Source organism: Chryseobacterium sp. SN22, assembly GCF_008329705.1.
Taxonomy (GTDB): Bacteria; Bacteroidota; Bacteroidia; order Flavobacteriales; family Weeksellaceae; genus Chryseobacterium.
Window position 1 is genome coordinate 170,112 of the sequence record NZ_VTSX01000004.1, and the last position, 40,557, is coordinate 210,668.

General features: G+C 39.8%; 39 protein-coding genes (1 of these 39 cut by a window edge). 16 read left to right on the top strand and 23 right to left on the bottom strand.

Annotated features, from left to right (window positions below; all coding sequences use genetic code 11):
• The 7 genes from FY557_RS04110 to FY557_RS04140 form a co-directional block, all read right to left on the bottom strand.
• On the bottom strand, positions 1 to 289 hold the 5' portion of the coding sequence (locus FY557_RS04110) for a DUF6973 domain-containing protein (protein ID WP_149246016.1). It extends 224 nt beyond the left edge of the window; the window shows 289 of its 513 coding nt (coding positions 1-289); it begins with the start codon at positions 287 to 289; its stop codon lies beyond the left edge, outside the window.
• Positions 290 to 341: 52 nt separating this feature from the next.
• Positions 342 to 1,196 (bottom strand): acetyl-CoA carboxylase, carboxyltransferase subunit beta, encoded by an 855-nt coding sequence (gene accD / locus FY557_RS04115; protein ID WP_149246017.1) that lies wholly within the window; start codon positions 1,194 to 1,196, stop codon positions 342 to 344.
• An 87-nt stretch (positions 1,197 to 1,283) separates the two neighbouring features.
• Positions 1,284 to 2,354, bottom strand: a complete 1,071-nt coding sequence (fbaA, locus tag FY557_RS04120) for a class II fructose-bisphosphate aldolase (RefSeq protein WP_149246018.1) — start codon at positions 2,352 to 2,354, stop codon at positions 1,284 to 1,286.
• Positions 2,355 to 2,424: 70 nt separating this feature from the next.
• Complete coding sequence (locus tag FY557_RS04125) at positions 2,425 to 3,291, bottom strand: NAD kinase (protein WP_149246019.1); 867 nt, start codon at positions 3,289 to 3,291, stop codon at positions 2,425 to 2,427.
• Between the two features lie 6 nt (positions 3,292 to 3,297).
• Entirely contained in the window at positions 3,298 to 3,873 is a 576-nt protein-coding gene (locus tag FY557_RS04130; protein WP_228451698.1) for a CBS domain-containing protein, read from the bottom strand.
• Positions 3,874 to 4,132: 259 nt separating this feature from the next.
• Positions 4,133 to 4,663: an RNA methyltransferase gene (locus tag FY557_RS04135; RefSeq protein ID WP_149246021.1), complete on the bottom strand. Its 531-nt coding sequence runs from the start codon at positions 4,661 to 4,663 to the stop codon at positions 4,133 to 4,135.
• Positions 4,664 to 4,721: 58 nt separating this feature from the next.
• Positions 4,722 to 5,642, bottom strand: coding sequence for a bestrophin family protein (locus FY557_RS04140; protein ID WP_228451699.1), 921 nt, complete (start codon positions 5,640 to 5,642; stop codon positions 4,722 to 4,724).
• A gap of 76 nt (positions 5,643 to 5,718) precedes the next feature.
• On the opposite strand from FY557_RS04140, the gene FY557_RS20030 reads away from it, so the two are divergent.
• From FY557_RS20030 to mutS, 3 genes are all read left to right on the top strand, one after another.
• Positions 5,719 to 5,883 (top strand): hypothetical protein, encoded by a 165-nt coding sequence (locus FY557_RS20030; RefSeq protein ID WP_185151644.1) that lies wholly within the window; start codon positions 5,719 to 5,721, stop codon positions 5,881 to 5,883.
• Between the two features lie 104 nt (positions 5,884 to 5,987).
• Entirely contained in the window at positions 5,988 to 6,857 is an 870-nt protein-coding gene (locus tag FY557_RS04145) for a cupin-like domain-containing protein (RefSeq protein WP_149246022.1), read from the top strand.
• Between the two features lie 370 nt (positions 6,858 to 7,227).
• Positions 7,228 to 9,819, top strand: coding sequence for a DNA mismatch repair protein MutS (gene mutS / locus FY557_RS04150; RefSeq protein WP_149246023.1), 2,592 nt, complete (start codon positions 7,228 to 7,230; stop codon positions 9,817 to 9,819).
• An 18-nt stretch (positions 9,820 to 9,837) separates the two neighbouring features.
• Here the strand turns inward: mutS and FY557_RS04155 are convergent, their stop codons facing one another.
• Complete coding sequence (locus FY557_RS04155) at positions 9,838 to 10,269, bottom strand: energy transducer TonB (RefSeq protein ID WP_149246024.1); 432 nt, start codon at positions 10,267 to 10,269, stop codon at positions 9,838 to 9,840.
• Positions 10,270 to 10,290: 21 nt separating this feature from the next.
• Positions 10,291 to 10,719, bottom strand: a complete 429-nt coding sequence (locus FY557_RS04160) for a hypothetical protein (protein WP_149246025.1) — start codon at positions 10,717 to 10,719, stop codon at positions 10,291 to 10,293.
• A 299-nt stretch (positions 10,720 to 11,018) separates the two neighbouring features.
• Between FY557_RS04160 and FY557_RS04165 the strand changes: the two genes are divergently transcribed.
• Positions 11,019 to 11,417, top strand: a complete 399-nt coding sequence (locus tag FY557_RS04165; RefSeq protein WP_149246026.1) for a DUF2809 domain-containing protein — start codon at positions 11,019 to 11,021, stop codon at positions 11,415 to 11,417.
• Here the strand turns inward: FY557_RS04165 and FY557_RS04170 are convergent.
• The 4 genes from FY557_RS04170 to FY557_RS04185 all read right to left on the bottom strand — a co-directional run bounded on the left by FY557_RS04170 (position 11,414) and on the right by FY557_RS04185 (position 14,663).
• A complete protein-coding gene (locus FY557_RS04170) occupies positions 11,414 to 12,331 on the bottom strand; it encodes a YARHG domain-containing protein (protein ID WP_149246027.1) in 918 nt (305 codons plus the stop codon). The genes FY557_RS04165 and FY557_RS04170 overlap by 4 nt on opposite strands.
• Before the next feature lie 61 nt (positions 12,332 to 12,392).
• Complete coding sequence (locus FY557_RS04175; RefSeq protein WP_149246028.1) at positions 12,393 to 13,031, bottom strand: DUF2306 domain-containing protein; 639 nt, start codon at positions 13,029 to 13,031, stop codon at positions 12,393 to 12,395.
• Between the two features lie 8 nt (positions 13,032 to 13,039).
• Positions 13,040 to 13,447 (bottom strand): energy transducer TonB, encoded by a 408-nt coding sequence (locus tag FY557_RS04180; RefSeq protein ID WP_149246029.1) that lies wholly within the window; start codon positions 13,445 to 13,447, stop codon positions 13,040 to 13,042.
• A gap of 1 nt (position 13,448) precedes the next feature.
• Positions 13,449 to 14,663: an NAD(P)/FAD-dependent oxidoreductase gene (locus FY557_RS04185; RefSeq protein WP_149246030.1), complete on the bottom strand. Its 1,215-nt coding sequence runs from the start codon at positions 14,661 to 14,663 to the stop codon at positions 13,449 to 13,451.
• A gap of 271 nt (positions 14,664 to 14,934) precedes the next feature.
• On the opposite strand from FY557_RS04185, the gene FY557_RS04190 reads away from it, so the two are divergent.
• Positions 14,935 to 15,429, top strand: a complete 495-nt coding sequence (locus FY557_RS04190) for an acyl-CoA thioesterase (RefSeq protein ID WP_149246031.1) — start codon at positions 14,935 to 14,937, stop codon at positions 15,427 to 15,429.
• A 69-nt stretch (positions 15,430 to 15,498) separates the two neighbouring features.
• The gene (gene thiL, locus FY557_RS04195; protein ID WP_149246032.1) at positions 15,499 to 16,560 is read left to right on the top strand and encodes a thiamine-phosphate kinase; all 1,062 of its coding nucleotides are present in this window, start codon (positions 15,499 to 15,501) and stop codon (positions 16,558 to 16,560) included.
• A gap of 73 nt (positions 16,561 to 16,633) precedes the next feature.
• On the opposite strand, the gene FY557_RS04200 is transcribed toward thiL, so the two are convergent.
• Positions 16,634 to 16,921 carry a hypothetical protein gene (locus FY557_RS04200; protein ID WP_149246033.1) on the bottom strand — a complete coding sequence of 96 codons (288 nt, stop codon included), beginning with the start codon at positions 16,919 to 16,921 and terminating at the stop codon, positions 16,634 to 16,636.
• Between the two features lie 445 nt (positions 16,922 to 17,366).
• Positions 17,367 to 18,614: a peptidase T gene (pepT, locus tag FY557_RS04205; protein ID WP_149246034.1), complete on the bottom strand. Its 1,248-nt coding sequence runs from the start codon at positions 18,612 to 18,614 to the stop codon at positions 17,367 to 17,369.
• A 188-nt stretch (positions 18,615 to 18,802) separates the two neighbouring features.
• Between pepT and FY557_RS04210 the strand changes: the two genes are divergently transcribed.
• From FY557_RS04210 to FY557_RS04220, 3 genes are read left to right on the top strand one after another with little or no spacing between them, the layout of a single operon-like run.
• On the top strand, positions 18,803 to 19,651 hold the full coding sequence (locus FY557_RS04210; RefSeq protein ID WP_149246035.1) for a hydroxymethylglutaryl-CoA lyase: 849 nt from the start codon (positions 18,803 to 18,805) through the stop codon (positions 19,649 to 19,651).
• Between the two features lie 37 nt (positions 19,652 to 19,688).
• Positions 19,689 to 20,090, top strand: a complete 402-nt coding sequence (locus FY557_RS04215; protein WP_149246036.1) for an OsmC family protein — start codon at positions 19,689 to 19,691, stop codon at positions 20,088 to 20,090.
• A 52-nt stretch (positions 20,091 to 20,142) separates the two neighbouring features.
• Positions 20,143 to 20,979 (top strand): sulfurtransferase, encoded by an 837-nt coding sequence (locus FY557_RS04220; protein WP_149246037.1) that lies wholly within the window; start codon positions 20,143 to 20,145, stop codon positions 20,977 to 20,979.
• A 51-nt stretch (positions 20,980 to 21,030) separates the two neighbouring features.
• On the opposite strand, the gene FY557_RS04225 is transcribed toward FY557_RS04220, so the two are convergent.
• The 4 genes from FY557_RS04225 to FY557_RS04240 form a co-directional block, all read right to left on the bottom strand.
• Entirely contained in the window at positions 21,031 to 21,357 is a 327-nt protein-coding gene (locus FY557_RS04225; protein ID WP_149246038.1) for an SUF system Fe-S cluster assembly protein, read from the bottom strand.
• A gap of 3 nt (positions 21,358 to 21,360) precedes the next feature.
• Positions 21,361 to 22,065, bottom strand: a complete 705-nt coding sequence (locus FY557_RS04230) for a 3'-5' exonuclease (protein WP_149246039.1) — start codon at positions 22,063 to 22,065, stop codon at positions 21,361 to 21,363.
• A gap of 10 nt (positions 22,066 to 22,075) precedes the next feature.
• A complete protein-coding gene (locus FY557_RS04235; protein ID WP_149246059.1) occupies positions 22,076 to 22,423 on the bottom strand; it encodes a tRNA-binding protein in 348 nt (115 codons plus the stop codon).
• A gap of 184 nt (positions 22,424 to 22,607) precedes the next feature.
• On the bottom strand, positions 22,608 to 23,537 hold the full coding sequence (locus FY557_RS04240; RefSeq protein ID WP_149246040.1) for a DUF3078 domain-containing protein: 930 nt from the start codon (positions 23,535 to 23,537) through the stop codon (positions 22,608 to 22,610).
• A gap of 260 nt (positions 23,538 to 23,797) precedes the next feature.
• Here FY557_RS04240 and FY557_RS04245 point away from each other — a divergent pair, with 260 nt between their 5' ends.
• From FY557_RS04245 to gdhA, 3 genes are all read left to right on the top strand, one after another.
• Positions 23,798 to 24,571 (top strand): rhomboid family intramembrane serine protease, encoded by a 774-nt coding sequence (locus FY557_RS04245; RefSeq protein ID WP_149246041.1) that lies wholly within the window; start codon positions 23,798 to 23,800, stop codon positions 24,569 to 24,571.
• A 151-nt stretch (positions 24,572 to 24,722) separates the two neighbouring features.
• The gene (gene dprA / locus FY557_RS04250; RefSeq protein WP_149246042.1) at positions 24,723 to 25,832 is read left to right on the top strand and encodes a DNA-processing protein DprA; all 1,110 of its coding nucleotides are present in this window, start codon (positions 24,723 to 24,725) and stop codon (positions 25,830 to 25,832) included.
• A gap of 190 nt (positions 25,833 to 26,022) precedes the next feature.
• Entirely contained in the window at positions 26,023 to 27,381 is a 1,359-nt protein-coding gene (gene gdhA / locus FY557_RS04255; protein WP_149246043.1) for an NADP-specific glutamate dehydrogenase, read from the top strand.
• A gap of 215 nt (positions 27,382 to 27,596) precedes the next feature.
• Here gdhA and FY557_RS04260 read toward each other — a convergent pair whose 3' ends face one another.
• The 4 genes from FY557_RS04260 to FY557_RS04275 form a co-directional block, all read right to left on the bottom strand.
• Entirely contained in the window at positions 27,597 to 27,872 is a 276-nt protein-coding gene (locus tag FY557_RS04260; RefSeq protein ID WP_149246044.1) for a hypothetical protein, read from the bottom strand.
• A 178-nt stretch (positions 27,873 to 28,050) separates the two neighbouring features.
• The gene (locus tag FY557_RS04265) at positions 28,051 to 28,389 is read right to left on the bottom strand and encodes a hypothetical protein (RefSeq protein WP_149246045.1); all 339 of its coding nucleotides are present in this window, start codon (positions 28,387 to 28,389) and stop codon (positions 28,051 to 28,053) included.
• Positions 28,390 to 28,505: 116 nt separating this feature from the next.
• Entirely contained in the window at positions 28,506 to 28,994 is a 489-nt protein-coding gene (locus FY557_RS04270; RefSeq protein ID WP_149246046.1) for a YkgJ family cysteine cluster protein, read from the bottom strand.
• A gap of 17 nt (positions 28,995 to 29,011) precedes the next feature.
• Positions 29,012 to 29,965 (bottom strand): ion channel, encoded by a 954-nt coding sequence (locus tag FY557_RS04275; protein WP_149246047.1) that lies wholly within the window; start codon positions 29,963 to 29,965, stop codon positions 29,012 to 29,014.
• Positions 29,966 to 30,469: 504 nt separating this feature from the next.
• Here FY557_RS04275 and FY557_RS04280 point away from each other — a divergent pair.
• The 4 genes from FY557_RS04280 to FY557_RS04295 all read left to right on the top strand — a co-directional run.
• Positions 30,470 to 32,995, top strand: a complete 2,526-nt coding sequence (locus tag FY557_RS04280; RefSeq protein WP_149246048.1) for a hypothetical protein — start codon at positions 30,470 to 30,472, stop codon at positions 32,993 to 32,995.
• 310 nt (positions 32,996 to 33,305) lie between these two features.
• On the top strand, positions 33,306 to 37,277 hold the full coding sequence (locus FY557_RS04285; protein WP_149246049.1) for a hypothetical protein: 3,972 nt from the start codon (positions 33,306 to 33,308) through the stop codon (positions 37,275 to 37,277).
• 72 nt (positions 37,278 to 37,349) lie between these two features.
• Complete coding sequence (locus FY557_RS04290) at positions 37,350 to 39,488, top strand: hypothetical protein (protein ID WP_149246050.1); 2,139 nt, start codon at positions 37,350 to 37,352, stop codon at positions 39,486 to 39,488.
• A gap of 157 nt (positions 39,489 to 39,645) precedes the next feature.
• The coding region (locus FY557_RS04295; RefSeq protein ID WP_149246051.1) for an ankyrin repeat domain-containing protein at positions 39,646 to 40,557 on the top strand (912 nt) is incomplete at its 3' end.

The window sequence follows — 40,557 nt, forward strand, 5'->3', positions numbered from 1 at the left end:
GCAGGTCAGTGATTCGTTTGCAGAATTCCAGGGCTTTTTTCGGAGAGGAAACCTTACAGCAGTACATCATGATGAAACAGCACCACAATGCATGCCTGAAAGAATTGCCGATGCCGTTTGTAGAGGCAGTGTCCGGGAATTTTTTCTGGGCAATGGTGTAAGCCTTTAATGTCGCATAAAAGCTTAACACGGAAAAAACAGGGTGGGGAAGGACAAGCCTTAAAAGACGGAGAATCTTTTTAAAGCTCATGCTCCGGATCGTATTAAAGAATATTTTAAATGTCCTCATAATAAAAATCTCTCCCGGAATGAGAGAGATTAATGTATTTTGTTAAATGATATTATGCCTGGGAAGTCAGCAGATTCACGGTTTTAGCAACGGTATTTCTGATGTCTGTTCTCTTCACGATAAAATCCACGAACCCTTTTTCCTGAAGGAATTCCGAAGTCTGGAAGCCTTCCGGCAAATCTCTTCCGATGGTCTCACGGATGACCCTTGGCCCGGCAAACCCGATGAGTGCGCCCGGTTCTGCCATAATGATATCAGCAGTCATCGCAAATGAAGCGGTAATTCCACCAAAGGTAGGATCGCAAAGATAAGCAATATATAAAAGCCCTGCTTCGGAAAGCTGAGCCAGTTTCGCCTGAACTTTAGCCAGCTGCATCAGGGAATAAGTCGCTTCCTGCATTCTTGCCCCTCCGGATTGGCAGATGATCATATAAGGAAGTTTCTTTTCGATACAGTAGTCGATGGCTCTTTTAATTTTTTCGCCCATCACAGAACCCAAAGAACCTCCGATAAAAGCAAAATCCATACAGGAAACCACCATTTGAGTTCCTTTTACAGTTCCTACTGCATTTCTGATGGAATCGGTAAGTTTTGTTTTGGCTTTTACTTCCTTCAGACGGTCGGTATACGACTTGGTATCTTTAAAATTCAGGATATCAATACTTTCAACATTGGCATCCAGCTCGGTGAATTTACCTTCATCGAAAAGGATATCAAAAAATTCGGCACTTCCTATTCTTACATGGAAACCGTCTTCCGGAGAAACATAGCTGTTTCTTTTCAGTTCGTCATGTTCAACAATTTTTCCCGAAGGAGTCTGATGCCAAAGACCTTTAGGCACGTCTTTCTTTTCATCAGTAGAGGTCGTAATATTTTGTGCTTTTCTTTTAAACCACTCGAATGCCATATTGTATATAATTGATGTTTAATAAATGATAAGAGATGAAGAAAGCGTTTTTAGAAAACCACCTGCTTCATCTCTGTCATTCATAATTTATTTAAGCGTATTTACGTTATTTAAATCTTCAAATGCCTTAACCAATCGCTTAGCGAAAGTTTCTTCTCCTTTTCTTACCCATACCCTAGGATCATAGAATTTCTTGTTCGGCTTTTCTTCGCCGTCCGGATTTCCGATCTGGGCTCTCAGATAATCAATGTTATCGACCATATAATCTCTGATTCCTTCGGTATAAGCAAACTGAAGATCGGTATCAATGTTCATTTTGATTACCCCGTAGTCGATCGCTTCTCTGATTTCTTCAATCGTGGAACCTGAACCTCCATGGAACACAAAATTGATCGGTTTTTCAGCCGTTTCGAATTTTTCCTGAACATATTTTTGGGAGTTATCAAGGATTTTTGGAGTAAGAACCACGTTTCCTGGCTTATATACACCATGTACGTTTCCGAAAGCCGCTGCGATGGTGAAGTTATCGGAAATTGCTTTTAGCTTCTCATAAGTATAAGCGATGTCTTCCGGCTGGGTATATAATTTAGAATTGTCAACGTCTGAATTGTCAACACCGTCTTCTTCTCCTCCGGTTACCCCGATTTCCACTTCAAGCGTCATCTGAAGCTTAGCCATTCTTTCGAAATACTGTGCGGAAATTTCTAAGTTTTCTTCTAAAGATTCCTCAGAAAGATCCAGCATGTGGGAAGAATAAAGGGATTTTCCGGTTTGCTTATAGAATTCCTCATTCGCATCCATCAACCCGTCAATCCAAGGCAATAATTTCTTGGCACAGTGATCGGTATGAAGGATTACGGTTGCTCCGTAAGCTTCTGCCAGGGTATGAATATGTTTTGCTCCGGCTACCGCTCCTAAAACAGCAGCTTTCTGCCCTTCGTTGCTCAATCCTTTTCCTGCATTGTAAGCCGCGCCTCCGTTGGAGAACTGGATGATAACAGGGGAATTCAGTTTTGCGGCAGTTTCCATAACCGCGTTTACGTTGCTGGAACCAATTACGTTTACTGCGGGTAATGCAAATTTGTTTTCTTTAGCATGCTGAAAAATATCAGTAACTAATTGACCAGTGGCAACTCCTGCCGGGAAAATTCTGCTCATGTTTTACTTTTTAATATATTATTAGGGTGTCTTTAAATTCCTGTAAAGGTAATCATTTTTAAAAATATTCTTAATTTCTTTTATCCCGTCCCCAAAGCAGCTTCTGTCGGATGGTTTCATAGAAACTTAAATTATTCGGCTGCACGAGAAGAATCTGGAAATCTGCTTTTCTGATTACGATTTCCTGATCGGTTTCAATATGGATCAGCCGTGAATCCAGGGAGAGTGAATATTGGGGAACCCTGCTTTCCACTTTGAATTTTATTTCAACCCGATCGTTCACCACCAAAGGTCTTACATTAAGATTATGAGGCGCGATGGGGGTGATGACAAAATTTTCGTTATTCGGGGAAATGATGGGTCCGCCTGAGCTTAATGAATAGGCCGTGGAACCGGTAGGCGTGGAAACGATAACCCCGTCGCCCCAGAAAACATTCAGAAATTCATCATTGATGTAAGAATCTACCGTGATCATGGAGGTAGTTTCTTTTCTTGAAACCGTAACGTCGTTTAAAGCGTACGGGAAAAAATCTTCAGAAACAGGGGAAACCACATGGATCACTGAACGCCGGCTGGTTTTCACATCGCCTTTCAGAATAGAATCCAGTGCGTTGAAAGCTTCCTCTTTGGTAAAGCTGGCCAGAAATCCCAATCTTCCGGTGTTGACCCCGACAATCGGGATCTCAAGATCTTCAATAAAGGTTAAGGAATTCACGATGGTCCCGTCGCCTCCGAACGTAAAGAACAGGTCCACTTCCTTGTCAAGAAGGTCCTGCTTGCTATTGAACGTTTCGAAAATTTTTGAAAACTGAAGTGCTTCAGCCATTTCGTCGTATAAAACAGATTTTACCCCTCTGTTTTCCAGCTCGGAAATAAATTTACTTAAATATAAAAAAGTATCCAGATCTTTTTTCTGAGAATAAATGGCTGCCTTCATCCGTGTTTAAATTTCTATGAATTTCTGGAAAAACCCGAATCTGTCCTGAAACAAGTCCGATTTTTCATCAGAGTAATACTTCTGCACAATCCGATAATCATACCGGTCGAATGTTTCATCAATAGAACTCAGATTTTCATTGCTGATCTTAATCGTTACCTGAAGCACTTCATCGGACATGAAACTGATAAATGCACCGTAAAACTTGGAGTTGTTGCTTTCCACGATATTGGCAATCTCCGTCATGGAGTATTTCCTGGCCGGGGTTTCAATGGTGAGAATGGCTCCCGATTCCGAGAACAGCGGATATTTCGAAAAATCCTGGAAAATATCTTCACAGCTGATATAGCCCAGATATTTCTCCGCTTTGCTGATCACCGGAATGATATTGGAATTGAACGTATAAAACAGGCGGATGCTGTCCATAATGTTGTTGTCCTCCAGAATCGCAAAACGCTCGATCTGATGCTCCAGCTCTTTTAGGGTCCCTTCTGCTTCATATAGGAAATCCTGAGCCAGGGCACCGTAAAAGTGATGGGATTTTTTGATGAAAATATGAGAATATCCAAATGCTTCTAACATTTCCCTCGCTGATTCTATAGAGTCAGAAAGGCTGAAACACGGGAAGTCTTTTGAGATATAGTCCTTGATAAACATTGTGCTAATTTATAAAAAATTAAACGAAACTTTTTCTGAAATATTGGTTTTTTTTCTGAAAAAATCAAAAAAGTAAATTTAAAATTTGTCCGTGATGAAAAAAGAAGTATCTTTGTCGCCTTTCATTTTTACTTTTTATTAGATTTATTTCAAACTGCAATGTCTGTAAGGCACATGCAGTTTTTTATTTTAGGGCCTTGGCAAACTCCCACATCACGATTCCGCCGCACACACTTACATTCAGGGAATGCTTGGTTCCCAACTGCGGAATTTCCACAAAAGAATCGATATTCGGCAACGCTTCATCGCTGATTCCTTCCACTTCATTCCCTAAAATCACCGCGTATTTTTTAGATGGGTCAATGGTAAAATCGGTGATCATCCGGCTGCCGGTCGTCTGTTCGATGCCAACGATTTCAAAACCCTGCGTTTTGAGAACATTGATGGTCACATTAATATCGTTCTCATAGCTCCAGTCCACACTTTCGGTTGCCCCTAATGCAGCTTTATGAATTTCACGGTGAGGCGGCTGTGGCGTAATTCCGCAAAGGATAATCTTCCGGATCAGAAAAGCATCTGCTGTTCTGAAAGTCGCCCCTACATTATGCATACTCCTTATATTGTCCAATACCACCACCAGCGGAATTTTTTCAACAGATTTAAAGGTTTCCACATCCAGTCTGTTCAGTTCTTCCAGTTTTAATTTATGTACCAACTTTATTTTTTTGGCAAAATTAGGTATAATTATTTACGATTTCCAGCCGGAAAGGGATTTATTGTTTTTGCAATTCCATGATCTGGTGCACGTTTTTCTCAATATTCTGTGCAATGGTTTCCATCGGGATGTCGTTTTCATCATTATTAAAAGGATCTTCAATTTCCTCGGCAATCAGCTCAAGGCTCATCAGCACATAATAAATAAAGACCGTTAAAGGAATAATGTAATTACCGATATTAATGACGTAAGCAATCGGCAAAGCAAAAACATACAGGATGATAAATTTTTTAATGAAAGAAGAATAGGAATAGGGGATCGGGGTATTCTTGATCCTTTCACAGCCGCCGCAGACATCCAGGAACCCGGAAAGCTGGGTATCCAGGTACAGCATTTCGACATCGGAGATCTTTCCCTCTTTTTTCAGTTGGTTCAGCTGTTGGCTCATCAGGATAACCAGCTCACTCGGCCCGTGGTTTCTCAGCTCTTTCTCAATTTCAGAATAATCCTCATCCAGAGCAAGACGGGTGGATTCTTTGGAGAGGTGCTTCGCCAGCAGGTGCGGAAAGAACTTCAGGTATTTGGTAATCTGTTCGGTGTGCTGAGGGTCGTTGCCCAAAATCATGCTGACCTTGACTGCAAAATTCCGGGTATCATTCACCAGCTTTCCCCAGAGTTTCCGCCCTTCCCACCAGCGGTCATAAGCTGTATTTGTTCTGAAAACCAGCAATAAAGAAAGCACGAAGCCCAGCAGGGAATGAATCAGCCCTATATGGCTGATACCGGATTTAGAATTGAGACGGAAATATTCCAGCTCCAGGTATTCAATGCCCCAGGAATACAGGCCGACCAGGATCATGCTCGGGAACAGGATCTTCAACGTATCGCTTTTATGCAGGCTGAAAAGGATTTTCAGGAAATGTTTGGTGTTGTAAACTCTCATAGATAGGGTTGGTCCTACAAATATAATTTTTTTCATTTTATCCCGGCTTTACGGAAAGCCGTAATTTTTTCCGGCTAAGCAGATGGTTATTTGTCATAAAAATTATCAAAAAATGGGATATTACAGAAAAGGACATTTTAAGAAAGACGGAACGTGGGTAAGCGGGCATTATGTAAGTACTTTCGGGCGCGGAAAAAGAAAAGCGAAAGGTCCACAGGGCTGTGTTGTAATTATTTTCGGAGGTCTTGTCTCACTGCTGGTTTATCTTTTAAGGTAGGCCTGAAGAGGAACCTGGTGGGAAATGATAACCGAATATCAACTTTAAAATTTTTCAGGATTTCAAAAAAGTGCTATTTTTAGTCTCACTAAATACCACACAAAATGATTCTCGAAAACGTAGATGCTGTTATTGATATTAGTAAAGAAGATTTTCAGAAAAATTATTTTAAAAAGAAAAAGCCCCTTCTGATCAAAAATTTTGCAAGCCGTTGGGAAGCTTTCGATCAATGGAATTTCGATTATATCCGGGAAAAAGCAGGGGAACAGGAAGTCCCGCTCTACGATAACAAACCTGCGGATGCCGGCAAAAGCTCTGATGCTCCGGTGGCCAAAATGAAAATGAAGGAATATATCGATACCATCAGAAGCAGGCCTTCGGATCTGAGGATTTTCTTTTACATCATTACCGACCGGCTTCCGGAACTGCTGAAAAACTTTACCTACCCGGATCTGGGAATGAAATTTTTCAAACGCCTGCCCACCTTATTTTTCGGCGGAAGCGAAGCCCATGTGCTGATGCATTATGATGTGGACCTGGGCGATTTTCTGCATATCCATTTTGAAGGAAAGAAAAGGATTTTGTTGTTCGATCAGAAACAGTCGGCTTTCCTGTATAAAGTGCCGTTGTCGGTACATACCGTTTATGACGTGGATTACGAAAATCTGGATTACGAAAAATTCCCGGCACTGAAGCATGCCAAAGGTTTTGAAATCTTTATGGAACACGGCGATGCGCTTTTCATTCCCGGGGCATTTTGGCATTTCAACCGCTATCTGGAACCGGGATTCTCCATGTCGCTGCGCGCACTTCCCAACAAACCCGCTGTATTTGCCAATATGCTGTACCACGTGTTCATCATGCGGTATACCGACAAGCTGATGCGGAAACTGTTCAAAGCGAAATGGGTAAATTATAAACAGAAGTGGGCCTATAAAAGGAGTTCGAAGGCTTTATTAAATCTTAATAAATAAACTTTTCAAAATTTTCAATGCAAAGATCTGTTTAAAGTTTATGATGTTAAATGGAAAGATTGATCTGATGAAGCATTGATTGGAAATAAAATATTTCTTGTGTGACCAGTAGTAAAGCGATAGATTTTGTATAGAAATAGCAGGTCAGGCGAATAGATATTTTTCCGGAATGAAAAAGTTTGTGATCTTAGCTAAGTGAAATCAAATTCGACAGAGCCAAACGGCTTTGCAGACTTAAGAGCAGTTAGTGATTGTAAAAATCTTTATGAGCTCTGCATTTAAGTTAAAACAAATATATAGCTTTTCAAAAACTTTACTCCTACTGTTTTATTTCCTATTTTTACCGTCCCAATTCTAAGAAAAGACTTTAATGGCAAAGGCAGCGAAAAAAGAAACCCCGTTAATGACCCAGTACAACACCATCAAGGCAAAATATCCTGATGCGCTTTTGCTGTTCAGGGTAGGGGATTTTTACGAAACTTTCGGGCAGGATGCCGTGCGGACTTCTCAGATTTTAGGAATCGTCCTGACTAAAAGGGCCAACGGCGAAGGCCATATTGAGCTGGCCGGATTTCCGCATCACTCGGTGGATTCTTATCTGCCGAAACTCGTAAGGGCCGGAATGCGGGTGGCGATCTGCGACCAGCTGGAAGACCCGAAAACGGTAAAAGGGATCGTCAAAAGAGGGGTTACGGAATTGGTGACGCCCGGCGTTACGTTTAACGACCAGGTACTGAATTCCAAAAAGAACAATTTCCTGCTTTCGCTTCATAAAGAAAAAGAGAAATTCGGGATTGCCCTGGTGGATATTTCTACCGGGGAATTCCTGGTAAGCGAAGGAAACCTGGAGAAGCTGATCCATATTGTCAATACTTTTGATCCGAGTGAAATCATTTACCAGCGAAGTGTTCAGATTCCGGAACAGCTTAAAAATAAAAACGCCTTCAAGCTGGAAGACTGGGCGTATCAGTATAATTTTGCCTATGAAAAACTGACAAATCATTTCAAAACCAATTCATTAAAAGGATTCGGAATTGAAGGCCAGCAACTGGCGATTACTGCAGCGGGAGCTATTTTCGCTTATCTGGTAGAAGATACACATCATAATTTACTGGCGCACATTACCAAAATCCAGATCATTCCACAGGAGGATTTCCTGATGATGGACCATTTTACGCTGCGAAACCTGGAAATTGTATATCCGAGCCATCCTCAGGGAAAATCTTTGCTGGATATTATCGATAAAACCTCAACGCCGATGGGCGGAAGGCTGTTGAGACGGAGGATCATTTTGCCGTTGAAATCCGTCGCTGAAATCAACAGGAGACTTTCGTTGATTGACTTTTTAAACGAAAACGATCAGCTTAAATATGAAATTTCACAGCTGCTGAAATCCATCTCGGATCTGGACCGGCTGATGGGGAAACTGGCTGCGGAAAAAATCTGTCCTAAAGAATTAGGTTATCTTCGTCAGAGCCTGATCAATATCCATAAAATCAAAGCCCTGCTTCATCCGCATGCCGATGTATTAGCGTGGCTGGATCCTCTGTATGATCAGGATGAACTGATCAAATGCCTTCAGAATCACCTGAACGACGAACTGCCGGTAAATCTGGCAAAAGGAAATGTTATTAAAAACGGGATTTCCGAGGAACTCGACACGTTGAGAGGGTTGCAGTCGAAAGGAAGAGGGTTCCTGGATGAAATGTGCCAGCGGGAGATCGAGAGAACCGGAATTTCCAGCTTAAAAATAGATTTCAATAATGTCTTCGGCTATTATATTGAGGTAAGAAATACCCATAAAGACAAAGTTCCGGCTGACTGGCTGAGAAAACAGACGCTCGTGAACGCCGAGCGTTACATCACCGAAGAACTGAAAGAATACGAAAACCAGATCCTTGGTGCCGAAGAGAAAATCGGAGTCCTGGAAAACGAACTGTACCGGAAAATATGCAGTGAAACGATGATCTACATCGATCATATTCAGGAAAACTCAAATATTATTGCCCAGCTGGACGTGGCAGTCGGCTTATCGGAGCTGGCCGTTTCCGAAAGTTATACCAAACCTGTTCTAACGGAAACTTTTGCCATCGATTTAAAAGAAGCAAGACACCCGATCATTGAAAACGCACTTCCTCTGGGGGAAAAATACATCCCGAATGATATTTTCCTGGATAAAGATTCGCAGCAGATCATTATGGTCACCGGGCCGAATATGGCCGGTAAATCCGCAATCCTCCGACAGACGGCGATTGTCTGCCTGATGGCCCAGATCGGAAGCTTTGTTCCGGCGAAATATGCGGAAATCGGGATTTTAGATAAAATTTTTACCAGGGTAGGCGCTACCGATAATATTTCTGCCGGGGAATCGACTTTCATGGTGGAAATGAACGAAGCCGCCAACATCCTGAATAATATCTCCGAGCGAAGTCTGATACTCCTGGATGAAATCGGCCGCGGAACTTCTACCTACGACGGGGTTTCCATCGCGTGGGCCATTGCAGAGTACCTCCATCAGCATCCTGCACAGGCCAAGACGCTGTTTGCCACGCATTATCATGAACTGAATGAAATGACGGTGAATTTTGAGCGGGTAAAAAACTTCCACGTTTCCATTCAGGAAAACAAAGGGAACATTATCTTTTTGAGAAAACTGGTGCCGGGCGGAAGCGAGCACAGCTTTGGGATCCATGTGGCCAAACTTGCCGGAATGCCGGCGAAAGTGGTCAACCGCGCCAATGAAATCCTGAAAACTCTTGAGGCCAGCCATACCCAGGGCGGAGGCTCTTCGGAAAAGATCAAAAGGGTAACAGAAGAAAATCTGCAGCTCTCTTTCTTTCAGCTCGATGATCCGGTATTGGAAAACATCCGGGAAGAACTGACGAAGATCGATATCAATACCTTAACCCCGATCGAAGCGTTAATGAAGCTGAATTCAATTAAAAAGATGATCGGAGGGTAATTATAGTTTCATTAGAAATCATTTCAGATCCATACTGAAAGGAATCTGGATTTTACTTTGTAGGGGATTTCCAGCCTGTCTAGCCGGAATCCATTTGCCATTGATGCGGGATATTGCTTTTTCAACAGATTGGTTAAAGATTTTATTAGGTCCGAAAACTTTAATTTCTCTCATGGACCCGTCTTTTTCAATAATAAAACTGAGGGTAGCCTTAATGATGTTTTTACTCTTTTCCGTTTTTAAAAATTCTAAAAGAATAAGATTTTTAATTCTTTGAACAAAAGCTTCCGTACCATTTGGAAAATATGCATGGTGATCAGGATAAAGATAGCATATTGTAGCTGTTTGAACATCCGCTTTTTTTGGATTTAAAGGCGTTTCCGGAAGCTCTTGCCCGAAAATCATTCCACAGATATTCATTATCAAAAATAAGATCAAAGGCTTTTTCAAATGTGATTTTCCTGATTATGATTAATTATATTTCTTCAATGTCAAAGGAAAAGTATAAAGATACCGTACCGGCTGACCGTTGACCATGGCAGGTTTCCATTTTACAAAAAGCCTTCTCACGGCCACTTCGGCGGCATGAGAATGTTTCGGGTCATTTCCCAAAGCGGTTACGTACCGGACATATCCGGTTTTTTCCACAATGAAATAAACCCGGGTATCGATTTTTCTGGATTTTACATCAATAACGTCCATCTTATCGGCAAATTCCTTTTTGAAGTTTTCCGTTCCGCCGGGAAATTCCGGTGGCGTATCGGCTTTGGTTACCGCATCATCAAGTTTCATTTTTGTCTTAAGTACGGCATAATCCGGCAATTCCCTAACGGAATTGTATTGCTGTGCAAATAATGAAATGCTTAAAAACAAGCTTATGAAAAATAAGAACTTCTTCATACCTGCAAAAATTAGATATTTTACGACAGCAAAAATGGAACCGTAGCGTAATAAAAAAGTACCAAATCTATTGGTGCTGAACTACAGTTAAGTGCTGATTAGCAACATTCTCCTTTATGGTGCAGGTTCCGGTGCAGATGTTCCCGGAGGAGTCGAGGCAGAAACATGCGGTGATGCATCCGTGTCTGCCGTTGATTTCCTTATGCTTTTTAGTAAACCTGTTTTTGATATTATTATGAAAAATATCTTTTATAAAGGCTGATCGCTTATTTTTACGGAAAATAAATCAAAAGATCCCAATGAAAAAATCTGCGTTTCAGTTTCATTACAAATATTTCCTGGCTACTGTTTTTATATTTCTCTCCGAAGTCCTGATCGCCACTGTTTTAAAAGATATTTTCCTCATCAGAGCGTATCTGGGCGACATCATTGTTGTAATGCTGCTTTATACTTTTGTCAAAAGCTTTTTCAATATTCGGAATGATGTAAAAGTGATTTTTGGTATTCTCATTTTTTCTTTCACGGTAGAATTCGCACAGTATTTCAACATTGCAGAAAAGCTGGGCTTTCAGCCGGGAAGCACTATGTACATCGTGGTCGGCAATTCATTTTCCTGGATTGATATGTTCTGCTATGCCGTTGGATGTTTGCTGCTGATCATCTTTGTGAAACTTACCGGAAAGCAGAAGCGGAATTAACGCCCGAAACTGTCGTATTTATCTTCCGCATATTTGATGAAACGGTTCAGTAAAGCTACATTTTCCTTTTCCATGGGCGTCAGGTCGTTATCGACATTATTTGAAACCGGGATGTACCAGTCGGTCTGCTCAAAGAAATTCCGGTAGGTCTGCTTTTTAAAGGCATAGCCATGCCTTGCAAAAACGGCATTCTTAATAATTTCCAGATCCAGTTTCCTTAAGTTTTTCAGGTCTTTTTCCGCGAGCTTTTGCTTGGAAGCATTGATTTTGAATACGGCATCGGAAGCAATCCTGTTTTTGGAAGCCATATAGGTTTCCGTTTTTCCGGTCTCTTCATCGGTATACTTTTCCGCGAAATCCTTGGGGTTTTCCCAATCGATGAGGTCGCTGTTTTCGCTCAGCATAAAGTTGGGGTTGTATGCAAACTCTTTTTTCGCCAGCTTTAGGACTTTATGCGGTGATTTCACAGCTGAGGTATTAAACGCGCTCCATTTCCCGGTAATGCTGTCCTTGTTGAGCTTTACTTCAAATCTCCCATCGCTCTTGTCATTGCCCGGTTCGTCGAGGATAAAAGATTTTGTGGTTTCGTTGAAGATGCCACGGAAAGGCCGTTGGTTTCCGTTAACAATGCTTTGCCCGTAAACGCTGTCTTTGGTAATCCGGTTGATTTTCAGGGAAAGCTTCTTGTAAACATCGCCTTCATATTCCTCACCGATCTCCGGGGTAATCATCTCTTTTCCTGCAAAGTCGCCCATATAAATGCCATAATATTCTTTATGGATTTCCGGGGCAACGGCGGTGTCTTTTTTGGCAGAAGGATTATTTTGGACTGAAAGGTTTTCCTTTGATTCTTTTTTACAGCTTGCCAAAGTCAAAACGAGCAGGAAAGCCGAAATTAATTTTAAATTTTTCATAGGTGATTCTGATAGGATTTAATGGAATTAAAGATCGTAAAATAATGGAAATGGAAAAGACTTACAGGTATTTTTTTGCAATTAAATATTCAACCAACAGAATATTCGGGATCCAGCCGAGCCAGGCAATGATCCGGTAAACGTCCATCGGGTCCGGATGACATGCATATACGAGAATGACCTTCCACATTCTCAGAGTAATGGCCGAAAGGGTCAAGGCAAAGCTCCGCCACATCCATTGCTTATGGGCTGAGAATTTTCTCTTACGGACCAGCTGATATGCTTTAAAAGTTGAAAACCACCAAAAGCCGCCTAAAAGGACAAATGAGATTTTGGAGTACAGCCCGCCATTGGCAAAGATTCCCATATAAACCCCGGAAGGAGCAGCCAGTATCAGGATCAGGAAAATATAAATCTTTCCTGCATTCCGGTGAAATTTTTTTATCCCAAAATCTTTTCTGAGAATGGCTAAAAACCCGCTGAGCAATATGAAAATACTGGCGTAGACATGGGTGTAAAAAAACCAAAGATACTCTGGCTGGTCGGTAACTTCCGTCTGTTTGATCATTAGGAAACTGGCATCCGGTCTCAGCGGAATGTATTCCAGGGTGATATGCAGCATCAGCCAAAAGAAATATCCGAATCCTACTATTAGAAGGATCTTTAAAAGATTAGAGATATTTCTTTTGACCGAAAGCATTTATTATCTTATCCCTCCAAATTCATTGTTATAGGTAATCTAAATCTGAACTTTGTGGGATTTCCATTTATTGTAGCAGGTGTCCATTTGGTTTTAGACAGCAGTTTCATGATACGTTCCATTTCCTTATTCATGGATGGATCATCTCCTATAATTTTTATCTCTGTAACATTTCCTTCTTCAGAAATTATCAGCTGAGCTTCAGACTTTACTACTCCCTTTGATTTTATCTTATCAGCTCTAAACATTTTTGCAAAAGCATTTCTAAATGCATTTATGCCTCCGGGATATTCAGCGGGTTTTGTGAATTCATTAATAAGCAGCTCCTTTCTCAATGATCCTTTATTTTCAGCATTTTCTTGAGCAAAAATCTTTGCAGAACAAATCAGAACAATAATTACGATTAATTTTTTCATGTTATAGTTTGTTTATATGATTATTCAAATCCTGCGCAATCAGCCAGCCCTCACTCCAGCACGTCTGGAAATTAAACCCGCCGGTTACGGCATCGATATTCAGCACTTCTCCGGCAACATAGAAATTGGGTAAAATCTTTGAAGCCATGTTTTTGAAGTTAATTTCCTTTAAATCAACCCCTCCGGCGGTGACGAATTCGTCTTTGAAAGTCGATTTTCCGGTCACCTGAAATTTCTTCCGGCATAAGTTTCCGATGATGGCCTGCATTTCTTTTCCGGAAAGATTCGCCACCTGTTTGTTGAGGTCTACATCTGAAACTTCCAGAATCCGCTGCCAGAACCGATTGGTAACCTCAAAAATCTTCGATTGCCCGATCGTCTTCTTCGGATTGGATTGCCTGAATTGCTGGAAGAGTTCTTCCGCATCCTCCGGAGTTTTGGAAATGAAATTCACTTCAATTTCAAAATGATACTTCACTTTAGCCAGGTTGATCGCTTCCCAGGCGGATATTTTCAGAATAGCCGGCCCCGAAAGCCCCCAATGGGTAATCAGCAACGGTCCGCTTTCTTCGGTTTTAAGTTTAGGAATGGAAGTTTCCGCCATTTCAAAACTCGTTCCTGCCAGGTCTTTCAGCAATTCATCTTTGATATTGAAGGTAAAAAGGGAAGGCACTAGATCGATGATTTTATGGCCCAAATTTTCAATCATTTTCAGGGACTTCGGAGAACTTCCGGTCGTGTAAACCACAACATCGGCTTCAAAATCCCCTAGGCTTGTTTTCACTAAATATTTACCATCCAGTTTTTCAATTTCTTTGACGGAGCATTTGGTCTTCACCTCCACGTCTTTCTTTTGAACCTCATTCAACATGGCATTGATGATGCTTTGTGAAGAATTGCTTTCCGGAAAAACGCGGTTGTCGCTTTCTATTTTTAAGGCCACATTCCGCTGCTCAAACCAATCCATGGTGTCTCCCGGCTGAAACTTGGTAAAAACGCTGAGCAGCTCCTTGTTTCCCCGTGGATAGAACTGCACCAGCTCCCGAGGGTCAAAGCAGGCGTGGGTGACATTGCACCGGCCGCCTCCGGAAATCTTCACTTTCTGAAGAACATCCGAATTCTGCTCGAGAATGGTAATCTTATATTGTGTTTCGTCCAGGTTGGCAGCACAGAAAAATCCGGCAGCACCTCCTCCGATAATGATAATTCGTTTCATAGCTTGTTAATCTTATGCTCAAGATTATTTTTGCAAAACTACAATTTTTATAAACCATCTTATTTGAGTAATTTTGAAGAATGTAATTTTTGACCGATATTAAAAATTATTGCCGTAAAATAATGAAGACTTATCGTAGCAGTGTGGTTTGTCATTCCGTAGGAATCTCAGCAAAGTCTCTTAAAAAAGGGTTTGGATTATGCGGAATAACAAATATGCCGGTTACTTTTAAGCCGGAAATTATTATTTCATATTTAAAACAAAAAATTAAATGATATTCTACCATACATTCGAAGTGCGCTGGAGCGATCTTGATGCCAATAAACATCTGGCCAATTCATCCTATGTGCAGTATTGTGCGCAGGCCAGGATGGCTTTTATGACCAAAGAAAAAATGGGTGTTACCCAGCTGAGCCGATGGGGAATCGGGCCGGTGATCCTGCACGAAAGATACTCGTTTTTTAAAGAGATTTATGCCGATCAGACCGTAATTGTCAGCCTGGAAATCGACGGATGTGCAGAGGATTCCTCCATCTACCGTTTTGTACACAAGTTTTATACGCCCGACGGCGAACACTGTGCAACGGCGGAAGCCACAGGAGTGTGGATTGATATGATGCTTAGAAAAATGACGACCCCGCCGGATGATGTAGTAGAAGCCATGAACAAATACAAATCTCCTGAAACAGCAGTACTGACCAGGGAAGATTTCAAGAACCTGCCGTTCCGCCCGGAAAATATAGATCCGGCAGCATTTACGGTTTAAAATGTAAGGTTTTGAGTTCAAAGTTTTAATTACTCATTAGCCATTACTCATTACTTATAAATAAAAGATATGTTTGAAGATAAAGATCCTGAACTGACGCCGATTTCCAAGCTGGGAGAATTCGGACTGATCAAACACCTGACCCGGTTTTTTCCTCTGGCCAATGATTCTTCGGAACTTGGCGTAGGAGATGACGCAGCGGTGATCAATCCCGAAGGGAAAAAGGTAGTGCTTACAACCGATGTGTTGGCCGAAGGCGTACATTTCAACCTCGGGTACGTTCCGCTGAAGCATCTGGGTTATAAAGCCGTTGTTGTAAATCTGAGCGATATCGCTGCGATGAATGCGACGCCTACTCAGATCCTGGTGTCCCTGGCGGTCTCCAACCGTTTTCCGGTGGAAGCACTGGAAGAAATCTATTCCGGGATACAGGCTGCATGCGGAAGATATAAAGTCGACTTAATCGGCGGAGATACAACGAGTTCCAATGCCGGTTTGGTAATGAGCATTACGGCTGTCGGAATTGAAAACGATGAAAATATCGTTAAAAGAAGCGGAGCAAAACCGAATGACCTTCTGGTAGTTACCGGTGATCTGGGAGGTGCTTATATGGGGCTTCAGATCCTGGAAAGAGAACATGCAGTTTTCCTGGCAGACCCGAACATGCAACCGGAAATGGAAGGTTACGATTATATCCTGGAAAGACAGCTGAAACCGGAAGCAAGGACGGATGTAAAAGGCATCCTGGAGCAGCTGGATATCAGACCGACTTCCATGATCGACGTTTCGGACGGCCTGGCTTCGGAGATTCTTCATCTTTCGGATCAGTCGGGAACAGGTTTCAGGCTGTATGAAGAGAAAATCCCGATGGATAATCTCACCATTACCACAGCCGATGAATTCAACCTTAATCCGGTAATGTCTGCTTTAAGTGGGGGTGAAGATTACGAACTGCTGTTCACGATTTCCCCTAATGATTTCGATAAAATTAAAAACCATCCGGATTTTACCATCATCGGCCATGCCGTTGCAAAAGAAGAAGGTAATTTCATGGTCGCGAGAGGTTCCAACCAGTTGGTGGCATTGACGGCGCAGGGTTGGGATGCTTTTTTGGGGAATCAGCAAGGATAGATAATCTTATTGTTTAGATATTAAAAAAACCACTGCAATGGCGGTGGTTTTTTGTATCTTATTTTTTCCGGGATTAATCCTTTTTAATATCAGCTTTTGTATCCTGATAAGTTTTATCTACTGCATTTGCTCCCTTCTTGGCTGTTTTCTTCGTCCATTTTGCTGCATCTTTTACCCCTTTTTTGGTAGCATCATACCCTTTTTTAGCTGTTTTGCCAGTCCATTCTGCGCCATCTTTAGCAGCCTTGCCTACTGTTTTAGCATCTTTTTTTATTTCCTGCTTTACTGAATTAGTTTTTTGTGCTGATATGCCGATTCCGAATAAAAGAACCACGGCGACTGAATATAATCTCTTTTTCATTTTAAATTTTTTTGTTTCAAAAGTTTTCAAAAATTAGATCATTAATTTATAAAAAAAATTGTGATATTTTATAATGTTGAATTTATAAAATGATCTGTAGCAAGTTTGTATTGTTAAGTAAATTTAAATATTCAAAAACCAGTGTCTGCAGTGGTTTTTTTTAAGTTTCAATTGATCAACAATTCTGGATTTTCGTAATTTTCATTGATGACTTTTTAAAGTTTTAATCTGCTTTTCGTTTACGGAATTTATTGCCAGCCATTCTTCTTTGTCCACCTTTGGTTTTGGGGATTTACTGCAATGAACACGAAAAAATAAGAAATACGCTTACAATATTCATTTTGTTTTTGAAAAGGCTTTTGAAATTCATGTAGATTAATTTTAATATTTTTGAAAATTCAAAAACCAGCTCAATTGAGCTGGTTTTCTATCTGGATGTTAAGATTTATGCTTTAGCAATATTCAAAATTACTTCCATGGCTTTCTGCATGCTTTCCAGCGCCACATATTCATATGGTCCGTGGAAATTGATCCCGCCGGCGAAAATATTCGGGCAAGGCAGTCCCATATAAGATAGCTGGGCGCCATCGGTTCCTCCGCGGATGGCTTTGATCTTCGGTTCGATCCCCGCTTCTTTCATCGCTTTGGCAGCAAGATCCACAATGTGCATTTTGCCTTCAAACTGCTGCTTCATGTTTCTATATTGCTCTTTAATTTCGATTTCAGCAGTTCCTTCACCATGCTTCTGATTAAATTCAGCGATTTTTTCTTCCATGAATTTCTTCCTGGCTTCAAACTTATCCGCGTCGTGGTCACGGATGATGTATTGCAGTTTCGCTTCGGAAATATCGGCGTTCAGATCCATCAAATGATAGAACCCGTCAAAACCTTTCGTCGTAGCCGGGGTTTCGTTGGCCGGAAGCATTTGGGCAAATTCAGCAGCCAGCAATGCGGCATTTACCATTTTCCCGTAGGCATAACCCGGGTGAACACTCAGTCCGTGGATTTTTACCACCGCTCCGGCAGCATTGAAATTTTCATATTCCAGTTCGCCGACTTCTCCGCCGTCCATGGTATAGGCAAATTCCGCCCCGAATTTAGCGACATCAAACTTGTGTGCTCCTCTTCCGATTTCTTCATCCGGCGTAAAGCCTACGGCAATCCTTCCGTGTTTGATTTCAGGATGAGCCATCAGATATTCTGCTGCCGTAACGATTTCCGCACAGCCCGCTTTATCGTCGGCTCCCAAAAGGGTGTTTCCGTCAGTAGTAATTAATGTCTGGCCAATGTATTTTTTTAAGCTTTCAAATTTGGATGGCGATAAGATAAATCCTGTTGTCTGGTTCAGTACCAGATCGTTTCCGTCATAATTTTCCCAAACCTGCGGCTTTACGTTTTCCCCGCTGAAATCTGGCGACGTATCGTAATGTGAAATAAATCCGATGGTCGGTTGACGATCATTTTCAAGGTTGGAAGGAACATAGGCCATGATATAACCGTTATCATCAATCGATACATTTTCAAGGCCGATCGTTCTCAGTTCTTCCGTGATGTATCGGGCGATATCCCATTGTCTTTGGGTAGATGGGGTGGATTCGCTTTCGGCGTCACTGGTTGAGTATATTTTTACATAATTAAGAAAACGGTTCAGCAGCTTTTCTTTCCACAAAGGGTTGAATTCTATTGCGCTCATTATTGGTATAAATTTCTCGTAAAGTTAGCAAATTTGGGGCTCAGAATATCTTATTTGTACTTCCGAATAAGGGGCAGAGATTAAATATTCAATGTAATTGTCTGAAATTCAGGCTCATGTTGCAGTTGCTGATATCTTTCCGGAACTTGTTTAGTTTTATTATATTTGAGAAAATCTAAAAGTAAAACATGTTTCTTACTGAATGTCCGCGTGATGCAATGCAGGGATGGGGAGAATTTATCCCGACTGATCAAAAAATAGATTATATTAATTCTCTGATGGATGTGGGGTTCGATGTCCTGGACTGCTTAAGCTTCGTTTCTCCCAAAGCCATTCCCCAGATGGCCGATTCTGCGGAAGTGGCTGAAAATATCGACAAGTCCCGTTCCAATACAAAGGTCTCTGCGATTGTTGCCAATTACCGGGGAGCAGAGAAAGCTTTGAAGCACGAGTCGGTGGATATCATCGGTTTTCCATTTTCGATTTCCGAAACTTTTCAGCACCGGAATACCAATAAAAGCCAGGAAGAAGCTTTTAATGAAATCATCAGAATGCTGGAGCTGGTAGGAAGAGAAAACAGACAGCTGAATATTTACTTCTCGATGGCCTTCGGAAACCCTTACGGCGAAATGTGGAAATGGGAAGATGTGGATTTCTGGGCACAGCGGTTTTCGGAAATAGGAGTTAAAGATATCTTATTGTCTGACACTACGGGTGTTGCAACGCCGGAATCCATCTCGCTGTTATTTGAGAAAATTCCTTCAAAGTATCCCGGGATCAATTTCGGAGCACATTTCCACAACCGATACGAGGATTCTTATTCTAAATTAAAAGCGGCTTATGACCAGGGCTGTAAGAGATTCGACAGTGCGATCAAAGGAATCGGAGGCTGCCCGATGGCGAAAGACGATCTCGTAGGCAATATGCCGACGGAGCAGGTCATCAATTTCATGAGCGTGGAGAAAGCCAAACATAAACTGAATCTGCTGAATTTCGAAAGCTCGTATAATAAAGCAAAGGATATTTTTCATTTTTAAACAAAAATTTTCCTAGCTTTAATTAAAATTAAATAAAATGACTTCAAAAATTACCTATACCGGAGATTTAAGATGTTCGGCAGAGCATTTACAATCCGGAACTCTTATTGAAAGTGATGCTCCGACGGATAATCACGGAAAAGGTGAAAAGTTTTCCCCTACGGATCTCTGTGCAACTTCTTTAGCCGAATGTGCACTGACAACCATTGCGATTTTAGGCAAAGAAAAGAACATTAATATCGACGGTGCGTATTGTAATCTTCAAAAAATTATGAGAGGTGAGCCGAGAAGAATTAGTGAAATCGTATGTAATTTTGTATTTTCAGATTCATATTCCGATAAGGAAAAAGCTTTTATAGAGCAGACAGCCCACAATTGCCCGGTTGCAAGAAGCCTTCACCCGGATTTGGTACAGACCATGATTTTTATTTATCAGTAAAAAATGTAAGGCCGCAGAAACTTCTGCGGCTTTTAGTTTATAAATGCCGGCTATGCAACCCATTATTTCGCCATCCGAATTAGAAAAGCTTCCCATACAAAACCTCATCATCCTTGATGCGAGAGCTGGGAAAGATAATCATCAAAAATATCCGAACAAACATATTAAAGGAGCAAGGTTGGTCGACTTGGATAAAGACCTTGCGGAAATCGGTGATGATGCTGCTTTCGGCGGAAGGCATCCGCTCCCGGAAATCGAAAAGTTTGCGGAAACACTTTCCCGTCTTGGAATTTCGGAACAGGATCATATTGTTGTTTACGATGATAAAAATGGTTCGAATGCAGCGGCAAGAGCCTGGTGGATGCTGAAATCATTTGGTTTTGAAAAAGTTCAGGTGCTGGACGGCGGAATTCAGAATGCAAGACACCAGGGTGTGGAATTTTCATCAGGTGTAGAATCTTTTGAAAAAGCAGCAATCATTAAGAAAGAAAACTGGCTTTTCCCGGTTTCAGTTTTGGAAGATGTTGAAAATGAATTAACAAATGATTTTTCAACCGTTATTGACGTTAGGGATGCCTACCGATATAACGGAGAATCCGAACCCATTGATCTTGCAGCAGGGCATATTCCCGGGGCCATCAATATTCCGTTTTCAGAAAATCTCGATGAAAATGGGTGCTTTCTTCCTCCTGAAATACTGCATGAAAAATATTCGGAATTTCTAAAGGGAAAACCCGGAAACTTAATTGTTCATTGCGGCTCGGGAGTTACTGCCTGCCATACTGTTTTAGCTTTGGTGTATGCCGGCTTCCCCATTCCGCATCTGTATGTGGGCTTATGGAGCGAATGGAGCAGAAGGGAAGGAAAGGAAATTGCAAAGGAAATATAAAATAATAAAGGCTGCCAATTTCTGGCAGCCCTATTTATCTGTAACACGGTTTTAAAGCATTCCAAGCTCAAACTTGGCTTCTTCGCTCATCATGTCTTTGTGCCAGCTCGGCTCAAAAGTAAGCTCCAGATCCACGCTTTTCACATTTTCCACTTCAGCCACCTTATCTTTTACTTCCTGGGGAAGTGTTTCCGCAACAGGGCAGTTCGGCGTCGTTAGGGTCATGATGATTTTAACGTCGGCTTCATCGGAGATCTGAACATCATAAACCAAGCCCAATTCATAAATATCCACCGGAATTTCTGGGTCATAAACGGTTTTCAGGACACCGATGATTTCCTCACCGATATCAGCAATCTGATCGTCTGTAAATTTCATTTTTTAATCTAAATTGATGTACCTTTTCAACAAATCTTCCTGACGCATGCGCCGGAAAACATTTGCCAAAGTTAAGACATCTTTTTCACAATAGTCCACTATTCTTTGCAAGTCTTTCTCTATGTAGTAAATTGATGAAACCATTGAGCCGTCGATATCATCTTTCGGGGTAGGGATTCCGAAAACATGGGCGAGGAGCTCCAGGGAAACAAAGCTTTTGTAATCCCCAAACTTCCAGAGTTCCATCGTATCGATATGCGGGATTTCCCACGGCTTTTTCCCGAACATCTGGAATGGGGTAGGCGGCATCATCCCGTTAATGAGATAGCGTCTGGCGATCCATGGAAAATCGAACTCTTTTCCGTTGTGCGCACAGAGAATTACCTCGCGGAGCCTCTGGCTGTTGAATATTTCACCGAACTCCAACAGCAGTTTTTTCTCATCATCTCCTGCGAAGCTTTTGATCTTCAGGGTATCATTTTTCTCAATCATTCCGATGGTAATGCAGATGATCTTTCCGAATTCTGCCATGATGCCGGCTCTTTCTTCATAGAATTCTCCTGCTGTTAGGTCATCTTTTCTCTGAAACCGGGTCTTTTTATCCCAAAGCATTTTTTCTGCTTCAGACAGTTCTTCCCATAATCCGAAGCCGGGAACGGTTTCAATATCAAGGAATAAGACTCTTTCTAAAGGGATTTTATGTATCATGTTGATGTGTTTAGCCGACCTGCATTCCGTTTTTTACGGTCAGTGAGGGTGTTAAAAGCGTAACGTCTTTTTTATCTTCGCCATATACGCCCAGTACCAGGCATTCACTGAAAAAATTGGCGATCTGCTTTTTCGGAAAATTGACGACGGCCACGACCTGCTGGCCGATCAGTTCTTCTTTTTGGTACAGCGAAGTAATCTGGGCAGAAGATTTTTTAATACCCAGATCCCCAAAGTCTATTTCCAACTGATACGACGGGTTTCTTGCTTTTTCAAAGTCGTTTACAGAAATAATGGTTCCGCAGCGGATGTCTATTTTTTCAAAATCGGTCCAGGAAATTTCCGGTTTTATGGTCATCATAACAGGTAATTCAGTGTTTGGTTTCAGATATAATTTAAATAATGCTTTCTGCCATGCATCCTCTTTAATATGCAGGCTGCCTGGTTCATCAGAAAATATGCTTTTAACAAATGTATTAAAAATATAAAAAATAAAAGCTGTTCCAATCCTGAAACAGCTTTTGATCTATGCTTTATACATTTTACTTCTTAATCCACCACTGGCTGTCTTTCCGGTCGGAACGTTTTACGCCGTTGTTCAGCGTATAGGCAAAACCTACACCCAGGGTCTGCTTGAGCTGGGTCTTCTGGATCTGATTGTGATCGTACATGACATCCACTGTAATATTGGATGAGATGAATTTATTGACTTTCATATTAAGTACCATTCCGTAAGCCAGAACCAGCCTTTCCGGATGATCCAGGTAATTGGAGAAAATGGAAGCGGTATTGGTCACGTTAATGTTTTCCATCAGCTTTACTTTATAGTAGGCCGTCCCCAGGAAACCATACTGTAGGATTGAAGAATCGCCGTCAGCTTTCAAGCCGTAACTTCCGGCCAGCTGCAGTTCTTTGTCAAGGACAAAAGCCCATCGGGCATTGCTCGGCCGAAGCGTTACATTGATGTTGTCATTCGGACGGTAGGTGATCCCCATCCCGACGTTAAGGTAACCGGGCGCCATGAAATTGGAAATCTTTTTTGCATCAGGATTGTTTCCGTCCTCATATCCGGCAGAAAACTGGGAAATCAATCCGGCACCTACCGAAAGATACCAGCCTTTAGAGAATTTCCGGCCGTAATTGGTAGAAAGGTTAATTACATCCTGGGTTTTTCTTACACCCACTCCTTTGGTATCATTCTGCCCGTAGTTCAGGAGGATAATGTTTTCCCAAAGGTCTTTGTCTTTTTCATAGGTAAGGTTGTAATCCAGTGCGGCAAGCCATCCAACGTTGTTGGCACCACCGCCCACCCAGTTGGAAAACGCTGCCTGGTTGATCATTACCGATTGTTTTCCTACGACTGACCAGTGTTTTACGGTATCCTTCACAACAGCTGCTGTATCAATAATTACAACTTGCGCACCAGCAAAAATTCCGAGAGAAAATGAGAGCACCAATAAAAACTTCTTCATGATTTCACTATTTTATTTTACAAAAATTCCGTACAAAAATATTAAATATAAATTTTACGGACCGGCATTTTGGGCTATTGTCTTATGGCTAACGCTTTATTTTAATGGTTTTTTAAGTTGTCATTGGCAGGATAATAGGCTGAACATCGCGAAAATAAGGGAAATAATTACTTTTTGGCTGAAATATATCCGTGACGGGATAATTCATCGACAAATTTTCCGAAATTTATCATTGGCTTTCCATTTGACATACAACCTTCATGTTTAAAAATAATGTAATTTCCAAAAGGGCTGTTATCAACCCGTTGCTGATGCTTTCGGCCATGTGGCTGGGCTATTTTCTACAGTTGCACGGCTTTTTTGCAAGTTGCTTCGGGGCGATCATCCCTTTATTGCCGGAAGGCCTGCTGGGAATTGTCACATCGCCTCTTTTACACGGAAGCCTGGACCACATCATCGGAAACTCAATTCCTATGGTAGTACTGATGTTCCTGCTGTACGAGTTTTACCCATTGGTAGCCAATAAAGTTTTCATTATAGGCTGGCTGGCGACAGGATTTTTGGTATGGCTCCTTCCACCGATTGATATCATGACCGGCGACTATCTTTATACCTGTACTATCGGAGCAAGCGGGGTGGTATATGTACTGGCTTTTTTTCTTTTTTTCAGCGGTGTGTTTAAATGGAATGTAAAATTGCTGACCATTTCTTTACTGGTGGTATTGTATTACGGCAGCCTGATATGGGGCATGCTGCCGGAGGAATTATTCTCTAATCTTCAGGAGCCCAGTAAAATTTCGTGGCAGGCACATCTTGCAGGCGGGCTTGTAGGAATTATCCTGGCTTTCATGTTTAAAAAAGTGGGGGACAAGAAAAAAAAGTACATCTGGGAATTTCCAAACTACTATAGCGAAAAAGACGATAAGTTATGGCAGGAATATAAGGAAAACCATCCTGAAGATTTTATGGAACTGCCTTACAAAAAGAAAGATGATATCTGGGACCGGCTGGATGAACTGAGAAAGAATTCATGATGCATCGCTTTGATTTATATTTGTTACGATTTAGCAGGTGAAGTAATTTAAAAAGGATGTGCTTTTTATTTAAATTTAAAAATTACGGATATTCTATATTTAAGCCTGAACAGATTTAAAAATTTTCTACATTTGTAAAAAACCTGCACAAATGTATTCTGAAGAACATCTTTACTCTATTGCTTTACGCGAATCCAACCTGATCGGCGACATTAATTTTCATAAGTTGGTCCGTACTTTCGGAAGTGCGAAAGCCGCCTGGGAAAATGCCGGGAAAGAATATAAAAAGCTTGACGGATTCGGTAAAAAGATGATTTCCGACCTTGAAAATCCGGAACATCTGAGATTTGCAGAAAAAGAATTGAAATTCTGTGAAACAAATTATATTAGCATCAATCTCAGACATCGTAAGGATTTTCCTTTTTTATTAAATGAGTGCGATGATGCGCCGGCCATTCTATATCAGAAAGGAACTTTTGATCATTCCCGACAGAAAGTAAGTATCGTTGGGACCCGGAATATAACAACTTACGGGAAGCAGTTTATTCATGATTTTTTTGAAGAAACCCAAGCCTGTCATTTCACATCGGTAAGCGGACTGGCTTTAGGCGTTGATAAGGAAGTGCATGAACAATCCCTTTATCATCAGATTCCTACCGTAGGTGTTCTGGCTCACGGATTCCATACGTTATATCCTTCTAAAAATAAAAAGCTGGCCGAAAAAATCCTGGAAGAGGGCGGATGCCTGCTGACGGAATTCAATTCATCCAGAAAACCGGACCGTGAAAATTTCATTCAGCGGAACCGGATTGTGGCAGGAATTTCTCCGGCAACCATCGTGGTGGAAACGGCATTCGGCGGAGGTTCCATCAGCACCGCTACCTATGCAAATTTATACAACCGGGAAGTGTATGCCCTGCCCGGAAAAATTACGGATAAGCAGAGCCAGGGATGCAACCACCTGGTTTTTCAGCATAAAGCTTCCGCCATTTCGACTGTAAAAGATCTGGTAGATCAGTTAGGATTCAACAAACCGAAGACAAAAACGGAAGAGCTTTTTCCGTATAGTGAAATTACGGTTCAATTTACTGAAAATCAGAAAAAAGTATTTGATGCTGTTTTTGAAAATCCACAGATCTCACTGGATGACCTGGCAGATAAGATCAACCTTTCTTCTCATAAGATTCTGCCGGTAATTCTGGAATTGGAGCTTTTGGGGAAAGTAAAATCATTTTCAGGGAGACAATTTCTGGCAATTTGATATTTAATGATTTCTTAATATTGCATTATATGAGACCTAATATTTAATTTTTAATAAAAATTACATTGATATTATTGATTTAATAATATTTTGAAACATTATTATTAAATTTTTAACAATCTTTAAATAAGGTGTTGCGAATTTTGAAAAAAAAATTAAATTTGTTGATAATAATATTCAACCCTAATATATGGAACAATATAATATTGACCAGAAAATTCAAGAATTTATAGCTAAAATTGAGGCGAAAAACCCTAATGAGCCGGAATTTTTACAGGCGGTGAAAGAAGTGGCCGTTACGGTAATTCCGTTCATTATGACGAAGAAAGAATACACGGGCATGAAGCTTCTGGAAAGAATGGCGGAAGCTGAAAGAATTATCATCTTCAGAGTTCCATGGGTTGACGATAAAGGAGAGATCCAGGTAAACAGAGGATTCAGGATCCAGATGAACTCTGCGATCGGTCCGTATAAAGGAGGAATCCGCTTCCATCCTACAGTGAACCTTTCGGTTCTTAAATTCCTTGCTTTTGAGCAGGTATTTAAAAATTCTCTTACAACGCTTCCTATGGGGGGTGGTAAAGGAGGTTCGGATTTCGATCCGCAAGGAAAATCCGACATGGAAGTAATGCGTTTCTGCCAGGCGTTCATGACTGAACTTTGCAAGCACATCGGTCCTGAGACCGACGTTCCTGCAGGAGACATCGGGGTAGGTGCCAGAGAGATCGGGTATTTATTCGGGCAGTACAAGAAAATCAGAAATGAATTCACGGGTGTTCTTACCGGAAAAGGCCTTGCTTACGGAGGGTCACTGATCCGTCCTGAAGCTACAGGGTACGGAGTGGTATACTTTGCCGAGCAGATGCTGAAGACCATCGGACAGACCTTCAAAGATAAAGTGGTAACGGTTTCAGGTTTCGGAAATGTAGCCTGGGGAGTTATTAAAAAAGTAAATGAGCTGGGTGGAAAAGTGGTAACACTTTCCGGACCGGACGGTTATGTTTACGATAAAGACGGAATCGACGGAGAAAAAATCGATTATCTATTGGAACTGAGAGCGTCAGGAAACAACAGAGCGGAAGATTACGTAAAGAAATATCCGACTGCTGAATTTTTTGCCGGAAAACGCCCTTGGGAAGTGAAGTGTGATGTAGCCATCCCTTCTGCTACCCAGAACGAACTGGATCTTGACGACGCGAGACTTTTGGTAGAAAATGGTTGCGTATGCGTAACGGAAGCGGCCAACATGCCTTCTACGCTTGATGCCATCAATTATTTCCTGGACAACAAAGTACTGTTCTCTCCTGGGAAAGCTTCCAATGCCGGAGGGGTAGCCACTTCAGGACTGGAAATGACGCAAAACTCGATCCGTCTGAACTGGACTTCCGAAGAAGTGGACGCCAGACTGAAAGAGATCATGATCGGAATCCACAAGGCCTGCAGAGACTACGGAAAAGAGGAAGACGGCTATGTAAATTACGTAAAAGGCGCAAACATCGCCGGCTTCGTAAAAGTAGCAGAAGCCATGCTCGCTCAGGGAGTGGTATAAAATATAAAAGGTTGGGAAAATTCCCGGCCTTTTTTCATATAACCTGTTCCCGGGATTATAAATGGGATAAAAGTAAAAAAGTGAAAGGAGAAAGCGTTGAATCAGTTCAACGCTTTTTTTATGAGCTGTAAATCCTGTAACTGACAGGCTTATTTAATACGATTTTAAAGCAGACCAAAAAATCCTGAAAAAAATTTCAGGATTTGGTATTTTGCTTATCGATTATTTTTCTTTTTCATTTTTCTGTCGGTCTTCATGCCGTCTTTGTTTTTCCAGTTGGCCGTATCGGTTTTCGATTTGTCCCAATCGTTGTTGGTTGTTCCGTTGGGATTATTCATGTTGTTGTTATTCATGTTCCCGGTTCCCATGTTTCCGTTGTTACGGGTCGTATCAGAGCGGGTCGTGTCCATTTTTTTCTGTGGGGTGGTCTGTGCAGATGCGGTAATGGTACCGAAAGCTACGAAAGCTGCTGCTAAAATTAAATTTTTCATAAAGTACTATTTTAGGTTTGGTGATATTATGTTAAGTACAATTATCGTACAAAGTGGGATCTGAAGTTGTGTTTTAACTTGATTTATAATTAATTATGATAAATTACATTTTGGGTATCATAAAAATTCCGGAATGTAAATCCCGGAATTCATTTCTGATTGTTTTGAATTTAAATACTTACTTCGACTTTTTCTTTTTACTTTTCTTCTCTTCCTGTATGATGGTTGCGGATTTGGTGGTGTCTGCTGCTATGCCTGCATTAATGTCGGGTGCAGCATTGGTGTTGGCTGAACTGTTAACTGCCGCGGCATCAACGGTTGCAGTAGCTCCCGTATTCTGATTCGGAACGGTCTGCGCTGAAGTCGTACCTAAATTTGAATTGGCCTGGGAATTCTGCTGCAGCTGGCCGGTCTGCTGGTTGGCAGAATTCTGGGTCTGATTTTGCATAGTGTTTCCCGTCTGGGCAGATAAGGTTCCGGCAATAGCAAACGCTGCGGTTAAAACTAACTTTTTCATGATGTAATATTTTAAATGGTTGTTTAAGTAAAACGCTGCCATTTTACCGAATATTATGTCTGAAGCCGTCATTTAACGTACTTTATTATTACTTAAGACCTTTTTTGAATTGAAACCTATTTTGCCAAATTCTTCATAATTCGTTCTACAAATTCGTAGGCCGCAGGGCAGATGACGGTGTTTTTGATCATCAGGTTGTTGATCTGGTAGATTTTCTTCCGGTCGGTATGCGGATATTCTCTGCATGCCTTCGGACGTACGTCATAGATCGAACAGGTATTGTCTTCGTTAAGGAAGAAGCAGGGAAGATTCTGCAACACCTTATCCTGGTCTTCATCTACCCGAAGGAATTTTGCTTCAAAGTCGGCCGGCTTCATCCGTAGATGTCTGGCAATCCGTTCAATATCTTTTTCGGTATACAATGGGCCTGTGGTTTTACAGCAGTTGGCGCACTGCAGACAGTCGATCCGCTCAAAAACTTCTTCATGGGTTTCCTGAACTATGTAATCAAGGTTTTTTGGCGGTTTCTTTTTCAGTCCGTCGAGAAATTTTTTATGCTCTTTCTGTTTTTGTAAAGCCTGCTTTTTATAGAATTCCAAATCCATTTATTATTGTTCTTCCTCTATTTGGAAAGATCTGCCTTTTGATAATCGTTAATTTTATCCAGATCCAGAATCGTAGACAGATGCTGCTTATCCGGATAATACATCGGGGTAAATTTTGCGCCGTAGATAATCTCGCCGGAAACATATGATGTTCTCTGGACTACCGTATTGGAAAATACTTCGTCAAATGCCCGCACATGGACGATCATTTCAATATCCGTATTCTTAAAATCGTCTTCCGAAAAGCCGTTGAACGGCGAATCCTTGTCTATCAGGTGCACAATGGTCCAGTTCAGGGCCAGTGTGTTGATTTTGCTCAACTGTGTTTTCAGCTGATAAAACCGGCTCTTCGGCGAACCGTTTTCCATCACTTCGATTGCAGCTGAGACAGTCACATCAGCATCGGTCAGCGCATTGTTCTTATAAGGAGCCAGCCTGAACATCAGGGCTGAGGTTTCCTTAAAAGGCGCAATCACGGCAATATCTGAAAATTTAAGATACGCCCTCGGCCGGGAAAATCTTCCGTAAAAAAGTCCCGTTGCGATCGCAAAGGTAAGCAATCCCAGGAAAGCTTCAAAAGTGGCCACCAGGCTTGCGGTAAAACCGACCGGCGCAATTCTTCCGTACCCGACGGTGGTAAACGTCTGCGAGCTGAAGAAAAATACATCGATAAACTCATTAATGGGATTGCTTTTGTCGATTCCCGTCAGGTGTTCCACGCCGATGAGATAATAGATGAAGGCAAAGAAGATGTTTACCAGAATATAGGCAATTACCAGATAGGACAGGAACTGAAAGGTAGATAAATCCAGCATGGTATGGTACCAGCTGAACCGGTTGAAGACATTCATCCCTTTGCGGCTCACATTCGGCAATCCGTTCTTTTTAATAAACCTCCCCGAAGCATTATCTCCGAATCCGCTGTTTTCTGAATTTTTCTGCTGAATTTTCTCTTTAAATCCTCTGGCCATTGATATGAATGTCGTTCGTTTTAATTTTCTCTAAGACCTGCTGTTTTCAATCTTTTTTCCCCGGTGCGGTTATGCAAAGATAGAAACTTTGTGCGGATGGAAAGGATAAAGTTTTTACCAATATTTTTTGTTTATTATCACTTGCTTTTGGTAGAGTTATGTCAAAATCAATGATTTGGAATGTATATAAATATCCCTTTAATTTGATATATTTATAACATTTGTCCGATTAGGGTAAAGAATCGTGAATGAATTTAACAATCCTTATAGTTAGGTATAAATAAAAAAATCAACGTTTCTTAAATAAAATTTTTAATACGACGAGTTTTGACGTTGTGCCGTTAGATATTTGCATAAAGAAAGTCAGATGAAGATAAACGGCAAAATTTAAGGTGGACATCCGTTAGCCGGACACCACCTTAAAAAATAAGGCTAAAACCGGAAGGATTCTACTAAAAAGAACTTCCCACTTTAATCTTAAAACCAAAACAAAAATAACAAAAAATGTCAACAAATGAAAATACGCCCATTTCGGGGCAATTCTGGGACTGGATGCAGTCGTACTGGCATAACAACAGGGATTTCCCGCCCGCTCATCCGGATTGGCGGAAGAAAGCAGATCTGGTCAACGGAAAAGTTCCGGCCGGCCAGCTTCCCAGCTACGTGGATGATGTGCTGGAATTTGATTCCTACACCAGTTTACCCCAGACCGGCGAAAAGGGAAAAATATACATTACGACGAAAGATAACAAGCAATTCCGGTGGGGCGGCTCTGCTTATATTGAAATCAATTCCGGTGAAAAAGTAGGAAGTAAAATCATTAACGGCTCTTATAATGCCAATGATTTAAGTACAAACTCGATTACGTACGGGTATAGTGTTGCCAATGCACCCTCGACCGTCGGAGCCCATAGTTTCAGTATTTTGAATTTAGATACAACAAATCCTGATTATAAAATGCAGTTGGGTTTTGATGGTGATACTAATGAAACGTTTAGTAGAATTAAATCTAGAGGTAATTGGAGTAATTGGAAAGCCTTTTATCATAGTGGAAATTTAATTCCACATAGACAAAGGCAATATTTATTAACAGGAGACACAAATAGTGTTGAAGATAATAGTTCAGGAAGTTTATATTATAATAAATTAGCTAATTCACCTTACCCGACGTCACAAGATATTTTTGGTTCTATTTCTAATTTTGGTGACAAGAATTGGGGATATGATTTTGCTACTGTTAGGTTAGGAGGAAGTAAATTATATTTCAGGGAATATAATTCAGGTAATCCAAGTACATGGAATGAAATTTATCATAGCGGAAATTTTAATCCTAATAATTATCAACCTTCAGGAGATTATATTACCAGAACTACTGTTCAGGATATAACTGGTGTAAAGCAATTTAATGCCACTCTTGCAATGGGAGAAGGACATTCTATTTTTCTTAAAAGTTCATCAGACCCAGCTCATTATATTAAACATTTCACAGATGACACTGATGGGTTTGGTGTATCTACAGGGTTTACGGTTAAACCTTATAATAATTCTGATGTAAATTGGCTACTTGTTAATAGTTCTGGTGCTTATATTAACGGTAATAGAATATGGCATTCAGGTAATTTTAATCCAGACTCTAAAGCCAATGTAAGTGAATTAGGAAATTATATCTCAAAATCAGTGGTGTATGAGGAAGATTTTGACAGTATTAGTGGATATGGAGCTTCAGGAATATATCGGGCTAATAATGATAAAGGAGGAGTAAAATCTCTATATTCACCTATGTTGCATATGGGTGGTCAGGATACTATGTCACAAATACAGATCCAATATGGCAATGATCCAAATTCATCCGGAACATTATATTATAGAGGAGGAATTAATAACACCTGGGGACCATGGAGAACTGCCTGGGATAATGTGAATTTTGATCCAAATAAAAAAGTCTCATCGATTAATAGTCAATACTCACTGGATTGGGATGGTTTTCAGACCTATCTGATGAGAAATGGTGTTTTACAGGGTTTCTTTTATCATTCCGGAAATGTTGACTTAACGGATTACTATAAGGTAAATAATGGCGGCATCTCAAATCAGGACCAGTTGGTTTCGAATGGCCTGCAATTTATTTCCGTTGGCAATTCAGGAAATAATTTCGATGGTGACTTGGCCAATAAAACTCTGGAAGGAACATTCGCGAACTTTTCGGGAGCCAATAAAAATTCCAAAGAATTAGGCTTTTCATTATTTGCACCAACATCGACAAATCAGGGAATATATTATAAAAATTATTACCATAGCGGACAGGAAACTCAATGGAAAAAATTGATAGATTCCACAGAAATCAGGAACTATGCAACAAATTCATTTGTTGACAGCACCTATATCAAAAAATGGGAGAATGCTGATGCTATTGGTTTCAGCTCCGGCCTATCTAATGGAGCACCTTATATCTATCATCATACAGATGGCTACGTATTTTTGGCTACTCAAAGCTGGGCGGTGGAACGTAAGGAAAAAGCTGTTGCAATAGGTTTCAGTTCCGGTCTTTCTACCAGTGCACCTTATATTATTCACCAAAATGATGGATTCGTATTTTTAGCAACACAAAGCTGGTCCACCAATAGTTTCATTCCTAAAACACATCCTGTTGCAGCTATCAACCAATCCCAGATCAACGAGTGGAACAACTCCATCAGCCAGTCATCCGCTTCGGAAGAAGTCATCCTGGAAGATGATACCCTTAAAATTCAGCCGGATGAATTTTCGCTCGAAGGAAGCGGATCCTATGATATCGGCAGCAGAAAAAAACTGGTACATGTGCTGTTCAGAGAAGGGAAGGAGCTGAATATCAGGGAAATGATCAGGAGGCAGACCATCGTGGTTTTTAACTTCAGCAAAAACGAGATTAACCTGAATATCGAAGGATTGAAGCCTTACCCGCTATCTCCCGGGATGCAGGTAACTTTATACATCAGTGATAAAATGGAAGTGTTGGTATACAATGAAACCGGCTGTAAAAAAATGCAGTAAATCGTAAAAAAAGATTTTAATGCGTCAAGTTCTGTCGCTGTCACGGAATATCTTTGTTTCAGGAATAAAAAACACATAAACAAGTCCAATTAATTTTTTAGATCCTTAAAATTCAGCATTCCTAAAATGCCGGACAGCCCAAAGTATGTTCAAAAATCAATAAAAAACAAACCGATAATGAAAAGAAAAATTAAGAAGGAGGGTGGATAGCGGAGCCATGAACCACCTTAAAAAATAGAGGCTGCAAAACCGGAACTGATCCTAATAAAAAGGGCTTTTCCCATTTAATCTTAAAAACCAAAAATAAAAAATGTCTACAACCGATTTAAATACAAACAACAGTTCCCAGACCCTGTTCAGGTTTGCTACCATGAGAAACCCGGAACTGTCTGATCCTAAAAACAAAGAAAGAAGATTTATTTTCAGGGATGATCAGTCCCGTATAAATAGTTCTATCGACAATAATCTTAGTACATCAAACTCCTTACAGAAGCTTTTGCAAAATCCGGGTTTTATTATATTTACTGAGAAAAGTCTTAAAACTGACTATGCCGCATTTTATGACTATGCCGTATGGGTAGCCAGAAATAAAGCGACAGCCACGAAAGAGGAATTCGATAAAAAGATCAAAGCATGCAAAACAGCTAACGGAATTCCAACGGTAGATAATAGAATCTGGGACAACCTTGTATATCAGGTAGTTATGCAAAAGGAATTCTATGCTAAAGAACTGATTATGCAGATTCTGCATCTTTATCATATTCTTTCCGTATACGATTTCACGGAAGAAGCTTATCAGGATGTGGTAAAGGCTAAAGTCGTATTGCCGAAGGAGCTTTTCAAAGCATCGCAGTCGGCTGTTGCCAATACATCAGGAAGCACGACGACTCAGAGAACGGTTTATGACAATAAGGCCATGAAATTTGCAGAAGCGACCGTCAATCTGAAAGCGAATGAAGCACTTGCCGATTCCATTTCAAAACTGGAAAAGACCTACAAAAAGCAATATGATGCAGCTTATAAAACGGCCTATGATCAATATCAGAATGAGGTAAAGCCGCTTTTAAAGTCATTACAGAAAGATACGGCAGAAGCAGATAGAAAGAAGCAGATCCTGGAAAACCGGATCAATTACCTTACCCAATTAAGCGTGGCCGATCCGGAAAAGTTTTACGCCAATAGCGAACTGGATATGGAATTGCACCGCATCAAGGATGAAATTATGCAGATTACCATCCCCGAGACCGAAATTCCGGATTTTGAATTTTCATATAAAACGCCTGAAATTGACGCAGCAATCCTCGGAAGAACTTTAAGTGTACAGGATCAGAATGCATTACTCCGCTTGTTTGGCGCATCGAGTGTTACGGAAGCTTTGTCAGGAATCACTACTTTTGATGAGCTGAACCAGAATATTACCCAGAATACCCAGGCTCTGCAACAGACCGTACTGAATAATACCGTTCTAAACCAACAGGTTTCTGCAAATGTGGGTGGCGTTGTGATACCGGTAAGCAATTCCCTGAATCCTAATGGATGGATTCCTTACAGTGTTAAAACATATAATAATGGCAATGATGCCTGGTCTATCCTGCTTACGATAGATGGTTTCGCCCATAACATTGTATCAGGATCGTATAAGGTGACAATTAACGGGAACGATATCAGTTCTAACAATATTATTCAGACTACCAACGGAGTCCATTCACTTTTCTATAACGGAACCACCATTCCGGCTTTTCCGACTACCAATATCAATGGGTTTATATTGCAGGGAGAAGTGGTCTTGAATGATGGGAAGACCTATTTGTTAAACGTAACTTTAACAAGAGATTCCAATGAATTTAACAGGCCTCTGAAACAATACATTTTCAAAGGGGATGCTGCCCTTACCTTGAAACAGCCGCCTAAAACTGAACCTGAGAATCCGGAAAATCCAATACCAACTACAAATCCGGCAAATCCGGAAGCCTTTATTCCTTCCGGTTTCGGGATGAAAAATATCGGAGTGGCAGATTATTTAAAAGTTGAGCAAAGCTTACAGGGATATGTGGAAGGAGAGGTTGCCCATATTGAAAATGTAATGGCTCGGGAACGCAGGGAAAAAGCAACTAAGAAAACATCTAAAAGTGAAATCACTACAGTAGAATCTTCTGATTCTGAAAAAGAACAGCTTCGTGATACTTCTTCTACCGAACGCTTTGAAATGCAAAACGAAATCGCTAAAGCCATGCAGCAAACTAAGGATGCTCATGCTGAAGCTCATGTTGACGGATCTTATGGCGGAATTAGTTTTGGCGTTTCCGGTGGATTTGCTACGCATAATTCCAAAGAAGAAAATACGAAGCAGGCAATGACCCAGGCAAAGGAAATTACTCAAAAAGCAACTGACAGGATCGTAACCAAAGTTCATAAGGAGCGTACAGAAAAGATGATTGAAGAATTTGAGGAAACCAATATTCATGAATTTGACAATCGAAAAGGAGATAAGCATGTTGTGGGAGTTTACCGCTGGGTAGATAAAGTTTTCAAAAACCAGATCTATAATTACGGTAAGAGAATGATGTTTGAGTTTATGATTCCGGAACCTGCAAAATTGCATATTTTAGGAATGAAAATTTCCAAAAATACGGATAATACATTGATACAACCTGTAGACCCGCGGGAATCTACAGTTTTTCAAATGAAAGATTTTATCTCTTTAAATGGAACCTCAGGAGATATAATTTTAAAATACTGGGCAGGAGTTTATAATGTAGAGTTAGAGCAAAGGCCAAAAATTAGCAAAAAGGTAAGTTATAGTTTTTCAGAAAAAGTAGGTATCGATTTTACTGATACTGAAAAACGTCAAGGCTTTGGAAGACTGGCTGGTATCTATAACAATGATTTTGACATTCCTGAAGATTATATAGCTGTAAAATTACAAGGCGATTTCTCTATTAGGGGAGGGGGATGGGAAGCTCCTCATCAAATGTATCCATCATGTTTATTGAGCATTGCTAATAGACGAGTAAGAGAAGGGATGGAAGGAGCGTTCGATGCTGCATTTAAAAATCCTAATGGATCTCTAATGACAATCCCACAAGTAGACATGGATCTTAATAATATTGAAGGAAAATTAGGATTATTTATGAATACCTGGGATGTTAAAGCTGTGTCTGGAGCATTTACAATCTTTTGTGAACTTACCCAAGAAGCTAATAATGCTTGGTTGCAGAAATCATTCAATAAAATTATTGCCGCTTACGAAAAAGCCAAAGCTAAATATGATCAGGACCTGGCTGCTATAAAAGCGCAAGGAGTTGAAATCAAAGGATCAAATCCTGGATTCTACAGACAGATTGAGAATACGGTTCTCAGAAGAAACTGTATTTCTTACATGATCAATCAGGATCCTTCGGCAGCACTTACTTTTGGAAAAGATAAATATTACAGAACCAACTCTTCCGAAGAAAGCTTCCTGAATACGGAAATTAAACTGGATTCAACACTGGATAAATATACGGCTTTTGTGAAATTCATGGAACAGGCGTTTGAGTGGGAAATCATGTCTTATTATTTCTATCCGTACTATTGGGGCAACAGGAACAACTGGGATAAAATGTATCAGTTCGACGATAATGATGCGACTTTCCGTGCCTTTATGCAATCCGGTATGGCAAGGGTCATTGTAACCGTAAGACCGGGATTTGAAGAAGCGGTAGGGCATTTCATGTCAACTGGACAGATTTGGAACGGTGGCGAAGTGCCGGTAATTGATGATCCGATGTTCTTATCCATCGTAGATGAGATGCGTAAGACTGAAGGGGAAAAATATGGTAAAGCATGGGCAAGCAGGGTTCCAACTGCACTTACCATTCTTCAGGCACAGTCGATCGGGCTGAATGTTACCAAAGCATTGCCTTTCGATGATAATCTTTCCGACTATGAAGATCCGACCAAAGTTCCGCAGTCTTCTCAGATTGTCCCTACTGACGCGCAGATGGGAGGAAGTGATGAGCAAAAGACAGGATCAATTTCCGGTCATATAGAAGGTTTACAAGGGCTTTTACCGGAAATCATGCTTAAAAACAAAGATAAATCGCCTGTAGATTTTACCAATCCGGATGATAAAGGAGATTTCTGGATGGAAAATATTCCTGTGGGTAAATATGAGCTTTGTCTTGATGAAAATGATGATTTTGATAATCAGTACTCTATCCTTAAAGGAAAAGTAACCAGAATTGTTGAGGTAAAAGAAAGTTCTACTACTACAGTTTATCTGGAAGTAAAAAAAAATTAATGTTTAACCTATTTTGACTGATAGCGGTTGATTTTATCAGCCGCTGTTAGTCAGAATTTTAATCTGATAAAAATGAATTTACCAACAATAACGGATATAAAGATTAAAAATAGCTCCGGAAATAAAAATTCTAATACAATACTTGTCAGCACGAGAGAATTCGATCCAAATACACACCGAATTATCCTAAGAGTTAATAATAAATTTTATGATGATCTAAAATATCACATGAAGGATGTCGTAATAGATCAAGGCGGTTCTCGATTTCAGCTTCCGGGAATGAATGAAAGCCTGACCATTTATGCTCAGCTTTATGATTATAAAAATGACCGGATAATCTGTACCAAAAAGAAAGATTTTACAAAAATCTTAGGCTCATGGGGATTGGCTTTAGGAGATAGCATTATGAGTACCCAAAATGATTATTTTAATCTTTTTTGGAATAGCAACAGAAAAGTAGTAAAGGTCAACGGTCCGTTTGACGAGGATGGGAAATTGCAGGCAGAGGTTAAACCAGGAGAAAGATATTATTTTACAGCGCAACCTAATCAGAAATTACATGATGTAGAACTGCTGTCAGCAAAATGGGAATACCAATATGATGACGGAAATCCGGTACTATTTAAAAACCATCATGAAACAATTAAGAATGGTTACAGTGCCATGGATTGTGAATTTCATGCTGATCCGAGAAAGATAAAAGTATTTGCTTATTTTCGAGAACGAAACGAAAATGTAATGGTAGAATTTGGTAATTTTGGGAAAACGGAAGATATTGATGAAGAAATACAGGAAGCTGTAAAACCTGAAGAAAATGTAGAGGCGAAAGCGAAAGAAAACGAAAAGAAAACAGGGAAGTGTTTTTGCAACAGAAATATTACGGAAGATGAGTTTAAAAATATTTTTGAAAAATTACGAGATAGTGAGCCTACAGTAAAAAGAGATTCTAAGTATGCTCTTTTGAGCGCAAAAAACTGTAAAATAAATAGTATAGAGAGAAACATTAAAAAACTTACGGCAGAGTTTAATACCATTATTGATAGATATAAAATTAATCTATGTATTCAAAAAATACATCTTATATCACAAGTATATTGGGAGTCAGATAGGTTTAGAACTTCTTTGGAATATGGAGATGGGAATAGATATGAACCGGGTAAACATCCTGAGGCTGAGACAAACGGAAATACTGTAATTGGTGATGGATCAAGATATAGAGGACGTGGATTTATGCAACTTACATGGAGAAATACACAAATCAAATATTTAAAATATGCTCAAAAAAATTTAAGTAATACTTTAGTTGGTGTAAAGGAAATAGAAATTGAAAAAAGAGTAAATGATTATCAAACACTAATTTCTGATAAATTGAGATATTCTGTAGATTCAGCTGGTTGGTTTTGGTCTATTGAAGGAAAGGCTGATTTTCAAAAAAAACAAAATAAGCTAAAGTACAAAGAAATTTTAGGTAAAACCCTCAATGAAATATCTTTATTTGGAGACAAATATCAGGAAAGAATTTCAATAATAGTAAATGGAGGAAGTGAGGGTAAAGAAGAAAGAACAAAATATTATTCAGAGTTAAAAAAGATTTTTAATTATACAAAATGTATTAACAATTTAGAAATTTCAAAAGATAAAACAGAACCAATACCTGATAATGTACAAAATATAGCGTATATTACTTTTGATAAGAACATATCAGATGAAAGAAAAATAATTGTGAGTAAAAAAACGCTAAATATTCTTAATACTGCAGCTAGAGCATCTAATAGTACCAATGTATTTATTACAAGTACTATCAGATCAACAAGGAGACAGGCAGAGGCCATGTATACAAATGAAGAAAACAGTAAACACATTTCTTATAAAGCTCCTGGTCAAGCAGTAATTAACGTATATAAGGAAGGAAAGCGAAAAAAATTATCTAAAGAAATGATAATTAATAATGTGGATATGGAAATTAAAAAACAATATAAAAATGGAAAAAGAGTTTCTCTACATTGTGTTCCCGATGAGGAATATAAAAAATTGAATATTATAGACATTTCTTATACAAGAGGTAATATAAATGCGGAACAGTTTATTATAAATTTAAGTAAAAATATGAACGTTGCACAAATCATTCAACCCATTTCAAAAAAGATAACACAAAAAAATGTTAAATATGATACTGGTGAAGCTGCAATACATGTCGAAATTAAACAATAAATGTACCTTTTTTAGAGTTTATTTTAAAACTCAATGATGTGAGTTGAGAATTTGCAGTATAAAAATTATTCTCTGGAGATATCGAGAAAATCATAAAAAAGTCCGTTTTCGCTAGTCGAAACACAGATTCCTTTTTTAATAAATAAATTACTTACTTATGAGATGTAAAATCGTTTTTTTTGTTCTTTTTGTATGCTTTAATTTTTGTATAGGTCAATATACTAATGCAATTTTATTGAACCATATAGATAAAAACCAATTTCTTTTCTTTAAGAACAAGGTAGAAAATACACCTACAGACATTAATAAATTTGTATTAGATAAAACAAGTAATAACTTATATACATTATTAGGATATTCGATAAAACAAAATAAACCGATTTTTATTGATTTTTTATTAAAACATGGAGCTAAAATAAACATTGCAAAATCAGATGATTACTATGTGTATGACGGTTTATATGTATCAATAGAAAATCAGAACCTTGACGCTGTAAAAAGATTATTAGATCAAGGTTCCGATCCAAATAAATTATATAATGAAAATGGATTGTGTCCTTTAGTATTAAGTTGTAGATACCCTAATGAAAATATAGTGAATGAACTGATTAAACATGGTGCAAAGATAGATGGATTAGGAGATTCTGGTGGAGAATATACGTCATTTCCACTATTGGAAGCAATTACTTATCAACAACCAAGCATTGTTGACTTGCTCTTAAAAAAGGGAGCAAATATTGAAATAAAAAATAGGCAGAATGAAGACATATTTGTTTTATCTAAACAAAATGAAGTAATTACAACAATTCTTAATGAATATATTCAAAAAAAAGATACTACAACATTAATTGAAAAAGTATTTTTTAATAGTGAAGATTATAGTATAGAGTTTACTACTAATGATAAAAAAACTTATCAAAAAGAACTTTTTGAAATATTTGGTTATAAAGTAGGAACTGTTAAAGTTAATAAAGAAAAAAATATTGAAATAAACTTTTACAGTAACCAAAGTGCTTATGTTCAGACTGAGATGGTTTTCTATGGAAAAAAAGAATTACTTATACTGGAT

Coding starts and splice junctions, on each gene's coding strand:
- FY557_RS04235 (WP_149246059.1), bottom strand. CDS start 22,423: ATGACCATAAAACCGGAAATTTCCTGGACCGATTTTGAAAAAATAGAC.
- FY557_RS04270 (WP_149246046.1), bottom strand. CDS start 28,994: ATGGATTTGGAATTCTATAAAAAGCAGGCTTTACAAAAACAGAAAGAG.
- FY557_RS04160 (WP_149246025.1), bottom strand. CDS start 10,719: ATGAAGAAGTTCTTATTTTTCATAAGCTTGTTTTTAAGCATTTCATTA.
- thiL (WP_149246032.1), top strand. CDS start 15,499: ATGTTTGAAGATAAAGATCCTGAACTGACGCCGATTTCCAAGCTGGGA.
- dprA (WP_149246042.1), top strand. CDS start 24,723: ATGTATTCTGAAGAACATCTTTACTCTATTGCTTTACGCGAATCCAAC.
- gdhA (WP_149246043.1), top strand. CDS start 26,023: ATGGAACAATATAATATTGACCAGAAAATTCAAGAATTTATAGCTAAA.
- FY557_RS04215 (WP_149246036.1), top strand. CDS start 19,689: ATGACTTCAAAAATTACCTATACCGGAGATTTAAGATGTTCGGCAGAG.
- FY557_RS04220 (WP_149246037.1), top strand. CDS start 20,143: ATGCAACCCATTATTTCGCCATCCGAATTAGAAAAGCTTCCCATACAA.
- pepT (WP_149246034.1), bottom strand. CDS start 18,614: ATGAGCGCAATAGAATTCAACCCTTTGTGGAAAGAAAAGCTGCTGAAC.
- FY557_RS04210 (WP_149246035.1), top strand. CDS start 18,803: ATGTTTCTTACTGAATGTCCGCGTGATGCAATGCAGGGATGGGGAGAA.
- accD (WP_149246017.1), bottom strand. CDS start 1,196: ATGGCATTCGAGTGGTTTAAAAGAAAAGCACAAAATATTACGACCTCT.
- FY557_RS04285 (WP_149246049.1), top strand. CDS start 33,306: ATGTCTACAACCGATTTAAATACAAACAACAGTTCCCAGACCCTGTTC.
- FY557_RS04230 (WP_149246039.1), bottom strand. CDS start 22,065: ATGATACATAAAATCCCTTTAGAAAGAGTCTTATTCCTTGATATTGAA.
- FY557_RS04245 (WP_149246041.1), top strand. CDS start 23,798: ATGTTTAAAAATAATGTAATTTCCAAAAGGGCTGTTATCAACCCGTTG.
- FY557_RS04260 (WP_149246044.1), bottom strand. CDS start 27,872: ATGAAAAATTTAATTTTAGCAGCAGCTTTCGTAGCTTTCGGTACCATT.
- FY557_RS04180 (WP_149246029.1), bottom strand. CDS start 13,447: ATGAAAAAATTAATCGTAATTATTGTTCTGATTTGTTCTGCAAAGATT.
- FY557_RS04240 (WP_149246040.1), bottom strand. CDS start 23,537: ATGAAGAAGTTTTTATTGGTGCTCTCATTTTCTCTCGGAATTTTTGCT.
- FY557_RS04290 (WP_149246050.1), top strand. CDS start 37,350: ATGAATTTACCAACAATAACGGATATAAAGATTAAAAATAGCTCCGGA.
- FY557_RS04275 (WP_149246047.1), bottom strand. CDS start 29,965: ATGGCCAGAGGATTTAAAGAGAAAATTCAGCAGAAAAATTCAGAAAAC.
- FY557_RS04280 (WP_149246048.1), top strand. CDS start 30,470: ATGTCAACAAATGAAAATACGCCCATTTCGGGGCAATTCTGGGACTGG.
- FY557_RS04165 (WP_149246026.1), top strand. CDS start 11,019: ATGAAAAAATCTGCGTTTCAGTTTCATTACAAATATTTCCTGGCTACT.
- fbaA (WP_149246018.1), bottom strand. CDS start 2,354: ATGAGCAGAATTTTCCCGGCAGGAGTTGCCACTGGTCAATTAGTTACT.
- FY557_RS20030 (WP_185151644.1), top strand. CDS start 5,719: ATGGGATATTACAGAAAAGGACATTTTAAGAAAGACGGAACGTGGGTA.
- FY557_RS04185 (WP_149246030.1), bottom strand. CDS start 14,663: ATGAAACGAATTATCATTATCGGAGGAGGTGCTGCCGGATTTTTCTGT.
- FY557_RS04265 (WP_149246045.1), bottom strand. CDS start 28,389: ATGAAAAAGTTAGTTTTAACCGCAGCGTTTGCTATTGCCGGAACCTTA.
- mutS (WP_149246023.1), top strand. CDS start 7,228: ATGGCAAAGGCAGCGAAAAAAGAAACCCCGTTAATGACCCAGTACAAC.
- FY557_RS04190 (WP_149246031.1), top strand. CDS start 14,935: ATGATATTCTACCATACATTCGAAGTGCGCTGGAGCGATCTTGATGCC.
- FY557_RS04170 (WP_149246027.1), bottom strand. CDS start 12,331: ATGAAAAATTTAAAATTAATTTCGGCTTTCCTGCTCGTTTTGACTTTG.
- FY557_RS04130 (WP_228451698.1), bottom strand. CDS start 3,873: ATGTTAGAAGCATTTGGATATTCTCATATTTTCATCAAAAAATCCCAT.
- FY557_RS04175 (WP_149246028.1), bottom strand. CDS start 13,031: ATGCTTTCGGTCAAAAGAAATATCTCTAATCTTTTAAAGATCCTTCTA.
- FY557_RS04145 (WP_149246022.1), top strand. CDS start 5,988: ATGATTCTCGAAAACGTAGATGCTGTTATTGATATTAGTAAAGAAGAT.
- FY557_RS04225 (WP_149246038.1), bottom strand. CDS start 21,357: ATGAAATTTACAGACGATCAGATTGCTGATATCGGTGAGGAAATCATC.
- FY557_RS04140 (WP_228451699.1), bottom strand. CDS start 5,642: ATGAAAAAAATTATATTTGTAGGACCAACCCTATCTATGAGAGTTTAC.
- FY557_RS04200 (WP_149246033.1), bottom strand. CDS start 16,921: ATGAAAAAGAGATTATATTCAGTCGCCGTGGTTCTTTTATTCGGAATC.
- FY557_RS04125 (WP_149246019.1), bottom strand. CDS start 3,291: ATGAAGGCAGCCATTTATTCTCAGAAAAAAGATCTGGATACTTTTTTA.